General features: G+C 70.8%; 38 protein-coding genes, 1 rRNA gene and 1 pseudogene (1 of these 40 running past the window's edge). 22 read left to right on the plus strand and 18 right to left on the minus strand.

Going from position 1 to position 55,739, the window contains the following annotated elements:
• Both ACWDAG_RS28035 and ACWDAG_RS28040 read right to left on the minus strand, forming a co-directional pair.
• On the minus strand, nucleotides 1–630 hold the 5' portion of the coding sequence (locus ACWDAG_RS28035) for a serine/threonine-protein kinase (protein ID WP_450698321.1). The gene continues 612 nt to the left of window position 1, outside the view; the window shows 630 of its 1,242 coding nt (coding positions 1–630); its start codon is at nucleotides 628–630; its stop codon lies off the left edge, out of view.
• 155 nt (nucleotides 631–785) lie between these two features.
• Nucleotides 786–2,450, minus strand: coding sequence for a serine/threonine-protein kinase (locus ACWDAG_RS28040; protein ID WP_450698322.1), 1,665 nt, complete (start codon nucleotides 2,448–2,450; stop codon nucleotides 786–788).
• Nucleotides 2,451–2,819: 369 nt separating this feature from the next.
• On the opposite strand from ACWDAG_RS28040, the gene ACWDAG_RS28045 reads away from it, so the two are divergent.
• The 7 genes from ACWDAG_RS28045 to ACWDAG_RS28075 all read left to right on the plus strand — a co-directional run bounded on the left by ACWDAG_RS28045 (nucleotide 2,820) and on the right by ACWDAG_RS28075 (nucleotide 17,059).
• On the plus strand, nucleotides 2,820–6,290 hold the full coding sequence (locus ACWDAG_RS28045; protein WP_450698358.1) for an FHA domain-containing protein: 3,471 nt from the start codon (nucleotides 2,820–2,822) through the stop codon (nucleotides 6,288–6,290).
• 198 nt (nucleotides 6,291–6,488) lie between these two features.
• Entirely contained in the window at nucleotides 6,489–7,865 is a 1,377-nt protein-coding gene (locus tag ACWDAG_RS28050; RefSeq protein ID WP_450698323.1) for an ABC transporter substrate-binding protein, read from the plus strand.
• 10 nt (nucleotides 7,866–7,875) lie between these two features.
• Nucleotides 7,876–9,228 (plus strand): carbohydrate ABC transporter permease, encoded by a 1,353-nt coding sequence (locus tag ACWDAG_RS28055; protein WP_450698324.1) that lies wholly within the window; start codon nucleotides 7,876–7,878, stop codon nucleotides 9,226–9,228.
• Complete coding sequence (locus tag ACWDAG_RS28060) at nucleotides 9,225–10,106, plus strand: carbohydrate ABC transporter permease (RefSeq protein WP_450698325.1); 882 nt, start codon at nucleotides 9,225–9,227, stop codon at nucleotides 10,104–10,106. The genes ACWDAG_RS28055 and ACWDAG_RS28060 overlap by 4 nt, the downstream gene beginning before the upstream one ends.
• 158 nt (nucleotides 10,107–10,264) lie before the next feature.
• On the plus strand, nucleotides 10,265–12,472 hold the full coding sequence (locus tag ACWDAG_RS28065; protein ID WP_450698326.1) for a bifunctional glycosyltransferase/CDP-glycerol:glycerophosphate glycerophosphotransferase: 2,208 nt from the start codon (nucleotides 10,265–10,267) through the stop codon (nucleotides 12,470–12,472).
• Between the two features lie 151 nt (nucleotides 12,473–12,623).
• Nucleotides 12,624–14,822 (plus strand): CDP-glycerol glycerophosphotransferase family protein, encoded by a 2,199-nt coding sequence (locus ACWDAG_RS28070; RefSeq protein WP_450698327.1) that lies wholly within the window; start codon nucleotides 12,624–12,626, stop codon nucleotides 14,820–14,822.
• A 5-nt stretch (nucleotides 14,823–14,827) separates the two neighbouring features.
• Nucleotides 14,828–17,059: a bifunctional glycosyltransferase/CDP-glycerol:glycerophosphate glycerophosphotransferase gene (locus ACWDAG_RS28075; protein ID WP_450698328.1), complete on the plus strand. Its 2,232-nt coding sequence runs from the start codon at nucleotides 14,828–14,830 to the stop codon at nucleotides 17,057–17,059.
• Between the two features lie 19 nt (nucleotides 17,060–17,078).
• Here the strand turns inward: ACWDAG_RS28075 and ACWDAG_RS28080 are convergent, their stop codons facing one another.
• Nucleotides 17,079–17,492, minus strand: a complete 414-nt coding sequence (locus ACWDAG_RS28080) for an organic hydroperoxide resistance protein (protein WP_030943398.1) — start codon at nucleotides 17,490–17,492, stop codon at nucleotides 17,079–17,081.
• Nucleotides 17,493–17,616: 124 nt separating this feature from the next.
• Here ACWDAG_RS28080 and ACWDAG_RS28085 point away from each other — a divergent pair, with 124 nt between their 5' ends.
• The gene (locus ACWDAG_RS28085) at nucleotides 17,617–18,108 is read left to right on the plus strand and encodes a MarR family winged helix-turn-helix transcriptional regulator (protein WP_450698329.1); all 492 of its coding nucleotides are present in this window, start codon (nucleotides 17,617–17,619) and stop codon (nucleotides 18,106–18,108) included.
• Here the strand turns inward: ACWDAG_RS28085 and ACWDAG_RS28090 are convergent.
• A complete protein-coding gene (locus ACWDAG_RS28090; protein WP_450698330.1) occupies nucleotides 18,021–19,556 on the minus strand; it encodes a glycosyltransferase family 39 protein in 1,536 nt (511 codons plus the stop codon). The genes ACWDAG_RS28085 and ACWDAG_RS28090 overlap by 88 nt on opposite strands.
• Nucleotides 19,557–19,687: 131 nt before the next feature.
• Between ACWDAG_RS28090 and ACWDAG_RS28095 the strand changes: the two genes are divergently transcribed.
• The 3 genes from ACWDAG_RS28095 to ACWDAG_RS28105 all read left to right on the plus strand — a co-directional run bounded on the left by ACWDAG_RS28095 (nucleotide 19,688) and on the right by ACWDAG_RS28105 (nucleotide 22,999).
• The gene (locus ACWDAG_RS28095; protein WP_450698331.1) at nucleotides 19,688–20,983 is read left to right on the plus strand and encodes a glycosyltransferase 87 family protein; all 1,296 of its coding nucleotides are present in this window, start codon (nucleotides 19,688–19,690) and stop codon (nucleotides 20,981–20,983) included.
• Between the two features lie 84 nt (nucleotides 20,984–21,067).
• Complete coding sequence (gene galE / locus ACWDAG_RS28100; protein WP_450698332.1) at nucleotides 21,068–22,048, plus strand: UDP-glucose 4-epimerase GalE; 981 nt, start codon at nucleotides 21,068–21,070, stop codon at nucleotides 22,046–22,048.
• Between the two features lie 9 nt (nucleotides 22,049–22,057).
• Nucleotides 22,058–22,999: an ADP-ribosylglycohydrolase family protein gene (locus ACWDAG_RS28105; RefSeq protein ID WP_450698333.1), complete on the plus strand. Its 942-nt coding sequence runs from the start codon at nucleotides 22,058–22,060 to the stop codon at nucleotides 22,997–22,999.
• Nucleotides 23,000–23,007: 8 nt separating this feature from the next.
• On the opposite strand, the pseudogene ACWDAG_RS28110 reads toward ACWDAG_RS28105, so the two are convergent.
• Nucleotides 23,008–23,652: pseudogene (locus ACWDAG_RS28110) on the minus strand (response regulator); the annotation flags it as partial.
• Between the two features lie 77 nt (nucleotides 23,653–23,729).
• Nucleotides 23,730–24,356 carry a TetR/AcrR family transcriptional regulator gene (locus ACWDAG_RS28115; RefSeq protein ID WP_450698334.1) on the minus strand — a complete coding sequence of 209 codons (627 nt, stop codon included), beginning with the start codon at nucleotides 24,354–24,356 and terminating at the stop codon, nucleotides 23,730–23,732.
• A gap of 279 nt (nucleotides 24,357–24,635) precedes the next feature.
• Between ACWDAG_RS28115 and ACWDAG_RS28120 the strand changes: the two genes are divergently transcribed.
• The gene (locus ACWDAG_RS28120) at nucleotides 24,636–25,553 is read left to right on the plus strand and encodes an ABC transporter permease (RefSeq protein WP_450698335.1); all 918 of its coding nucleotides are present in this window, start codon (nucleotides 24,636–24,638) and stop codon (nucleotides 25,551–25,553) included.
• Nucleotides 25,546–26,352: an ABC transporter ATP-binding protein gene (locus ACWDAG_RS28125; RefSeq protein ID WP_450698336.1), complete on the plus strand. Its 807-nt coding sequence runs from the start codon at nucleotides 25,546–25,548 to the stop codon at nucleotides 26,350–26,352. The genes ACWDAG_RS28120 and ACWDAG_RS28125 overlap by 8 nt, the downstream gene beginning before the upstream one ends.
• Before the next feature lie 67 nt (nucleotides 26,353–26,419).
• Here the strand turns inward: ACWDAG_RS28125 and ACWDAG_RS28130 are convergent, their stop codons facing one another.
• Nucleotides 26,420–31,366 (minus strand): NAD-glutamate dehydrogenase, encoded by a 4,947-nt coding sequence (locus ACWDAG_RS28130; RefSeq protein ID WP_450698337.1) that lies wholly within the window; start codon nucleotides 31,364–31,366, stop codon nucleotides 26,420–26,422.
• A gap of 589 nt (nucleotides 31,367–31,955) precedes the next feature.
• Between ACWDAG_RS28130 and ACWDAG_RS28135 the strand changes: the two genes are divergently transcribed.
• Nucleotides 31,956–32,522, plus strand: a complete 567-nt coding sequence (locus tag ACWDAG_RS28135) for a DJ-1/PfpI family protein (RefSeq protein WP_450698338.1) — start codon at nucleotides 31,956–31,958, stop codon at nucleotides 32,520–32,522.
• A 516-nt stretch (nucleotides 32,523–33,038) separates the two neighbouring features.
• Here the strand turns inward: ACWDAG_RS28135 and ACWDAG_RS28140 are convergent.
• Together ACWDAG_RS28140 and ACWDAG_RS28145 are read right to left on the minus strand one after the other, a co-directional pair.
• Nucleotides 33,039–33,704 carry an HAD family hydrolase gene (locus tag ACWDAG_RS28140; protein ID WP_450698339.1) on the minus strand — a complete coding sequence of 222 codons (666 nt, stop codon included), beginning with the start codon at nucleotides 33,702–33,704 and terminating at the stop codon, nucleotides 33,039–33,041.
• Between the two features lie 125 nt (nucleotides 33,705–33,829).
• Nucleotides 33,830–34,345, minus strand: a complete 516-nt coding sequence (locus tag ACWDAG_RS28145; protein WP_450698340.1) for a DUF6912 family protein — start codon at nucleotides 34,343–34,345, stop codon at nucleotides 33,830–33,832.
• 314 nt (nucleotides 34,346–34,659) lie between these two features.
• Between ACWDAG_RS28145 and ACWDAG_RS28150 the strand changes: the two genes are divergently transcribed.
• Nucleotides 34,660–35,373, plus strand: coding sequence for an Rv3235 family protein (locus ACWDAG_RS28150; RefSeq protein WP_450698341.1), 714 nt, complete (start codon nucleotides 34,660–34,662; stop codon nucleotides 35,371–35,373).
• Nucleotides 35,374–35,484: 111 nt separating this feature from the next.
• Here ACWDAG_RS28150 and secA read toward each other — a convergent pair whose 3' ends face one another.
• Nucleotides 35,485–38,328: a preprotein translocase subunit SecA gene (secA, locus tag ACWDAG_RS28155; protein WP_450698342.1), complete on the minus strand. Its 2,844-nt coding sequence runs from the start codon at nucleotides 38,326–38,328 to the stop codon at nucleotides 35,485–35,487.
• Nucleotides 38,329–38,609: 281 nt separating this feature from the next.
• On the opposite strand from secA, the gene ACWDAG_RS28160 reads away from it, so the two are divergent.
• Together ACWDAG_RS28160 and ACWDAG_RS28165 are read left to right on the plus strand one after the other, a co-directional pair.
• Nucleotides 38,610–39,200 (plus strand): GNAT family N-acetyltransferase, encoded by a 591-nt coding sequence (locus tag ACWDAG_RS28160; protein WP_450698343.1) that lies wholly within the window; start codon nucleotides 38,610–38,612, stop codon nucleotides 39,198–39,200.
• Between the two features lie 52 nt (nucleotides 39,201–39,252).
• Nucleotides 39,253–40,449 (plus strand): winged helix-turn-helix domain-containing protein, encoded by a 1,197-nt coding sequence (locus ACWDAG_RS28165; protein ID WP_450698344.1) that lies wholly within the window; start codon nucleotides 39,253–39,255, stop codon nucleotides 40,447–40,449.
• Between the two features lie 16 nt (nucleotides 40,450–40,465).
• Here the strand turns inward: ACWDAG_RS28165 and ACWDAG_RS28170 are convergent, their stop codons facing one another.
• From ACWDAG_RS28170 to mtnA, 7 genes are all read right to left on the minus strand, one after another.
• Entirely contained in the window at nucleotides 40,466–41,212 is a 747-nt protein-coding gene (locus tag ACWDAG_RS28170) for a response regulator (protein WP_450698345.1), read from the minus strand.
• Between the two features lie 205 nt (nucleotides 41,213–41,417).
• Entirely contained in the window at nucleotides 41,418–42,110 is a 693-nt protein-coding gene (gene hpf, locus ACWDAG_RS28175) for a ribosome hibernation-promoting factor, HPF/YfiA family (protein ID WP_450698346.1), read from the minus strand.
• 312 nt (nucleotides 42,111–42,422) lie between these two features.
• The gene (locus tag ACWDAG_RS28180) at nucleotides 42,423–43,358 is read right to left on the minus strand and encodes a ComF family protein (RefSeq protein WP_450698347.1); all 936 of its coding nucleotides are present in this window, start codon (nucleotides 43,356–43,358) and stop codon (nucleotides 42,423–42,425) included.
• Between the two features lie 147 nt (nucleotides 43,359–43,505).
• Nucleotides 43,506–45,338, minus strand: coding sequence for an LpqB family beta-propeller domain-containing protein (locus tag ACWDAG_RS28185; RefSeq protein WP_450698348.1), 1,833 nt, complete (start codon nucleotides 45,336–45,338; stop codon nucleotides 43,506–43,508).
• On the minus strand, nucleotides 45,328–47,379 hold the full coding sequence (mtrB, locus tag ACWDAG_RS28190) for an MtrAB system histidine kinase MtrB (RefSeq protein ID WP_450698349.1): 2,052 nt from the start codon (nucleotides 47,377–47,379) through the stop codon (nucleotides 45,328–45,330). Before mtrB ends, ACWDAG_RS28185 begins: the two co-directional genes overlap by 11 nt.
• Nucleotide 47,380: 1 nt before the next feature.
• Entirely contained in the window at nucleotides 47,381–48,070 is a 690-nt protein-coding gene (gene mtrA, locus ACWDAG_RS28195) for a two-component system response regulator MtrA (RefSeq protein WP_187284748.1), read from the minus strand.
• A gap of 361 nt (nucleotides 48,071–48,431) precedes the next feature.
• The gene (mtnA, locus tag ACWDAG_RS28200; RefSeq protein WP_450698350.1) at nucleotides 48,432–49,580 is read right to left on the minus strand and encodes an S-methyl-5-thioribose-1-phosphate isomerase; all 1,149 of its coding nucleotides are present in this window, start codon (nucleotides 49,578–49,580) and stop codon (nucleotides 48,432–48,434) included.
• 140 nt (nucleotides 49,581–49,720) lie between these two features.
• Here mtnA and ACWDAG_RS28205 point away from each other — a divergent pair, with 140 nt between their 5' ends.
• From ACWDAG_RS28205 to ACWDAG_RS28225, 5 genes are read left to right on the plus strand one after another with little or no spacing between them, the layout of a single operon-like run.
• The gene (locus ACWDAG_RS28205; RefSeq protein ID WP_450698351.1) at nucleotides 49,721–51,082 is read left to right on the plus strand and encodes a glycerophosphoryl diester phosphodiesterase membrane domain-containing protein; all 1,362 of its coding nucleotides are present in this window, start codon (nucleotides 49,721–49,723) and stop codon (nucleotides 51,080–51,082) included.
• A gap of 46 nt (nucleotides 51,083–51,128) precedes the next feature.
• Nucleotides 51,129–51,872: a DUF4129 domain-containing protein gene (locus ACWDAG_RS28210; protein WP_450698359.1), complete on the plus strand. Its 744-nt coding sequence runs from the start codon at nucleotides 51,129–51,131 to the stop codon at nucleotides 51,870–51,872.
• Entirely contained in the window at nucleotides 51,869–53,065 is a 1,197-nt protein-coding gene (locus ACWDAG_RS28215) for a DUF4350 domain-containing protein (protein ID WP_450698352.1), read from the plus strand. Before ACWDAG_RS28210 ends, ACWDAG_RS28215 begins: the two co-directional genes overlap by 4 nt.
• The gene (locus ACWDAG_RS28220) at nucleotides 53,065–54,054 is read left to right on the plus strand and encodes an AAA family ATPase (protein ID WP_450698353.1); all 990 of its coding nucleotides are present in this window, start codon (nucleotides 53,065–53,067) and stop codon (nucleotides 54,052–54,054) included. The genes ACWDAG_RS28215 and ACWDAG_RS28220 overlap by 1 nt, the downstream gene beginning before the upstream one ends.
• The gene (locus ACWDAG_RS28225; RefSeq protein ID WP_450698354.1) at nucleotides 54,054–55,364 is read left to right on the plus strand and encodes a DUF58 domain-containing protein; all 1,311 of its coding nucleotides are present in this window, start codon (nucleotides 54,054–54,056) and stop codon (nucleotides 55,362–55,364) included. The genes ACWDAG_RS28220 and ACWDAG_RS28225 overlap by 1 nt, the downstream gene beginning before the upstream one ends.
• Nucleotides 55,365–55,458: 94 nt before the next feature.
• On the opposite strand, the gene rrf is transcribed toward ACWDAG_RS28225, so the two are convergent.
• Nucleotides 55,459–55,575 (minus strand): 5S ribosomal RNA (rrf, locus tag ACWDAG_RS28230).
• Between the last annotated feature and the right edge of the window lie 164 nt (nucleotides 55,576–55,739).

Genomic DNA, 55,739 nt, shown 5'->3' on the forward strand with positions numbered 1-55,739 from the left:
GCCCGCCAGCAGCTCGTAGAGGACGGTCGCGAGGGCGTAGATGTCGACCGCCGCGCGTGGGGGCAGGCCCTCGACGATCTCCGGGGCCAGGTAGTCCGGGGTGCCGATGATCTTCGTCGCGCGGGTGCGGCGCGGGGAGTCGATGAGCTTCGCGATGCCGAAGTCGGTCAGGAGGGCGGGGTGGGAGCCGCCGGGCCCCAGCGGGCCCTGCATGTCGAGGAGCACGTTCTCCGGCTTGACGTCGCGGTGCACGACGCCCGCCGCATGCGCGGCGGCGAGGCCGTCGGCGACGTCGGCCACGATCGCCACCGCCGCCGCGGGCGCCAGCCGGCGTTCGCGGTCGAGGCGGGTGCGCAGGTCGGTGCCGCGGACCAGGTCCATGACCAGCGCGAGGTCGTTGCCGTCCACCACCAGGTCGCGGACGGAGACGACGTTCGGGTGGTCGAGACCGAGCAGCGCCGTGCGCTCCTGCACGAAGCGGCCGACGAGTTCCTGGTCGGACGCGAGATCCTCGCGCAGCAGCTTGATGGCGACGGGTCCCTCGGGCCCCTCGCCCAGCCACACCGTGCCGGCGCTGCCCCGCCCCAGGATCTGGTTCGCGGTGTACCGGCTGCCGATCTTCCGTGCCAAGACTGCTCCTACGGGACGCGTTGTGTCGCTGCTGCGCCTTCCTGGGGGACAACCCCCAGACCCCCAGCCGACAAAACTACGCGTCCGAGGAGCCAACCTTCACCGCAGAGACGGAAATCACCCGCCAGGTGTCGACAAATCACCAAGCTCGCTGCTCAGTTGCCGCCGTTCCCGCCTTTTCCTCCGACCAGATCGCCCAGTTTTCCGATCCAGCCGCTCACGGTGCTGAACATGTCGGACAGCTGCTGCCAGTAGCTCTTGGTCGTACCGATCCACTCCTGGAGCGGGCTCAGCTCCCAGACCAGCCAGCCCGCGACGAACAGGATGACGATCGTGAACAGGCAGCCCTTGAGACAGCCGAGCCCGGGGATCTTCATCGGGTTGGCGCTGCGCTGCCGCTGTCGTGGCTCCCTGGGCTCCCGGGCGGGCTGCTGGGGCTGCTGCGGAGGGGCGTACCGCTGGGGCTGCTGGTGCTGCGGCGGGGCGTACTGCTGCGGCTGTTGCTGCTGCGGATAGCCGTACGCCTGCTGCGGTCGCTGCTGCTGGGGGCGCTGCTGCTGCGGGCGGGCGACCTGCCGCTGGGGGCGGCGGCGCAGCGGGTCCTCGTTCGGGTCGAGGTACTGCTGGACCTGTGTCTGCTCGTTGCGGTCTCGGGCGGCGCGCAGCTGGTTCTGCCAGGGGTGCGGCTGCTCGGGCTGCTGCCCCGGCTGGCCTTGCGGCACCGGCGGCATGACGGCGGTCGGGTCCGCGGCCCCGGTGTTCGGGAGTACGGCGGTGGGGTCGGCGGCGCCCGCCGGGCCCGGTCCGCCGTTATGGGGCAGGAAGCTGGTCGCCGCGTTCGGGTCGTACGAGCCCGCTCCGTGCTGCAGAACCTGCGTGGGGTCGGCCGAGCCGGGGACGGCCGCCGGCGTCGGGTCAGGGGCCAGCAGGGCGCCGACGGCCTCCGCGGCGGCGATCTGCGCGGCGTTCGCGTGCACACCGACGCCATCAGCGACGACGCGCAGGGCGCGCGCGAGGTTCTCGGCGCTGGGCCTGTCGTCCGGGTTCTTGCTCAGGCAGCGCTCTATGACCGTCCAGAGCGGGTCCGGGATCGTGGACGGGCGGCGCGGCTCGGCACTCAAGTGCTGGTGCAGTACTTCCAGGGCCGATCCGCCGCCGAAGGGGGGACGGCCGGTGACCAGCTCGTACATCAGGATGCCGGCGCCGTAGATGTCGACGGCCGAGGTCTGCGGGCGGCCCTCGGCGGACTCAGGTGCGACGTACGCGGGCGTGCCGACGAACTCGTGGGTGCGGGTCAGGCCCGGGGAATCGGCCAGGCGCGCGATGCCGAAGTCGGTGAGCATCGGGTGCATCTGGCCGCCGTCCTGCTTGAGCAGGACGTTGGCGGGCTTCAGGTCGCGGTGCACGACGCCGTCGGCGTGGCTGGCGGCGAGCGCGTCGGCGATCTGGGCGGTGAGCAGGGACGCGGCGACGGGGCTGAAGGGGCCGTTCTCGCGCAGGTAGCGGTGCAGGTCGGGGCCGTCGACCAGGTCCATGACCAGTGCCAGCAGATCGCCCTCGACGACCAGGTCGCGCACCCGCACGATGTTCGGGTGGGTCAGCCGCAGCAGCACGGAGCGCTCTCTGAGGAAGCGCATCACGATGTCCGCGTCGTTCGCGAGCTCTTCCTTGAGAACCTTGATCGCGACGGTCTCGCCGGGCTGACCGGGCACGGCGGCCTCGGCCCCCGCGGTCTCTCGCTGGCGGGCCCGCCAGACGGTGCCCGTGGCGCCGCGACCGAGCGGCTCCTCGAGCAGGTACTTGCTGCCTACCGGCCGCACGTCATGTGCTCCCTGCTGCTTGCTTACCGTTCCGACCCACTGTAGTGCCGCTGTGTGCGGCACCGACCTGTCGCCGTCCCAGCGTCTTACGTACGCCTCCCCGTGCATGTTCGAAGGAAAGACGCTCGACTTGGTCCACCGGTTGCCCGAAGCGGGCGTGACTGATCTCAAGCGGTCTGCGCTGTGTCATCTGTCAGGCACTTTTGCGGGCAGAGCCGACCATTCAAGATCACTTGCCCCCGAGCGGCGGGCGCGTTGTCAGTGGCAGGTGCGAGGATGCGTGGAGTACCAGTACTGGCCGATGTGCTCGTGTGGGGTGGGGGTAGTCCGCGCCCGCGCAGACGCGCGCAGAAGGGACCGCTGACGGCGATGCAGATCCGGCTGACCGTCGTAGACCCCCTGGGCCCGCCCGACCGCGCGCGGGGCCGCACGGCGAGCTGCGACGTGCTGGTCACGGCACCCGCCGGCACGGCCCTGGCCGCGGTGGCGTCGGCGCTGGCCTCGGCGGTCGCGGGCGACGCGGGCGCCTCGGCCTCCGGCGGCGCGGTGGTGCTGTACGCGGGCGCGGAGCGTCTGGACGACCGCCGCAGCACGCTCGGCGAGCCCCCGTTGATCGACGGCGCGGTGCTCTCCCTGGGCGCCCCGGCCGAGCCGGAACCGCACCCGGAGCTGGACGACGCCCCGACCCAGCTGCATGTGATCGCGGGTCCGGACGCGGGTGGCGTGCACCTCCTGCACGGCGGAGAGATCCGCATCGGCCGCTCCGCCGACGCGGACGTCCCGCTCGACGACCCGGACGTCTCCCGCCTCCACTGCGCGGTCACGGTCGCCGCGGACGGCCAGGTCTCGGTCGCCGACCTCGACTCCACGAACGGCACGACCCTGGACGGCACCCGCCTGAGCACCCGCCCGGTGCGCTTCACACCGGGCGCACTGCTCCGCATCGGCGAGTCGGCACTGCGGGTTGCTCCGGCCGGGGGACCGGGGGCTCGGGTGCCGACGGCTCCGGACGGGGAGGGGCATGTCCGGGTGGCCTCCGGGGGCGAGCGCGATTCAGACACCGCCGACGGGACACCGACGGCTCCTGCGATCGGCACCCCCTCGCCCGAAGCGGACCCTCACGCCCGCGTGGCCGACGGCGGCGACCCCTCCGCCACCCCCTCGCGCGGTATGCCCACCGCCCAGGGACACGGCTCCGGTGAACCCCTGCTGGTGCCCGAGCAGGGCGGGGCGCCGCGGATGGAGATGGGGGCCGCAGGAGCATCCGCAGCGGGCGGCGACACTCACGCGGGCCGCTTCGGTGCGGTCGTATGGGAGACGCCCGCCGCACCGGACGGCACAGACGCCCCCGAAACCGGCCGCCGCAAGGGAACCCCGCTCCGCGGGACCGACGTGCCGCCGGGCCTGCGCAGGCGCGGTGGGCTCTCCGCGTGGGCGCGACGACTGGCCGGCGGCCGCGGCGAGCAGGCCATGGCCGAGCATGACGTGTACGACGAGGACGACACTCCCGACATGACGGCGGGGCCCGCCCCCCGCACCGGCCCCCAGCTCGCGGAGACCTGGCCGGACCCGGCCGCGCTGCTGCTGACGGCGCTCGGGCCGGGCCCCCGGCTGTGGGAGCGCGGGCCGGGGCACCCGGAGGCGCTCACGGTGCGGCTCGGCACGGCGGACCGGGCGGCGCCCGACGGCTCCGGCCTGCTGCCCGCGGTGCCGGTGACCGCGGATCTGCGCGAGGCCGGGGCGCTGGGCCTGGCCGGCCCCCGCACCCGGCTGTCCGGGCTGGCCCGCGCGGTGCTGGCCCAGCTGGCAGCGCTGCACTCGCCCGAGGCCCTGGAGATCGTCCTGATCGCCGCGGACCGCTCCCGCCCGCTGGAGGAGCGCACCGCGGAATGGTCCTGGCTCGGCTGGCTCCCCCATCTGCGCCCCGGCCACGGCCAGGACTGCCGCCTCCTCCTCGCCTACGACCGCGAACAGGCCACGGCCCGCACCGACGAGCTGCTGCGGCGCCTGGAGGACCAGCAGACGGAGGCGAGGCACGGAACCCGCCCGGCGGCACCACGCGCCTCCGACCTCCAGGCCCACCGGCCCTCCTGGGCCCGGACTGACGACGGCGTGGAGGAGCCGGACGCCTTCGCCGGGCCGTACACCGTGGTCGTCGTGGACGGCGACCCCGGCGGCGCCGCGGTGCGGGAGGCGGTGGCCCGGCTGGCGCTGGAGGGACCGCGGGCCGGGATACATGTCGTCTGCCTCGCCGAGACGCTGTCGGCCTCGCCCGCGTCACCGGTGACGGAGACGTACGAGGCGGCGTGCGCGGTGGCACCGGCTTTCCGCGACTGCGGCGCGGTCGCGCTGCTCAGCGGGGACGTGGCTACGGCACTGCGGCTGATGCGGGTCGCGCGGACCGGTTCCGCAGCTTCCGGAGGCGCGACCACGGACCGCCCGCCGACGCCGGCGGCCCCGCCCGTCCGCACGGAACCGGTGTCACCGGCCGACACCCACACCATGCCCAGGCCCGTGCCCGCGCCCATGACCACGGCCACCGCCCGCCCGCAGTCCGGCCCCATAGGCCCCGGCACCGTGGCCGCCGTGGACGCCGTCTCGCTCGCCTGGGCCGAGCGGTTCGCGCGGGCGCTGGCGCCGCTCCGGACGGACGGTTCCGGAACCGAGCGGCAGGCACGCGTGTCCGTGCCGTTGCCCCAAGCGGCGCGGCTGCTGGACGAGTTGGGGCTTGCGAGGGCCACCCCGGCTTCGCTGATGGCGCGTTGGGCGGACGCGGCGGACGACGCGCAGGCGCTCGGCGGGCGGGCCTGGGCCGTGCTCGGCGCCGGCCCGCGCGGCCCGGTCAGCGCGGACCTCGCCGCCGACGGCCCGCACCTGCTGATCGAGGGCCCGGCGGGCAGCGGACGCACCGAGCTGCTGCGGGCGATGGTCGCGTCGCTGGCCGCAGCCGAGCGCCCCGACCGGCTGGGCATCGTCCTGATGGACGGCCGGGACAGCGTGGGCGCCGCGGGTACGCCCTCCGGAAGCGGCCCCGGCGACGGCCTGCGGGTCTGCACGGACGTCCCGCACGTCACGACCCACCTCACCGCCAACGACCCCGTCCGCATGCGGGAGTTCGCGCAGTCCCTGAGCGCCGAGCTGAAGCGCCGGGCCGAGCTGCTGGGCCGCTCCACCTTCACCGAGTGGCACACGGGCCGGGAACTGTCGGAGCGCATGGTGGCCCAGCGGGCGACCGGTACGACCGCGACCGGCGACCTGGACTCCCCGCCCAGCTCGACGATTCGGCTGCGTCCGGGGGCGGCGCGCCGGCAGACGGAAGCGGCACCGCCTCTCCCCCGGCTGGTGGTGGTCGTGGACGACCTGGACGCCCTGGTCTCCCCCGCGCTCGGCTCACCGGGCCGCCCGGCCGCGGGTTCCGTCATGCGGGCGCTGGAGGCGGTGGCCCGCGAGGGCGAGCGACTCGGCGTCCACCTGGTGGCCGCAACCGCCCCCGGCGGCCGTGCGGCGGACACGGAACCCGCCCGGAAGGCCACCCTCCGGGTGGCCCTCGACGCCCCGGGCAGCGGCCCTGACGACCCGGCACCGGGCCGCGGCAGCCTGACCCGCCCCGACGGCCGGACGACCCCCTTCCAGGGCGGCCGCGTCACGGGCCGCATCCCCCGCACGGCCACCCTCCGCCCCACGGTCGTCCCCCTGGACTGGCAGCGCATGGGCGACCCCCCGACCCGCAGGCCCGTACGAGAACTGGGCAACGGCCCGACGGACCTGGCCCTGCTGGCCAGCGCACTGGAGCGGGCGGCACGGGAGGTCTCGGCGTCCGAAGTCCCGTCACTTCTGTAGCGCCGGTTCACTTCTGTAGCGCCGGTCGGCGGCAGCCCCCAGCAGACGGTCACACCAACACCGAACACCCGGTCACGAGGGGGTCACGATCCCCGGGTTGACAGCGGACGCGCACTTGCCGACCCCACCCCACGGGCGTAGACCAGATCACACGGGACAGCGCTCGACGTTCGACGAAGAACGGAGAACGGGGCAGTGATGCGCAGCACGAGCAGCAAGAACCGGACACGCAGGGCCGCCAAATCCGCAGCCGCCCTCCTGGCGGCGGCACTCGCGCTGGCACTCACGGGCTGCGGCGGGAGCGGCGACAAGAGCAGCAGCGACGGTGGCAGCTCGGGGAGCTCCGGCTCCGTCAAGCTGCCCAAGCTGAACGGCCAGACGCTTGAGGTGGCCGCCGTCTGGACCGGTGCCGAGCAGGACAACTTCATGAAGGTCATGGACGAGTTCAAGAAGCGCACCGGCGCGAAGGTCAACTTCGTGCCGACGGGCAACAACACCTCCACGTTCCTCGGCACCAAGATCCAGGGCGGTCAGCCGCCGGACGTCGCGTTCCTGCCTCAGGTCGGCGTGCTGCACCAGTTCGCGGACAAGGGCTGGCTCAAGCCGCTCGGCCCGGACGCCAAGGCCCAGTTGGAGAAGAACTTCAGCAAGGGCTGGGTCGACCTCGGGGCCTGGAAGGGCAAGCAGTACGGCGTCTATGCCAAGGCCGCCAACAAGTCCCTGGTCTGGTACAACACCAAGGCCTTCGAGGCAGCGGGCATCACCACGCCCCCGAAGACCTGGCAGGACTTCCTCAAAACCGCGCAGACGCTGTCGGACGCCGGTTCGCCCGCCGTGTCGATCGGCGGCGCGGACGGCTGGACGCTCACCGACTGGTTCGAGAACGTCTATCTCTCCCAGGCCGGCCCCGACAAGTACGACCAGCTGGCCGCACACAAGATCAAGTGGACGGACCCGTCCGTGAAGGACGCGCTCACCACGCTCGCTCAGCTCTGGGGCAAGAACGACCTGATCGCGGGCGGCACCAAGGGCGCGCTGAACACGGAGTTCCCGAAGTCGGTCACGCAGACCTTCTCCGGCGACACCCCGGCGGCGATGGTCTTCGAGGGCGACTTCGTGGCCGCGAACATCAACGGCGACACCAAGGCGAAGCTGGGCACGGACGCGAAGGTGTTCCCGTTCCCGGCGGTCGGCTCCCAGGCCCCCGTGGTCAGCGGCGGCGACGTGGCCGTGGCGCTGAAGGACAGCAAGGGCGCGCAGGCGCTGCTGACGTTCCTGGCCTCCACCGACGCGGCGGAGATCTGGGCGGCCCAGGGCGGCATCCTCTCCCCGAACAAGGAGATGGACCAGTCCAAGTACAAGGACGCGATCACCGCGCAGATCGCCAAGCAACTCCTCGCGGCCGGTGACAACTTCCGCTTCGACATGTCCGACCAGGCCCCGGCTGCCTTCGGCGGCACGGCCGGCATCGGCGAGTGGAAGGACCTGCAGGACTTCCTGAGGAACCCGAAGGACGTCGCCGGCGCCCAGCAGAAGCTGGAGGCCGACGCGGCCAAGGCGTACGCGGCCGGCTGACGGCACGGCCATGACGTCCGTAGCGAACTCGACGGGGGGCGCCGGCGTACTGCCGACGCCCTCCGTCTCACCGCGCAAGAGCGTCACGGGGACCCGGCTGTGGGTGGCGGTGCTGTTCCTGCTGCCCGCGTTCGTGCTCCTCGGGGCGCTCGTGGTCTACCCCATCGGGTACTCGGTCTGGCGCAGTCTCTACGACGCCGACGGCTCCGGTTTCGTCGGGCTGAAGAACTACGGCGACATCTTCAGCAACGACGCCACTCTGACCGCCGTACGCAACACCGCGATCTGGGTGGCGGTGGCGCCCGCGATCGTCACCGCGCTCGGTCTGATCTTCGCCGTGATGACCGAACGGGTGCGCTGGGGAACGGCGTTCAAGCTGATCGTCTTCATGCCGATGGCGATCTCGATGCTCGCCGCCGGGATCATCTTCCGTCTCGTCTACGAGCAGGACCCGGGCCTGGGCGCCGCCAACGCCGTCGCCAAGTCCATCCATGACACGTTCGTGTCGTCGTCGGTGTATCCGGGCGCGCGGCCCAACGAGACGGCGACCGATCTCAAGCCCTCCGGCGGCGGCTCGTTCACGACGACGGGCACCGTGAAGGCGGGCACCCCGGCCCTGCTCCCCCTGGTCGGCATCGCACCCAACAAGCTGCCCGGCACCCCCGAGAACGCGAGGACAGCGAGCGGTTCCGGTGTCACCGGCACCGTCTGGCTGGACTTCAAGCTGGGCGGCGGCGGCACGAAGGGCAAGGTCGACCCGGGTGAGAAGGCGCTGAAGGGCGTCAAGGTGGAGGCCGTGAAGGGCGGCAAGGTGGTCGCCTCCGCCAAGAGCGGCGCCGACGGCACCTTCACCCTCCCGGCCGCGGCAGACGGAGCCCAACTGCGGCTGCCCGCCTCGAACTTCTCGGCTCCGTACAACGGCATCGACTGGCTCGGCCCGACGCTGGTCACGCCGGCCATCATCGGTGCGTACGTGTGGATGTGGGCGGGCTTCGCGATGGTGCTGATCGCGGCGGGCCTTGCGGGTGTGGACCGCAACCTGCTGGAGGCGGCACGGGTGGACGGCGCGAACGAGTGGCAGGTCTTCAGAAGGGTCACCGTTCCCCTCCTCGCCCCCGTCCTGGTCGTCGTCCTCATCACACTCATGATCAACGTGATGAAGATCTTCGACCTGGTCTACATCATCGCCCCGCAACCCAGTCAGGACGACGCCAACGTCCTTGCCCTGCAGCTGTTCCTGTCGTCCTTCGGCGGCGGCGGCAACGAGGGTGTCGGCAGCGCGATCGGCGTCATCCTGCTGCTGCTCGTGCTGCCGGTGATGTTCGTGAACATCCGCCGGCTGAGGAAGGAGCGTCAGCGGTGACCGCCCTCGACACGACCGTGCGCGCCAAGCGCTCCCTCGCCACACGGGTGGCGAGCGGCGCGGCGGGCGGGGTGATGCGGATCTTCCTGATACTGGTCGCCCTGTTCTGGCTGGTGCCCACCTTCGGCCTGCTGGTCTCGTCGTTCCGCGACCCGACCGACATCGCCACCTCGGGCTGGTGGAAGGTGTTCACCGCGCCGAGCCAACTGACCGCCAAGAGCTACCAGTCGCTCCTGGAGAAGGACGCGATCACCCACGCGCTGTTCAACACCGTCTGGATCACGGTGCCGGCCACGCTCCTCGTGGTGCTTCTCGGCGCGATGGCCGGATACGCCTTCGCCTGGATGGACTTCAAGGGGCGCGACTGGTGGTTCCTGGTCGTGGTGGCGCTGCTGGTCGTGCCGGTCCAGGTGGCCCTGATCCCGCTCGCCGATCTCTTCGGCAAGATCGGGATCTTCGGCGACATCATCGGAGTCGTCCTCTTCCACGTCGGCTTCGGACTGCCGTTCGCGATCTTCCTGCTCAGGAACTTCTTCGCGGAGATCCCGCGTGAACTCCTGGAGGCGGCACGGCTGGACGGCGCCGGCGAGACCCGGCTGTTCCTCACCGTGGTCATGCCGCTGGGCGCGCCGGCGATCGCGTCCCTCGGCATCTTCCAGTTCCTGTGGGTGTGGAACGACATGCTGGTGGCGCTGGTGTTCTCGAACGCGGAGTCCCAGCCGCTGACGGTCGCTCTGCAGCAGCAGGTACGGCAGTTCGGCAACAACATCGACGTACTGGCACCCGGCGCGTTCATCTCGATGGTGATCCCGCTGGTCGTTTTCTTCGCGTTCCAGCGGCAGTTCGTCTCGGGTGTCATGGCGGGCGCCGTCAAGTAGTCCTGGGGGCCAACGCGTTGGAGGGGGTGGGACGTTACGGTCCCGCCCCCTTCCGTTCACCCAGGATCCCCCGTATGCCGCAGGCACCGTAACCAAGTCACTCCATCGGCCGTTCCCGGGCAAGGCCCCGTCGTCCGCGCCGACCCCATGGATGTGCCTTGCCCAGGTTCAGTGTCATCGTCCCCGCGTACAAGGTTCAGGCGTATCTGCACGAATGCCTGGAATCGGTGCTGTCGCAGTCGTATCCCGATCTCGAACTGATCGCGGTCGACGACTGCTCCCCGGACGCGAGCGGCGCGATCATCGACGAGTTCGCGGCCCGCGACCCGCGCGTCCGCCCCGTGCACCTGACCGAGAACCAGGGCCTGGGCGGCGCCCGCAACGCCGGCCTGGAGCGGGCGAGCGGCGACTACCTGGTCTTCCTGGACGGCGACGACACGCTCACCCCGCACGCCCTGCGCGCCATCGCCGACCGTCTGAAGGAGACGGGCGATCCGGATGTCGTCGTCTACGACTACGCGCGCACCTTCTGGTCGGGCGAGGTCGTCCGCAACGTCGTCGCCGACCAGCTCACCGAGCAGGGCGCGGCCCCCTTCCGTCTGGAGGACCGCCCGGGCCTGCTGAAGCTGCTGATGGTGGCCTGGAACAAGGCGTACCGGCGGGAGTTCGTCGAGCGCGAGGGCTTCACCTTCCCGCCGGGCTACTACGAGGACACCCCGTGGACGTTCCCGGTGCTGATGGCCGCGGAGTCCATCACGACCCTCGACCGGGTGTGCGTGCACTACCGGCAGCGCCGTCAGGGCAACATCCTCTCCACCACCAGCCGTAAGCACTTCGACCTCTTCGAACAGTACGACCGGGTCTTCGCGTTCCTCGACGCACGCCCCCAACTGGCCCGCTGGCGGCCGCTGTTGTTCCACCGCATGATCAACCACCTGACGAAGGTGTTCTCCCACCGCGACCGACTCCCCCGGGGTTCCCGCGCCGAGTTCCTGCGCAAGGCCCGCTCCCACTACCGCCGTTACCGCGTCCCCGGCCCGCCCGTCCCGCTGGGCTCCCGCCTCCGCCACACCCTGATCCGCTGGGGTCTGCACCGCACGTACCGCTCACTACAAGTGGCGGTGGCCCTGCACCGCAGGACGGTCAAGGTCTCCGTCAAACTCCTGCGCACCGCAAGGGCGACGGCGCTGCGTCTGCACTACCGGATCCAGCTCCGGCTGCCCCTGCGCGCCGACCGTGCCGCCTTCACCGCGTACGAGGGCCGCGACCACGGCTGCAACCCGGGCGCCCTGGAGGAGGCCTTCCGCACCTTCGCGCCGCACATCCGCACGACCTGGCTGGCCCGCCCCGACACGGCCGCCTACTGGACGGCCCTGGCCCGCTCCAAGTACCTCGTCAGCGACACCGGCTTCGAGCCCCGCCTGGTCAAGCGCCGCCGGCAGATCCTGGTGCAGACCCTGGCGGGCACCCCCCTCGGGCACATGGGCCTCGACCTCCAGGAGCGGCCGGCCGCGGCGCGTGACCTGGACTTCGAAGGGCTCCTCGCCGACGTCGACAAGTGGGACTACGTCCTGTCGGCGAACCGCCACTCCACTCTCACCTGGGAGCGGGTCTACCCGGGCGGCTACACCACGCTCGAATACGGCTCCCCGCGGGGCGACGTGTTCCAGAAGGCCACGTCGAACGACGTCGTCCGGCTCCGTGAGTCCCTCGGCATCCCCGAGGACAGCGTCGCGATCCTCTATGCCCCCGCCCACCGCGACCACTGCCGCACCCAGCGCTCCCCTCTGGACCTGGAACGCCTCCTGCGCCGCCTGGGCCCCCGGTACGTCGTCCTCGCCCGCACCCACGGCCCCGTCCCGAAGAGCGCCCGCATCATCGACGTGACCGGCCACCCCGGCGTCGAGTCCCTCTGCCTGGCCTCGGACGTCCTGCTCACCGACTACTCGTCCCTGATGTTCGACTACGCGGGCCTGGACCGCCCGATCGTGATCCACTCCGCCGACGAGGACCGGGCGGCGTACGAGGCGGCCCGCGGCACCTATTTCGACGTGCGCGCCTTCCCGCCGGGCGCGGTCGCCCGCAGCGAGGACGAGCTGATCGACATCTTCGCCAGCGGCCACTGGCGCGGCTCCCGCTCGACCCAGCTGCGGACCGCGTTCCGCGAGCGCTTCTGCCCGTACGACGACGGGCGCGCCGCCGAGCGTGTCGTACACCGTGTCGTCCTGGGCGAGAGGGACCTGCCGCCGGTGACCCCGCTCGCCGAGCGCCACCCCGTGCCCTCCGCGGCCGCGACCCTCGCGCGCTCCCCACAGGCGACGGTGCCGCAACCCGGCGGTCCGCTGACCGTCACCGACAGCCTCTGAACGCCGTTCTCACTCCGGGGAGTTCGCATGCCCTCCAGCCCGTCGCGGCCCACACCGAGCCGGCCGTCCACCTGGCGTCCCACCGGGCGGCCGGGACGCCTCGGCTGAGACGTACACGGGTCCCCGCACGAACATCGACAGAAAGAGCAGCATGCCCCGCTTCAGCATCATCGTCCCGTCCCATGGGGTGGCAGGCCGGCTGTCCCAGGCGCTGGACTCCGTGCTCGCGCAGTCCTTCGGCGACTTCGAGCTGATCCCGGTCTGCGACGGTCCCGAGACGCCCGCGGCGGACGTCGTCGACGGATACGCCGAGCGGGACTCCCGGGTGACCACGGTCCACTCGCCCCCCACGGCCGGTCTGGCCGGGGCGCGCAACACCGGGATGCGGGCGGCGACCGGCACGTATCTGCTGTTCCTCGACTGCGACGACACCTTCGTCCCCGGCGCGCTGGCGGCGCTGGACGCACGTCTCGCCGAGACAGGTGACGTGGACGTCCTGTACCTGGAGCACGAACGGGTGCCCTGGTGGGAGGGCGAGCCGACCAACCCGGCGGCGCTGCTCCTGCCGAAGACACCGGCGGGCGCCTTCTCCCCCGACCAGGTGCCCGAGCTGACGGGCGTGCAACTGCCGGCGTGGAGCGCGGCCTACCGGCGGGCCTTCCTGGTCGAGCAGCACATCGGCTTCCCCGACGGCCACTTCACCGATGTGGGCTTCTGCGGCCTGGTCACGCTGGCGGCCGAGAAGGCCGCGGTGCTGCGCCAGGTCGTCGTACGGCATCTGGTGCGCAGACAGGGCAGCCGGCTCGCCCTCCCCGGGGAGCACCACCTCGACCTGCTCGCCCAGACCGACCTGGTGCTCACCCGCGCCGCCGAACTGGACCTGCCCTGCGACCGGTCGGCCGCGCTGTTCGAGCAGCTCTTCGCGGCCGTGCTGAAGACCGCCGCCCATCCCAGGCGGCTGTCCGGCCGGCGCCGCGCCTTCTTCCGGCTGGCGAGCACGCTGTACCGCCGGCACCGGCCCGCCGACCACCGGACGCCGCCCGGCAGCCTCGGTCTGCAGCACCGGCTGCTGGCGGCCGGGGCGTACACGGCGTTCCGTGCCCTCAGGGAGGCCAACCAGTCGGCGGTGAAGGTGGCCGAGCGCCTGCCGCGCCCCCGCATGGTGCGCACGCGCCTGCGGTACGCGCGCAATCTGCGCCGCCCGCTCGACCCCGACCTCGTCGTCTATTGCGCCTACTGGGGCCGCGGCTATGCCTGCAACCCGGCCGCGATCCACGCCAAGGCCTGCGAACTCGCCCCGCATCTGCGCTCGGTGTTCCTCGTCGAGCCGGACCAGGAGCACACCATGCCGGAGGGCATCGAGTACGCGGTCATCGGCAGCACCAAGTACTGGGACGTGCTGGCTGCCGCCAAGTACCTCGTCAACAACGCCAACTTCGCGGACGCCGTCGTCAAGCGCCCCGGCAGCGTCCACCTGTCGACCCAGCACGGCACCCCGCTGAAGAAGATGGGCGTCGACCAGGCGACGTACCCCGTGGTGGCCTCGGCGACCGGCAGCTTCGCCAAGCTGCTGGCCCGTATCGACCGCTGGGACTACAACCTCACCTCCAACCGCCACTCCACCGAGATGTGGGAGCGGGCCTTCCCCGCCGCGCACGAGACGCTCGAGTACGGCTATCCGCGCAACGACGTGTACTACACGGCGACGGCGGAGGACGTGGCCCGTATCCGGCGGGAGCTGGGGGTCCCGGAGGGGAAGACGGCCGTTCTGTACGCGCCCACCCACCGCGACTACCACACGGGCTTCGAGACGGGCCTGGACCTGGAGGCCTTCTGCGAGGAGGCCGGTGAGGACGTGGTCGTGCTGCTGCGCGCCCACTACTTCTACGACCAGGGCGGGGCGCAGAGCACCGGCCGGATCATCGACGTGACCGCGCACCGCTCCTCCGAGGACGTGTGCCTGGCCGCGGACGCCCTGATCACCGACTATTCGTCGATCATGTTCGACTACGCCAACCTGGACCGGCCCGTCGTGGTGTACGCGGACGACTGGGACGTCTACCGGGAGACCCGGGGCGTCTACTTCGACCTGATGGAACACCCGCCGGGGCCGGTGGCCCGGACGCCGGACGAACTGGCCCGGGTCTTCCGCGACGGCTCCTGGCGGGGGGCGGAGTCCACGGCGGCGCGGGCCGCCTTCCGTGAGCGGTTCTGCCAGTTCGACGACGGGCGCGCCGCCGAGCGGGTCGTGCGCCGGGTGCTGCTGGGTGAGCCGCCCGAGTCGATCCCGCCCGTGATCCCGCTCGCCGAGCGCACCCCGGCCCCGGTCCCCGCCCTTGTGAGGAACTGAAACCCGTGCCCCGCTTCAGCATCATCGTCCCCGTCTTCAAGGTGCAGGGTTTCCTGCGCGAGTGCATCGACTCGGTGCTCGGACAGTCGTACCCCGACTTCGAGGTGATCGCCGTCGACGACCGCTCGCCCGACGGCTGCGGCGCGATCCTCGACGAGTACGCGGCACGCGACGAGCGGGTGCGCGTGCTGCACCTGCCCGAGAACGTCGGTCTCGGCCGGGCCCGCAACGCCGGGCTGGCCGAGGCGCGCGGCGACTACGTCCTCTTCCTCGACAGCGACGACTTCTACACGCCGGGCCTGCTTGCCGCCGTCGCCGACCGGCTGAAGTCGGCCGAGGACCCGGACATCCTGGTCTTCGACCATGTACGCACCCACTGGTGGGGCAGGGGCGGCCCGAGCGACGCCTCCGCCCTGCTGGCCGCCGCGGGCCAGGACGTCTTCAGCCTCCGCGAGAGCCCGCAGTACGTCCATCTGTTCCTGGTCGCCTGGAACAAGGCGTACCGGAGGGCCTTCTTCCAGGGGCACGGGCTGCAGTACGCGTCCGGCCTGTACGAGGACGCGCCGGTCACCTACCGCTCGATGGTGCTGGCCGACCGCATCGCCTGCCTGAACCGGATCGGCGTCGAGTACCGGCAGCGCCGGCAGGGCGCGATCACCAAGACGCCGGGGCGCAGGCACTTCGACATCTTTCCGCAGTACGAGGGCCTGTTCGCGTTCCTGGAGGAACGCGACGACCTCGCCTGGGCGCGGCCCCTGCTCTTCGAACGGGCCCTGGACCACATGCTGTTCGTGATCGCCCGCGAGGACCGGGTGACCCCGTCGGACCGCTCCGCCTTCTACCGCGAGATGCGCTCCTTCCACCGCCGTCACTGCCCCGAGGACTTCACCCCGCCGGACGGCCCGCGCGGCACCGAGATGCGGCTCCTGGCGAGTTCGCCCTACGTCTCGTACGCGGCGCTGCGCGGGGTCCGCGGTCTGCGCAGGATCGCCGGGGCGGGCAAGCGGCGTACGGTCGGCAAGGCATCGGCGGCCGTCCAACGCACCTGGTACGCCGCCCAGTCGAGGCTCCCCCTCGATCCGCGTCTGGCCGTGTACTCGGCCACCCACCATGCGGGGGTGCACGGCGACCCGGCCGCGATCCACGCCAAGGCCCGCGAACTCGCGCCGCACATCCGCGGGGTGTGGGTGGTCCGGGAGGAGGCGGTGGACTCGCTGCCGCCCGGCATCGACTACGTGACGCCGGGCTCGCGGGAGTACCACGCGGTCATGGCGCGGGCCACGTACTGGGTGAACAACGTCAACTGGCCGGGCTCCCTGGTCAAACGCCCCGGTCAGGTCCATGTGCACACCCACCAGGGCACACCGCTCAAGTACATGGGTGCCGACCTGCTGACCAAGCCGGGTGCCCGGCACGGCTTCAGCGTGCCGAAGATGCTGCACCGCGCCGACCGCTGGGATCTGAGCCTGGTGGCCAACCGGCACTCGGAGCTGGTGTGGGACCGGGCGTACCCCTGCCACTTCACCTCGCTGCGGACCGGCAGTCCACGCAACGACGTGCTGGTCGAGCAGCCCGCGGAGCACGGCGCGGCCGTCCGTGCGCGGCTCGGGATCCCCGCCGGGAACACGGTCGTGCTGTATGCGCCGACCCGCCGCGACTACCGCCGGGGCGGGCATGTCGACCGGATCGACCTGGCGCGGTTCGCCGCGGACCTGGGTGCCGGGCACACCCTCGTCGTCCGACTGCACCCCACCCTCGCCACCGGCACGGCACGCGGGCTGGGCCTCGCGGATCTGCACGCTCGCGGCGTGCTCGTCGACGCGACGGACGAGCCGCATGTCGAGGACCTGATGCTCGCCTCCGACGTGCTGGTCACCGACTACTCGGCCCTGATGTTCGACTACGCCAACCTGGACCGGCCGATCGTGATCCACGCCGACGACTGGGGCGCGTACACGGCGAGCCGCGGCGCCTACTTCGACATCACCGCCGAGGCGCCGGGCCATGTGTCGCGCTCCTACCGGGAGCTGGCGTGGCTGTTCACCTCGGGCACCTGGCGGGACGAGGAGTCGGCGGGCCTCAGGGCCGCCTTCCGGGCGCGGTTCTGCGAGTTCGACGACGGGCGGGCCGCCGAGCGGGTGGTACGGACCGTGCTGCTGGGCGAGAAGATGCCGGAGCCGCAGGCGGCCCCGGCGGTGCCCGCTCCTGCGACGGAGCGGGCTCACTCGCTGAGCTGACGGCTGCCCGGCCGCTCGGTTACTCGATGACGAGGTCGACGTCGATGTTGCCGCGGGTCGCGTTGGAGTACGGGCACACCTGGTGGGCGGTCTCGACCAGCTTGCGGCCGGTCGCCTCGTCCACGGTGTCCGGCAGCTCGATGCGGAGGGTGACCTTGAGCGCGAAGCCCTCGCCCTGCTTGCCTATGCCCACCTCGGCGGTGACAGCGGCGTCGCTGACGTCGACCTTCGCCTGGCGGCCGACGAGGCCGAGGGCGCTGCCGAAGCAGGCCGCGTAACCGGCGGCGAACAGCTGCTCGGGGTTGGTGCCCTCGCCGTTGCCGCCCAGCTCCACCGGCGGGGCCAGCTTGAGGTCGACCTTGCCGTCGTTGGTGAAGGCGCGACCGTCGCGGCCGTGGGTGGCGGTGGCGACAGCGGTGTAGAGCGCGTCCATGGATTGACCATCCCTCTCGAAGTCGTGTTCCGGCGGCCCCTATGGCGGCCGCCTCACGACCACAAGTAGAGCACACAATTCAATTGCACACAACTGAATGGCTCCCAAGAGCTATCCTGGAGGCATGACCACCGCGCCCGACACCCCGACCACCGACTGGCTCCGCCTCGACCAGCAGATCTGCTTCTCCCTGAACGCCGCCTCGCGCGCCTTCGGCGGCATCTACCGGGTGATCCTCAAGGACCTCGGACTCACTTATCCGCAGTACCTGGTGATGCTGCTGCTGTGGGAGCACGGCGAGCTGCCGGTCAAGAAGCTGGGCGAGCATCTGCGGCTCGACTCCGGCACCCTGTCCCCGCTGCTCAAGCGGCTGGAGTCGGCCGGTCTGGTACGGCGTGAGCGCAGCGCCCGCGACGAGCGCTCGGTCGAGGTCCGGCTGACCGAGGAGGGCGCCGCCCTGCGCGATCAGGCGGTTCAGGTACCGCGCCGGATCGTCGCGGCGACGGGCTTCGACGTGGACGAGATCCGTCAGCTGCGCTCGCGGCTCGACGAGCTCACCAGGGGGCTGGACGCGGCCACGGCGGCGGAGGCGGAGGCAGCGGGGCGGCGGACGTAGAGGAGGAAGGTCACTCGGCCGCTGACGTATCTCTCGCGGGCGACGAACTGCTCCTCCACGACGGCGAGTTTGACGCGCTCGGTCGGGTCGGTCGGCAGCAGCCCCGAGCGCAGCAGCCTCGACTGGCCGACGACCCAGACGCGGTCCACGCCCGCCAGCTTGCGCCGCAGCTCCTCCGGTGTCGTCTCGATGCCGCTCAGCGTCCCGGACCGCGGCCCGGACTCCCGCAGCGCGATGTCCCGGGCCCTGCGGAACGCCTTCGGATAGGTCAGCGCCGTCAGCCGCCAGTTCGACGGCAGGAACAGCACCGGATCACCGGGACGGATGTCGCGGGCGGCCCGGGCGGCGACGGCACCGAGGTTCTCCGGGCGGTGCGTCGGGGAGCGGTCCTGCCGGTAGAGAGGGAGGCACTGGACGAAGGCGAGGGCGACGGCCAGGACTCCGGTGAGAGTGCCCAGACGGCCGTAGGGCAGGCGGTGCCCGGTCCCGAGCCGCAGGCGCCCCACGACCCCGGTCACCCAGTCGGCACCGGCAGCCGCCAGCAACGGCGCCCCCGCCAGCGCATACAGCACATACCGCTCGTGATACAGCGGCCGGATCTGCGATACGGAGATCAGGAGCGCCGGGGGCAGTACGAGCAGCGGGAGTGCGACCGCCGCCGACCGGCCCGCCCGGAGCCCCAGCACCATCAGGGCGACGAACACCCAGAACACCACCCCGTCCGGGGCGACGGCGAAGTCCTGCACCAGCTTCCCCGCCTGCTCCCACCCGGGTGTCACCAGCCACCCCACCTGCCCCGACTGCTCCCGCGACACCCACACCAAGGGCAGCAGAACGGCCCCCGCCAGCCCCGCCGCCCACCCCCAGCCCAGCCACACCCGCTTCGGCACCCGCAGAAGCGCCAGCGTCAGCGCATGCGCGCACAGCACCAGGACGACCAGTTCGTGCAGCAGACAGGTCACGGCGACGACAACGCCGTAGCACCACCACCCGCGCCGCGACCGTTCGTCCACCGCCCGCACCAGCAGCAGTGTCGCCGCCGCCACGCCCGCCGCGACGAGGGCGTACGAGCGGCCTTCCTGCGCATAGTGGCCGGTCACCGGGGTGACCGCGTACAACAGGCCGGCCCACAGCCCGACCCGCGGACGGACCAGCCGTACGCCGAGGGCCGCGACCAGGCCGGCGGTCGCGGCGGCCCCGAACACGGACGGGAGCCGGAGGACGACCTCACCGGGGTGGACCGCGAGGACGACGTGCATGAACAGGTAGTACAGGCCGTGCACGGCGTCCAGGCCGTGCAGCAGCTGCCAGATCTGCGGCACCGTGCGCCGCCCGACCAGGAAGGTGACGCTCTCGTCGCCCCACATGCCGCCGCGGTCGAGTCCCCACAGACCGATCGCGAGTATGACGACGGCGGGAACCGCCACGGCTACGGTCTCCGCACGCACCCACCGACGGTTCGCCCGCCCCGCGTCCTCGCTCAGCACACGGCTGATTTTGTGCGGTAGGCGGGCTCTTACCGAGGATTGACGGTGTATTAGCAGTCATACACCATTCGCCCGGCTTACGATCCGCCGTGATGAACGCCGTGAAGAACGCCGTGACACAAGCCGTGACGACCACCGCCGAGAAACGCCGGCTCCTGGCCCTCACCGCCGCCTGGCTCGCCACCCGGGCTCTGATGCTGTGGCTGCTCGCCCACGACGCGGCGCCCCGGCTCGGCGGGGGCTCGGTCGCACGGGAGGTCTGGCACCTGTACCACCACTGGTACGGCATCCTCGCGCACGGCGCCTTCCCCGCGCACGACCCGCTGTGGCAGTACCCGCCGGGCGCCGGCGCGGTGCTGCTGTCGCCCGCGCTGCTGCCGGTCCTGACGTACTTCCAGGCGTTCGTCGTACTCACCCTCGCCGCCGACGCGGCGATCGCGCTGGCGCTGGCCTTCGCGGGCAACCGTCCCGGCCGCACGCTCCTCGGGGCCACGGTGTGGGTGGGCGGCCTCCCGCTCCTCCTGCACCTCCCGCTCGCCCGCTACGACGTGCAGGTCACGGCCCTCGCCGTCATCTCCCTGCTGACATTGCCGCGCTCCACGCGCGCGTGCGGGGTGTTCGCGGCGCTCGGCGCCCTGGTGAAGGTGTGGCCGGCGCTGGTACTGCTGGGCACACCGAGGGGGCGTACGACGCGTTCGGCATGGGCGTGGTCCGCCGTCACCGGAGCCGGGTCGCTCGCGGTCCTCGCGGCACTGTTCGACAACCCCTCCGCGTTCCTGCGCCAACAGGGCGGGCGGGGCGTGCAGATCGAGTCGCTCGGCGGCACGGCGCTCGCCTTCGCGACGCACGCCGGATGGCCGGGGGAGGTGCGCTACCAGTACGGCGCCATGGAGTTCACCGGCCCGCACGTGCGGACCGTCGCGCACATCTCCCTCGCCCTCACGGCGGTCGCGTTCGCGCTGCTGCTCCTGTGGCGGCTGCGGGCCCGGCGCTGGACGCCCGCGACGCCGTACGACGCCGCGCTGAGCGCCGTACTGCTGTTCACCGTCACCAGCCGGGTGATCAGCCCGCAGTACATGATCTGGCTGCTGGGCCTGGCCGCCGTGTGCCTGACCTCGCGGCACACCGTGCAACGCCCGGTGGCCGCCCTGGTGCTGGCCGCGACCGCGCTCAGCGCCGTCGCGTATCCGGCCTTCTACGGCCAGGTCATCGCCTGCACCTGGCCGGGCTGCGCGCTGATGCTCGCCCGCAACGGGCTGCTCGCCGCGGCCGCCGTGCTCTCCCTCATCCGGCTGTGGCGCTCCAGCCGCCCCGCGTCCGTGGCACCCGCGCCCACCCGCGGACCGGACCCGGTCACCCGCCGCCTCCCCCAGCACTCCGGGGCATAGGAAGCGACGACGGCGCGGGACTCCACCGCCTGCTTCACTGATACCGCACCACCACGGGCCAACTGACGAAGGGGACGGCCGCACATGACCTGGCTGATCACCGGCGGCGCCGGATACATCGGGGCGCACGTCGTCCGGGCGATGATCGAGGCGGGCGAGCGGACCGTGGTGTACGACGACCTGTCGACGGGCATCGCCGAGCGCGTGCCGCGGGGTGTGCAACTGGTGGTGGGATCGACACTGGACGCCGAGCGGGTCGCGCGCGCCCTCACGGTCCACGACATCAGCGGGGTCATCCACCTGGCGGCGAAGAAGCAGGTGGGCGAGTCGATGGACCTGCCGCTGCACTACTACCGGGAGAACGTCGAGGGCCTGCGCGTCCTCCTGGAGGCGGTGACCGGGGCCGGCGTCCCGTCCTTCGTGTTCTCGTCCTCCGCGGCGGTGTACGGCATGCCGGACGAAGCTCTGGTGACGGAGGAGACACCCTGCCTGCCCATGTCGCCGTACGGCGAGACGAAGCTGGTCGGCGAATGGCTGGTCAGTGCGACGGCTCGCGCGACGGGCCTCTCCACCGCCTCCCTCCGCTACTTCAACGTGGCGGGCGCCGCGACCCCCGAACTCGCGGACACCGGCGTCTACAACCTGATCCCCATGGTCTTCGAGAAGCTCACCGACGACGCACCCCCGCGCATCTTCGGCGACGACTACGAAACCCCCGACGGGACCTGCGTCCGCGACTACATCCACGTGGTGGACCTGGCCGAAGCCCACGTGGCAGCCGCCCGCACGCTCCAGTCCGCCCCGGGCCGCCACCTCACCCTCAACATCGGCCGCGGCGAGGGCGTCTCCGTCCGCGAGATGATCGACAAGATCAACGCGATCACCGGCTACGACCGCCCGCCGACGGTCGCTCCCCGCCGCCCCGGCGATCCGGCCCGCGTCGTCGCCTCCGCCGACCGCGCCGCCACCGAACTGGGCTGGAAGGCCAAGCACGACGTCGAGGACATGATCACCTCGGCTTGGGAGGGCTGGGTACGACTGCATCCGGAGGCGGCGCGGGGCTAGCCTGCCCGGGTGATCACCGCTACCGACCGCGCCCTGGGCACCGTCGTCGGCTCCGCCGTGGGCGACGCCCTCGGCGCCCCCTTCGAGTTCGGCCCGGAGGGAGCCTTCTCAGCCCGCTATCCCGAGCCGGGGCAGGGCGGCGAGATGTGCGGGGGCGGTGGCTGGGACCCCGGCGAGGCGACCGACGACACACAGATGGCGGTGCTAGTCGCCGAGTCGCTGCTGGAGCACGGCGGCCTCGAACTCCCGGACGTCTTCAGCAGATTCCGGCGCTGGGCGGCCTCCGACCCGAAGGACATCGGCCTGCAGACGGAAGCCGTACTGACCGGCGGCGACCCCTGGGACCTGGCCGCCGCCCTGCATTTCCAGACCAGTCAACGAGCGGCCGGCAACGGAGCGTTGATGCGGGCGGCCACCTCCGCCGTGTACTTCGCGGACGCGGGCCGGGACGCCACGATGGACGCCGCCCGCCGCATCGCGGCCCTCACCCACGGGGACCGCGCGGCCTGGGAAGGCACCGCGGTCTTCCACGAGTTGGTGCGCGTCGCCCTGGCCGGGGGCGACCCGATCGCCGCCGTCCCCGGCACGCTCACGGCGGTCCACCCCGACCACCGGGCCCGCTATGCCGCCGTGCTCGACCGCGACTGGCATCCCGACCTGGCCACGGAGTTCAACGGTGCCGTCTGGCCCTGCCTCGGCTCCGCCGTCTGGGCCCTGCGCACCACCCGCTCCTACGAGTCCGCCCTACGCGCCGCCGTCGACCTGGGCGGCGACACGGACACCGTCGCCGCGGTGACCGGCGCGCTCGCGGGAGCCGTGTACGGCATGAGCGCGATCCCCGAACGCTGGACCGCCGCGCTGCACGTCCCCCTGCCCGGCTCGGGCGGACGAGTCCTGCGCACCCCGGAGTTGACGGCCCTCGCACAGCGACTGCACGCCCCGGGAGCCTGAAGCTGCCGGTTGTTCAGGTACGCCGGCACGACCGGCACCCGGCGGTGGCCGCTGTCGCTCGGTGGCAGGCCCGGTTCGAGGAAGACGTTGCCGATGTGCTTGTGGACCGCGCGTTCCGTGACGACGAGGGTGTTGGCGATGGTCGCGTTGTCGTGGCCCTCGGCCATCGGTTTCAGCACCTCGCGCTCGCGCGGGGTCGCGGGGTCAGCGAGCCGAGCGGCGAGTTCTTGCGGCGGGTGAGAAGTGACGGTGACGATCTCGGGGTCGAGCGCCGTACCGCCCGCAGCAACCCGTTCCAGCGCGTCGAGGAACTCGTCGACCCGGCCGACCCGGTCCTTGAGCAGATGGCCGAGCCCGCTCGCACCCCCGGCCGGCAGTTCGGCGCGTACGACTCCTCGACGTACCGCGAGAGCAACAGCACCGGCAGCCCGGGGATCTGCGCGCGCCTCGATCGCCGCGCGCAGGCCCTCGTCACGGAAGCCGGGCGGCATGCGCACATCGAGCACGGGGGCGTGGGGACGGTGCTGCAGGAGCGCGGGCAGGACCGCGGGCCCCGTGCCGGCGACGGCCACGACCTCGTGCCCAGCCGACGTCAGCAGGAGGACGAGCCCCTCCCGCAGCAGGGCGTTGTCCTCGGCGATCACGACTCTCACGGCGGTTCCGCCTCAGCTGCGGCCACCGCACGCGGTGGCGCCCTCCCCGGCCACCGGCGCCGGGGCCCGCAGCATACTCACAGCGCCTTGAGGGCCTCCGCGGTGGCCCGCGCCAGCCCCGCCAGGTAGTCCTTCGGCAGCTTCGGGCTGCGGATCACCACCGAGCGCCAGTAGAGGGGCCCGGAGATGAGGTCGAGCGCCAGGTCCTCGTTCAGCTCCCCGCTGACCTCACCGCGCCGCGCCGCCGCCACGATGATCTTGAGGGCCACGCCTTCCTGCCCCTCGCGCAGGGTCTTCTGCATGGCCTCCGCGATCTCCGGGTTGCGGGCCGCCTCGGCCTGCAGGTCCGGGATGATCTGCGAGGCCACCGGGTGCCGCAGGGCGCGCGAGGTGACCTCGTACAGCAGCCGCAGATCACCCTCCAGGGAGCCGGTGTCCGGCGTCGGCAGACCCAGCACCGCGATGGCCGAGACGACGTCGAGGACCAGGTGCAGCTTGGAGCGCCAGCGGCGGTAGACCGCGGTCTTGCCGACGCCCGCGCGGCGCGCGATCCCCTCGATGGACATCCGTGCATAGCCGACGGCCGCGAGCTCCTCGAAGACGGCCGCGCGGATGGCTTCCGTCACGTCCTCACGCAGTACGGCCGCCCCCGCGGGGGTTCGGCGGCGCGGACGCGTCTGGGTCTCGTCGGCGTTCGTCGTCATGCGGTCCAGCATAGGGCGTTGCGACGAAACGGTTGCGTCCTGACGCGGGAGGCGTTGCGACGAAACGGTGTCGTCCCGACGGCCCGACCGACGAACACGTTACGACGAAACGGTTGCGTTCCGACGTCAACCTGTCCTACGCTCCCGTTGCGACGATACGGTCTCGTCCCGACGTAAGAGAACGTGAAGAGAAGCGTAAGGAAACGCCGGGCAACGGACCGTCCGGCCGACGGGCCGGACGTCGCCGGCACCCCCCTCCCCCGAGTGAAAGCAGCGGATGTGAGCCAGGTCCTCGACACACCGCCCCCGACGCCGGCCCCGGCCGACGACGACCTCGCGGCCCTCGCCGCCCGCCACGGCCTCTCGGTCAGCGGCGCCCGCCCCTCCCTGCCCGAGTACGTGCGGCAACTGTGGGCCCGGCGCCACTTCATCACCGCCTTCGCCACCGCCAAGCTCACCGCCCAGTACAGCCAGGCGAAGCTCGGCCAGGTCTGGCAGGTCATGACCCCGCTGCTGAACGCGGCGGTCTACTACTTCATCTTCGGCGTCCTGCTGGGCACCAAGAGGCATGTGCCGGACTACATCCCGTTCCTGGTCACGGGCGTGTTCATCTGGACGTTCACGCAGAGCTCGATCATGGCGGGCACCCGCGCGATCTCCGGCAACCTGGGCCTGGTCCGGGCGCTGCACTTCCCGCGGGCCGCGCTGCCGATCTCCTTCTGCCTCCAGCAGCTGCAGCAGCTCCTGTTCTCCATGGCCGCGCTGGTCGTCATCCTGCTCTGCTTCGGGGTGCCGGTCGCGTTCTCCTGGTTGCTGGCGTTCCCGGCGCTGGTCCTGCAGTTCACCTTCAACACCGGCGTCTCGATGATCATGGCTCGGATGGGCGCCAAGACCCCGGACATCGCCCAGCTGATGCCTTTCGTCCTGCGTACCTGGATGTATGTGTCCGGCGTGATGTGGAGCATCGACAAGCTGGCCGGCCAGCACAGCGACCTGCCGCACTGGGTGGAGCCGGTGCTCCAGGCCCAGCCGGCCGCGGTCTACATCGACCTGATGCGCTTCGCGCTGATCGACAGCTTCCACGCCAAGCAGCTGCCGCCCCACGTGTGGGCGTTCGCCATCGGCTGGGCACTGCTCGCCGGAGTCGGCGGCTTCATCTACTTCTGGAAGGCTGAGGAGACGTACGGCCGTGGCTGAGCACACCATCGAACGGATCCCCACTGTCGTCGTCGACGGAGTCGACATCGTCTACCGGGTCAACGGCACCGGCGCCGGACGCGGCTCCGCGACCGCCGCCCTCAACCGCATGCTGCGCCGCCAGCAGGCCGAGAAGGCGGCCGGCGTCCGCACGGTGCACGCCGTCAAGAACGTGTCCTTCGTCGCCTACAAGGGCGAGGCGGTCGGCCTGATCGGCACCAACGGCTCCGGCAAGTCGACCCTGCTGAAGGCGGTCGCGGGCCTGCTGCCGGTCGAGAACGGCCACATCTACACCGACGGCCAGCCCTCCCTCCTCGGCGTCAACGCGGCTCTGATGGGCGACCTGACCGGCGAGAAGAACGTCTACCTCGGCGGCCTCGCCATGGGCATGTCCCGCGAGGAGATCAGGGACCGCTACGACGGCATCGTCGACTTCTCCGGCATCAACGAGAAGGGCGACTTCATCACCCTGCCCATGCGGACGTACTCCTCCGGCATGGGCGCCCGCCTGCGCTTCTCCATCGCCGCCGCCAAGGACCACGACGTGCTCCTCATCGACGAGGCCCTCGCCACCGGCGACCGGTCCTTCCAGAAGCGCTCCGAGCAACGCATCCGCGAACTGCGCCAGCAGGCGGGCACGGTGTTCCTGGTCAGCCACAACAACAAGTCGATCCGCGACACCTGCGAACGCGTGCTGTGGCTGGAGCGCGGCGAACTGCGCATGGACGGCCCGACCGAGGAGGTCATGGCGGCGTACGAGGAGTTCACCGGCGGCGCGGACAAGCCGAAGGCCGCCTGAACACCGCCACGAAGAGCGAGGTGCCCCGAGCCGGTCGGCTCGGGGCACCTCGCTTTCGTACCGCCTGTTACGAATGCGTCCGCAGCAGCGTCCGCATCGTGCGCATCGCCACCGACAGGTTGGCGAGGTCGAACGTCTCCGAGCTCTGGATCTCCTCCAGAGTCGTGCGCGCCCGGCCCAGGATCGCCGCGTTCTTCTCCTCCCAGGCCTTGAAGCGCTGCTCGGGAGTCGAGGTGCCGTTGCCCACCGCCAGGACGTCCGCGGTCAGTGCCGCGTGGGCCGCGTACAGGTCCTCACGGATGGAGGCGCGGGCCATGGACTGCCAGCGGTCGGCGCGCGGCAGCTCGATGATGCGGTCCATGAGCTGGGTGATGTGCAGACGGTCGGCGAGGTCGTAGTAGACCTCGGCGACGTCCAGCGGCTCCTTGCCCATGCGGTCGGCCACCGAGACGATGTCGAGCGCCGGGAAGGCGGAGGAGAACCCGGCCACCCGGGTGGCGAGCTCGTCCGGGACGCCGGCGCCGGTCAGCTCGTCGTAGATCTGCTGCCACCACTCCAGGTCCGCGCCGCGCAGCAGCTTGGTGAGCTGCTGCCAGACCTGCTCGACGCGCTCGGCGAAGAACTCGACCGTCTCGGCGAGCTGCAGCGGCTGCGGCCGGTTGTTGAGCAGCCAGCGCGTGCCGCGCTCCACCAGGCGGCGCGAGTGCAGCCGGATACGGGTCTGCACGGCGGCCTCGACCTGGTTGTCCAGGCCCTCGACCGCGTCCCACACCGGGGCCGAGCAGAAGATCGCCCGCGCCGCGGTCTGCGCCCGCACGATCTCCTCCAGGGAGGCGCCGGTCTCCTCGCGCAGGCGGTGCAGATAGGTCGTACCGCCGGTGTTGACCGTGTCGTTGACCAGGACGGTCGTGGTGATCTCGCGGTGCAGCGGGTGGCTGTCGATACGGTCGGCGAACTGCTCGCGCAGCGCCGTCGGGAAGTACGCGTGCAGCAGACCCCGCAGATACGGGTCGTCCGGCAGCGAGGTGTGCAGCAGCTCCTCGGCAACCGTGATCTTCGTGTACGCCAGCAGGACGGCCGTCTCGGGGCTGGTGAGGCCCTGGCCGGCGCTGAGCCGCTCGCGGATCTGGCGGTCGGTGGGGAGGAACTCCAGCGCCCGGTCCAGATGGCCCTCGCGCACCATGTGGCGGATGAACCGCTGCTGGGCGTGGAGCATGTCCTTGGACTGGGCCAGGGCATTGGCGAGCGCCGTGTTCTGCGCGTAGTTGTTGCGCAGGACCAGCGCGCCGACCTCGTCGGTCATCTCGGCGAGCAGCTTGTTGCGCTGCTTGACGGTCATGTCGCCGTCGGCGACCAGGCCGTTGAGCAGGATCTTGATGTTCACCTCGTGGTCGGAGGTGTCCACGCCCGCGCTGTTGTCGATCGCGTCCGTGTTGATCTTGCCGCCGTGGCGGGCGAACTCGATCCGGCCGAGCTGGGTCAGACCCAGGTTGCCGCCCTCGCCGACGACCTTGACCCGCAGGTCGGCGCCGTCGACCCGGATCGGGTCGTTGGCCTTGTCGCCGACGTCCGCCTGGCTCTCCGTGCTGGCCTTCACATACGTACCGATGCCGCCGTTCCACAGCAGGTCCACCGGGGCCTGGAGGATGGCCTTCATCAGGTCGGCCGGGGTCATCTTGGAGACCTTGCCCTCGATGCCGAGGGCCTCGCGGATGTGCGAGTTGAGCTGAATGGCCTTGGCGGTACGCGGGAACACGCCGCCACCGGCGGAGATGAGCTCGGCGTTGTAGTCGGCCCAGCTGGAGCGGGGCAGCTCGAAGATACGGCGGCGCTCGGCGTACGAGGTGGCCGCGTCCGGGTTCGGGTCGATGAAGATGTGCCGGTGGTCGAAGGCGGCGACCAGACGGATGTGCTCGCTCAGCAGCATGCCGTTGCCGAACACGTCACCCGACATGTCGCCGATGCCGACGACCGTGAAGTCCTCGCTCTGCGTGTCGACGCCCAGCTCCCGGAAGTGCCGCTTGACGGACTCCCAGGCGCCGCGGGCGGTGATGCCCATGCCCTTGTGGTCGTAACCGGCCGAGCCACCGGAGGCGAAGGCGTCACCGAGCCAGAAGTTGTACGTCTCGGCGACCCCGTTGGCGATGTCGGAGAAGGTCGCGGTGCCCTTGTCGGCGGCGACGACCAGGTAGGTGTCGTCCTCGTCGTGCCGTACGACGTCGGCGGGCGGCACGACCTCGCCGGCCACCATGTTGTCGGTGATGTCGAGGAGCGCCGAGATGAACGTCTTGTAGCTGGCGATGCCCTCGGCCAGCCATGCGTCCCGGTCCACGCTCGGGTCCGGCAGCTGCTTGGCGACGAAGCCGCCCTTCGCGCCGACCGGCACGATGACGGTGTTCTTCACCATCTGCGCCTTGACCAGGCCGAGGATCTCGGTCCGGAAGTCCTCACGCCGGTCGGACCAGCGCAGACCACCGCGCGCGACCTTGCCGAAGCGCAGGTGCACGCCCTCCACACGCGGCGAGTACACCCAGATCTCGTAGGCCGGGCGGGGCGCCGGCAGATCGGGGATCGCCTGCGGGTCGAACTTCATGGACACGTACGCGTGCGGCTTGCCGCCGGCCGCCTCCTGGAAGAAGTTCGTACGCAGCGTCGCCTTGATGACGGTCAGGAAGGACCGCAGGATCCGGTCCTCGTCGAGGGAGGCCACCTGGTCGAGGGCCGCGTCGACCTCTTCGAGAAGCGCGTCGACGATCTCGTGCCCGGCCCGCTGCCGGTCCGGCGACATCCGCGCCTCGAACAGCGAGACCAGCAGCCGGGTGGTGTGGACGTTGTTGCGGAGGGTGTCCTCCATGTAGTCCTGCGAGAAGGTGGAACCGGCCTGGCGCAGGTACTTGGCGTACGCGCGCAGGACCATCGCCTGCCGCCAGCTCAGCCCGGCGCTCAGCACCAGGGCGTTGAAGCCGTCGTTCTCCGCCTTGCCGGTCCAGGTGGCGGCGAAGGCCTCCTGGAAGCGCTCGCGGGCGTCGTCGCCGAGGTAGTCGCCGCCGCCGTTCTGCAACTTGGGCATACGCAGGCCGAAGTCGTAGATCCACGCGGTGGTGCGGTCCGAGCAGCGCAGCTCGTACGGCCGCTCGTCCGTCACCTCGACACCGAGCCGGCTGAGGGCCGGCAGTACCGCGGACAGGGAGACGGCGTCACCCTTGCGGTAGATCTTGAACCGGCGCTCCTCGGGGGCGGCGCCGACAGGCTCGTACAGGCTGAGGGAGAAGTCCTGGCCGCTGTCGGCCTGGGCCTCGCTGAGCTGCTCCAGGTGGACCAGGTCGGCGACCGCGGCACGCGGGGTGTGGTCGGCCTTGTAGCCCTCGGGGAAGGCGTTGTTGTAGCGGCGCAGCAGTTCGGCGGCGTGCTCCTCGCCGCACTCGGCGTTCAGCGCCTCGGCGAAGCCGTCGGCCCAGGAGCGGGCTGCCTCCACCAGGCGGGCCTCGATGCGCTCCTTGTCGGCGTCGGACAGCTGCGGCAGCTCGGTGCCCTGCGGGACCCGCACCACGAAGTGCAGCCGGGACAGGATCGACTCGGTGTTCCAGGCCGTGAAGTCGACGCTGGTGCCGCCGAGTTCCTCCTTCAGGATGTCGATGATCCTGAGGCGCACGCCGGTGGTGTAGCGGTCGCGCGGGAGGTAGACGAGGGCGGAGTAGTAGCGCCCGTACTCGTCCTGCCGCAGGTAGAGGCGCAGCCGCCTGCGCTCCTGCAGATACAGGACGGAGGTGGCGATGGACTCGAGCTCGTCGGCCGGCGTCTGGAAGAGCTCGTCGCGCGGGTAGGTCTCCAGGATCTGCAGCAGGTCACGCCCGTCGTGGCTGTTGGGCGAGAAGCCGGCACGCTCCAGGACCTCCTCGACCTTGCGGCGGATGACCGGGACCCGGCGCACCGACTCGGTGTACGCGGCGGAGGAGAACAGTCCGAGGAAGCGGCGCTCACCGACGACATTGCCGTCCGCGTCGAACTTCTTGACGCCGATGTAGTCCAGGTACGACGGCCGGTGCACGGTGGCCCTGCTGTTCGCCTTGGTCAGGACGAGGAGCTTGTGCTCGCGGGCCTTGGCGCGGGCGTCGGCGGGCAGCCGCTCGAAGGACGGGCTCACGGGGTGGCTGTCGTCCCCGGCGTGGTGCGGGTCGGAGCGCAGGATGCCGAGGCCGGTGCCGGGCACGGCGGCCAGCGAGTCGTCCTCGCGCAGCTGGTACTCGCGGTAGCCGAGGAAGGTGAAGTGATCGGCGGACAGCCAGCGCAGCAGCTCACGGGCCTCCTCGATGTCCTGCTCGCGCAGGTCGGTGGCGACGGGCTCCTTGGGCAGTTCGTCGGCCATGCGCAGCGCCGCGTCCCGCATCTTGTCCCAGTCCTCGACGGCCTCGCGGACGTCGGACAGCACGCGCAGCAGGTCGGCGGTGATCTGCTTGAGGTCGCCGCGGTCGGTCTCGCGGTCGATCTCGACGTGGATCCAGGACTCGGTGTGCGCGTCGTGCGGCAGGTCGCCGCCCGGCTGGGTGCTGAGCACCTCGATGAGCTTGCCGGTGACATCCCGGCGGACGACGACCTGGGGGTGGATGACGACGTGGATGCCGCGTCCCTGTCGCGTCAGCTCATTGGTGACGGAGTCGACCAGGAAGGGCATGTCGTCGGTGACGACCTCGACGACGGAGTGGCTGCACGTCCACCCGTTCTCCTCCACCGTGGGCGTGTGGACCCGCACGTTGGCCGTGCCCTGGGGGCGGTTCTCGGCCAGCCGGTAGTGCGAGAGCGCGGCTCCGAAGATGTCGACCGGGTCGCGGCCGGTGAGGTCCTCCGGGGCGGTGTGCAGGTAGTAGCGCTGGAGGAACGCGAGCACGGTGTCCCGGTCGGGGGTGCTCCCGTCCGTCGTCCCGGTCGGTAGGTGCCCCCCGACCGGGCTGTTCTCAGCTACCCGGGCGGCCCTCTCGAGCAACTCGGCCTTGGCTTCGTCCAGCTTGGTCTGCATTGTCCTCTGGCTCCTGTCGCGCGCCGTTGCGTGACGTAGAAGGAAGTACGGTCTCTTCCCCTGCGGCTCTTCGCCACGGCCCGGGTTCTCCGGTCTGCTCCGACGCTATGCCGCAAGGTGAGATGAGCGGGAAGATATGAGCCATATTTGAGCTGCCCCGAAGGTGTGACGCTGCTCTCCACAGCGCCCGCGTCCAAGGGGTGAATGGCATCCCGGGAGCCCTTCCGGCCCCCTCCTGCCCGCGAAGACCAGCGACTGCCGCCCGGTCACGGAGGTGGTCCGTGTTCACCGGGCGCAGGGCAGGGGCAACGATGCCCCCGCGAGCTATCGCGCTGATCACGCCATAAGGCTATCGCTCAGTACGGGGGGCCCGTCATGAGCCGTATGTGTACAAAACCGGGGGTGGAACTTTGACACTCTGCACAGGGGCAAAGCCCCCACGGTCGTGCGGGCCGACGACGCGGCCCCCTCATCCGTTCCCTCATCCGATCCCCCTCGCTCGAAAACGGCCGGACCCCTTGGCAAGACCACCCCCCAGGAGGCACGTTGCCCATGACAGCGCACACCCGCCCGAGGGGAGCCGTCCGACATGACCACGAAAATCCTCATCGTCACCGGCGACGCAGCAGAGTCACTCGAGGTCCTGTACCCCTATCAGCGCCTCCGCGAGGAGGGCTACGACGTCCATATCGCGGCCCCCACCCGCAAGAAGCTCCAGTTCGTCGTCCACGACTTCGAACCCGGCTTCGACACCTACACCGAGAAGCCCGGCTACACCTGGCCCGCCGATCTCGCCTTCGCCGAGGTCGACCCCGGCGAGTACGCCGCCCTCGTCATCCCGGGCGGCCGCGCCCCCGAGTACCTCCGCAACGACCCCGAACTCCGCAAGATCCTCAAGTCCTTCTTCGACGCGGACAAGCCGGTCGCCCAGATCTGCCACGGCCCTCTTCTCACCGCCGCGGTGGACGGCCTCCGCGGCCGCCGCGTCACGGCGTACCCCGCCCTGGAACCCGACATGCAGACCGCCGGAGCCACCTTCCAGGACACCGAGGCGGTGGTCGACGGAACCTTGATCTCATCCCGCGCCTGGCCGGACCACCCGGCATGGATGCGAGAGTTCCTGACGGTCCTACGAGCAAAGGCCCCTGCGACCTGACCCTTGCCCACTGACCGCCGTTGGCGGGCACTCGCCCCGAACGCCGTACGCCTGCGGTCAACAACACCGAACGCCGTGCCACCTGCGGCCAGACACAGCCACACAGCGCCGCCCGCAGGCAATCCCACCACGCCGTAGCGCTTGGGGGCAGTCGCGCCGGGCCGCCCGCGGGCCGTCGTGCCCGGCCGCCCGCGGTCAGTCACAGCCCCGCCGTACCGTCTGCGGGCCCTCGCGCCCCGCCCGTCCGCCCGCAGGCAGCCCCACCACGCCGCACCGCGCGCGAGCCGTCGCGCCGAGCCGCCCGCAGGCAGCCCCACCACGCCGCACCGCGCGCGAGCCGTCGCGCCGAGCCGCCCGCAGTCGGTCACAGCCACGCCGTACCGTCTGCGGGCAGTCGTGCCGCTGGGGCGGCACGGGTGGGCGCAGGCGGCACCCCGCCAGCGCGGGCCGGCGAACCCACCCCCACCCAGCCCAGGTGCCGGGCTCCACGAAACCCCGCCCAGCCCCGCAAACCCCCTACGCAGCCAGCCGCTCCGCCTCAGCAACAGCTTCATCCAGCGTGTCCACCACCGGCACCCCCACCGCCTCAAGGCTGGCCCGCCCATGCGACCCGCCGGTGTACAGCACCGCCCGCGCCCCCACATGCCGCGCGGCCACCGCATCATCGGCAGCATCCCCGATCACCACCGTACGAGCCGGATCCACACCGACCAGTGAGGCAAGGTGCCGCACCATGTGCTCCGCCTTGCTGCCCCCCGAGGGCCCGGTCCGCCCGTCGACGCGTATGAAGTGCGCCTCAATCCCGAACCCCCGCACCAACGGGACGAGTTCGTCATGCGTGTACATGCTCAGGATCGACTGGCTGCGTCCCGCCGACCGCCATCCGGCGAGCAGCTCCGTCGCCCCCTCGGTCAGCCCGCAACGGACCCGGTGCTCGGCGTAGTACCGGTGGAAGGTCTCGTCCATGACCTCCCATTCGGCGTCCGTCGGCAGCCGGCCCATGAGCCGCTCGTAGAACTTCGGAACCGGCACGCAGTAGAGCGCCCGGTACCGCTCCATCGTGATCGGCTCAAGGCCAAGCTCCGCGAACGCCGCGTTCGTCGCCCCGATGATCGCGTCATTGTCGTGGAACAGCGTCCCGTTCCAGTCCCAGACAATGTGCGCCCCTGTCTGCTTCCCCATGCCAAAAACGTACCCGCCGCCACTGACAATCAAGAGCGCAGCAGGTCAGACGGCCACGGAGCCGACGCTGGAGGCCTCAGGCCACGGGAAGGCGCAGGCGCGGGAGGGCTCGGACGCGGGACGGCTCAGTCCCCGAGCCCGACCAGGTTGGGGATCTCCTGCGTCGCGTACCACAGCAGTTCATGGTCCTCGGCGCCGTCCACCACGAACTGCGCGTCGTCGTCCCCGCGGTCCGCCGCTTCGAGCGCCTCGGCCGCGGCGGCCACGTCCCCCTCCGCGTCGTCGAGGTCCACGTGGACGGCGGCGGCCTTGGCCAGCGCCACAGTCCCGCTCACCCGTACCTCGCCGAGCGCGGCCGGGTCGAGACCCCGGTCGGGGTCGGCGGACGCGGCGCCGTCGGGCACGTCGACGGCGACCACGACCCGGCGCCGTACCGCCGCGGGGTCGGCGGCCAGCAGCCGGAGCGAGGCCAGCGCGGCGCGGTTGAGGGCGGCGTACTCCAGTTCCTCGATGTCGTCGGAGAGGTACCACTCGCGCAGGGCGGGCGTGACGGCGTACGCCACGAGCGGCCCTGCCCCCAGCTCTCCCGTCTTGTACGCCTCGGCGAGACCGGAGAGGGTCAGGGGGACGTAGACGCGCATGGCTGGCCGCTTTCGTGGTCGGTGGCTGGGCGCGCTCACGCGCCTGCTGGAGGGCCTCCAGGATACGTGCGGGAGTCCCCTTTCGAGTCCCTGCCCGCAAGCCCGGAGGCGTCCACTTCAGGCCTCGGAATTCACCCGGCACACCCCCGTGGCCACGGGGTTCCACACCCCCTCCATCACCCTGATAGGTGAAGATTCCGACCACCCCGGCCCGGCTCCCCGCGTCCTTGCCGCCGCCACGCCTCGCCCCGTACAAGATCCCCAACGCCAAGTTACCGGCGGGTATCAATCCGTCCGACCGAACGGGGACGCGCATGCACAAGATCATGACCAGGGCACAGCACCAGCCGGGCGCCCGCCCTCCCGGCCGCCGCGACTCCCGCCGCCCCGGCGGCACCCCGCCCCGCATCCCGGGCGGAACCCGAACCCGCACCGCCCCGGGCAGCGGCCGCCCACGGGGCTCCCGGACCGAAGGCGTCTCGCCCGGCGCAAGGCCGGCCGACAACCGCCCGCCGACGGCCCCGGCCGCTCCCGCCAGGAGCACGACCACCACCCTCACGGGGCCTGTCCGCCCGCCGCGGCCGGCCACCCCACCCCAGGGCACCGCGACCACCACGGCGGCTCCGGGCGCCCGTACCGCCGCCGCGGCGCCCTGCCCCGCCGGCCACGTCCGGCCGAGCCCCCAGCCCCGCCCCACCGACGTCTTCGCCGACCTCCTCCTGGCCGTGCTGAGCGGTCAGCGTCCCGTCCACTCGATGCTGCGGCACACCGCGGGCCGGGCCTACGACGAACTGGCCTGGCTCGCCGAACGCGGCCCCCTTCGCACCCGCGGCGCACGCCCCGTCGTCCGTGACATCGGCTACTACGAAGCCCGTCCCGGTGCCGTCGAGGCCTTCGCCCGCATCGGCGCCGGCGACCAGCTGCGGGCCATGGCCTTCCGCCTGGAACGGGGCCAGGACCTGCGCTGGCGCTGCACGGCGGTGGAACTCGGCGGCCCCCGCCCACCGCGCCCCACCGGCGACGACTAGACGACCGCAGGGGCCGCCGGCCCAGCTCGCCCCACCGTGCCGCACCGCCGTACGCCGAAGGGCCGGGCCACCCGAGGTGACCCGGCCCTTCAAGCCGCTACGACGCGCTGCTCACTTCTTGCGGCGGCGCCCGCTCCGGGACTGCTTGCGCCGCTCCGCGCGCGTGAGACCGTCGGCCTCCGAGCGCACCGGCTCCTCGTCGCCCACGAAGTCGCCCTCGATGGTGCCGCCCTCGCCGTCCACGGTCGGCGCGGAGAAGTGCAGGTTCCGGCGCTGCGGAGCGTCCAGCCCCTTGGCGCGGATCTCCGGGCGGCTGCCCGCCTGCGCCGGCACCACGTCCTGCTTCTCCATGTCGACCCGCTCGGCGTCCTCGACCGGGACCTCCTCGACCTGCTGCTCGACCTGGACCTCCAGGTTGAACAGGTAGCCGACGGACTCCTCCTTGATGCCCTCCATCATGGCGGTGAACATGTCGAAGCCCTCGCGCTGGTACTCGACCAGCGGGTCCTTCTGCGCCATCGCGCGCAGGCCGATGCCCTCCTGGAGGTAGTCCATCTCGTAGAGGTGCTCGCGCCACTTGCGGTCCAGCACCGACAGCACGACCCGGCGCTCCAGCTCACGCATGATCTCGGAACCGAGCTGCGCCTCGCGTGCCGCGTACTGCTCGTGGATGTCCTCCTTGATGGACTCGGAGATCCACTCGGCGGTCAGACCTGCCCGGTCACCTGCCGCCTCCTCCAGCTCCTCGACGGTCACCTTCACCGGGTAGAGCTGCTTGAAGGCGCCCCACAGCCGGTCGAGGTCCCAGTCCTCCGCGAAGCCCTCGGCGGTCTCCGCCGCGATGTACGCGTCGATCGTGTCGTCCATGAAGTGGCCGATCTGCTCCTGCAGATCCTCGCCCTCCAGGACACGGCGGCGCTCGCCGTAGATGACCTCGCGCTGGCGGTTGAGGACCTCGTCGTACTTCAGGACGTTCTTACGGGTCTCGAAGTTCTGCTGCTCGACCTGCGACTGCGCGGATGCGATCGCGCGCGTGACCATCTTGTTCTCGATGGGCACGTCGTCCGGGACGTTCGCCATCGACATCACGCGCTCGACCATCTGCGCCTTGAAGAGCCTCATCAGGTCGTCGCCGAGCGAGAGGTAGAAGCGGGACTCGCCCGGGTCGCCCTGACGGCCGGAACGACCGCGCAGCTGGTTGTCGATACGCCGCGACTCGTGCCGCTCGGTGCCCAGGACGTAGAGCCCGCCGAGCTCCTTGACCTCTTCGAACTCCGCCTTCACGGCCTTCTCGGCACGCTCCAGGGCCTCGGGCAGGTAGTGCGCCCACTCCTCGATGTGCTCCTCGGGGTCGAGGCCACGCTGACGCAGCTCCGCCTCGGCGAGGTCGTCGGGGTTGCCGCCGAGCTTGATGTCCGTACCACGGCCGGCCATGTTGGTGGCGACGGTCACGGCGCCCTTGCGGCCGGCCTGGGCGACGATCGTCGCCTCTCGGTCGTGCTGCTTCGCGTTCAGCACTTCGTGCTGGATGCCTCGCTTGGAGAGCTGCTGCGAGAGGTATTCGGACTTCTCGACCGACGTCGTACCGACGAGGATCGGCTGGCCCTTCTCGTGCTTCTCGGCGATGTCGTCGACGACCGCCTCGAACTTCGCGACCTCGGTGCGGTAGATCAGGTCCGACTGGTCCTTGCGGATCATCGGCTTGTTGGTCGGGATCGGGACGACGCCGAGCTTGTAGATCTGGTGGAACTCGGCCGCCTCGGTCATCGCCGTACCGGTCATGCCGGACAGGCCCGGCAGTTCCTTGCCGTCCTGGTCGTGACGCTTGTAGAGGCGGAAGAAGTTCTGCAGGGTGATCGTGGCGAGGGTCTGGTTCTCGTCCTTGATGTCCACCCCTTCCTTCGCCTCGATCGCCTGGTGCATGCCCTCGTTGTAGCGGCGGCCGGCGAGGATTCGGCCGGTGTGCTCGTCGACGATCATGACTTCGCCGTCCATGACGACGTAGTCCTTGTCCTTCTTGAAGAGCTCCTTCGCCTTGATGGCGTTGTTCAGGTAGCCCACCAGAGGGGTGTTCACCGACTCGTAGAGGTTGTCGATGCCCAGCCAGTCCTCGACCTTGGAGACACCGGACTCGTGGATGGCGACCGTGCGCTTCTTCTCGTCGACGTCGTAGTCGCCGGTCTCCTCGACGCCCTTGAGCGGGTTGCCCGCCTCGCCCTTCTTCAGGCGGGTGACCAGCTTGGCGAAGTCGCCGTACCACTTGGTGGCCTGGTCGGCCGGACCGGAGATGATCAGCGGCGTACGGGCCTCGTCGACCAGGATGGAGTCGACCTCGTCGACGATGGCGAAGTTGTGGCCGCGCTGGACCAGTTCGTCCTTCGACCACGCCATGTTGTCGCGCAGGTAGTCGAAGCCGAACTCGTTGTTCGTGCCGTAGGTGATGTCGCACGCGTACTGCTCGCGGCGTTCGGCCGGCGTCATGCTGGCGAGGATGCAGCCGACGGTCAGGCCCAGGAACTTGTGGACGCGGCCCATCATTTCGGAGTCGCGCTCGGCCAGGTAGTCGTTGACCGTGATGAGGTGGACGCCCTTGCCGGACAGTGCGTTCAGATACGCGGGCAGGGTGCCGACGAGCGTCTTGCCCTCACCGGTCTTCATCTCGGCGACATAGCCGAGGTGCAGCGCCGCGCCACCCATCATCTGCACGTCGTAGTGACGCTGCCCGAGGACGCGCTTGGCGGCCTCGCGCACGGTCGCGAATGCTTCGGGGAGCAGGTCGTCCAGGCTCTCGCCATCGGCGTACCGCTGCTTGTACTCATCGGTGAGGGCCCGCAGCTCGGCGTCGGAGAGGTCGACGAAATCCTCTTCGATGGAGTTGACCTGGTCCGCGATGCGGTGCAGCTTGCGCAGGATTTTGCCTTCGCCTGCACGCATGATCTTCGAGAGGACGGACACGGGGGTTGGTCTCCTTGCCGGTCGGGCCTGGGACGGTCGGTTTCCATTTGACTTGCTGAGCAACGGCCATCGTATGCGAGGACCCCACCAAGCCGGGAGGCCTGCCGGTACGACGACCGCCGAAGGGTTCGCGCACCGCTTCAAATCTCCTTCAAAGGGGACAACGGACGGGCCCTGCGGATGGTGCCGCATGACGCCCACGAATTGCGCGAATTGTGATCACGCGCTCACGCACCGCAAAAGGATGGCGTCCGTGTCGGGCGTCCGAGGAGAATCAGCCGATGGAACCCGTCACGCTCACGACCTCCCGGCTGCTCCTGCGCACGGTCGGCCCCGAGGACACCGACGCGGTGTACGCCGCGGCCCAGGACCCGGACATCCAGCGCTGGACGGCGATTCCGTCGCCCTACCTCGCCGAGCACGCACGGACTTTCACCGAGGAACTCGCCCCCAAGGGGTGGGCGAACGGTTCCATACTCACCTTCGCTCTGTTCCTCCCCGAAGGGGAGGAACTCGTGGGCATGCTCAGCCTCACCATGCATTCCCTGAGCATGGCCGAGATCGGCTTCTGGGGCACGAAGGAACACCGCGGCAACGGCTATGTCACCGAGGCAGTCGTCGAGGTCTCCCGCTGGGCCTTCACCCAACTGTCCGTCGATCGCGTGGAATGGCGTGCGGAAGTCGGCAACAACGCCTCCCGCGCGGTGGCGGAGCGCGCCGGTTTCGTCATCGAGGGCGTCCTGCGCTCCGCGATCATCCACCAGGGCGTGCGCCGGGACTCCTGGGTGGGTGCCCTGCTGCCTTCGGACCTGGGGCTGGCGTCGACGGCGCCCTACCTCCCGGCACCCGCCTCAACACCGGGCGTCCAGTGACGAATTCGCAGATCACCCCGCATTGTCAGTGCCGCCTTCTATCGTGCGGACCATGACGACCCCGCGCCCCGCCACCGATCTCTCGGCAGACGAAGCCCGCCGCATCGCCCTCCGCGCCCAGGGCTTCCTCGGCACGCCCGACCGCAGAGCGGGCGTCCGCGGCGTCCTCCGCCATCTCGGCGCGGTCCAGCTGGACACGATCTCGGTGCTGGCGCGCTCCCATGAGCTCATCCCGTACGCCCGCCTCGGCGCGGTGGGCCGCGGCAAGGTGGAGGACGCGTACTGGAAGGCTCCGTCCGCCGCCCCGCACGCCTTCGAGTACTGGTCGCACGCCGCCTGCATCCTCCCCGTCGAGGAGTGGCCCCACTTCGCCTTCCGCCGCCGCGCCTACCGAAGCCGCCCGCACTGGAACCACGACCTCCCCGACGGCACCTACGACCAGGTCATCAAGCAGCTCCGCGCCGAAGGGCCCCTCACGGCGACGGAGTTGGGCGGTGCGAAGCGCACCAGTGAGTGGTGGGACTGGTCCGGCGCCAAGGTCGCCGTGGAGCGTGCGCTGATGTACGGGGAGGTGGTGTGCGTGGAGCGCCGCGGCTGGAAGCGCGTGTACGACCTCGCCGAGCGCGCGATCCCGGATGCCCTCCTGCACGACGAGCTGGATGACACGGAGTGCCTGCGCCGTCTGGTCCGCCTGGCGGGCCAGTCCCTGGGCGTCGGCACGCGCGCGGACATCGCCGACTACCACCGCCTCAAGGGGGAGCAGGTCGACGAGGTGATCGCCGACTCGGGCCTGGTCCCGGTCACGGTCGAGGGCTGGTCCAAACCGGCCTGGGCCGACCCGGCCGCCCTGGACACGCCGCCGCGCGGCCGCCATCGCACCACGCTCCTGTCACCGTTCGACTCCCTGATCTGGGAGAGGGCGCGCACGGAGCGGATCTTCGGCTTCACCCACCGCCTGGAGGCCTATGTCCCGAAGCCGAAGCGGGTGTACGGCTACTTCGCGATGCCGGTCCTCGCCGGCGGCCGCCTCGTCGGCCGGGTGGACCCGGCCCGTGACGGCGCCACGCTGGTCGCCAAGCAGGTCACCCTCGACGGCCCCAAGGTGGTCCCGGCCGTGGCAGAAGCGCTGGTCGAGGCGGCGAGCTGGGTGAACTGCACGAGCGTACGCGTGGAGCGCGTGGACGCCCCGGAGCTGCACGAGCCGCTCACCAAGGAGGTGACCCGGGCTCTCGTCGCGGCAATGCGCTGACGGGGCCACCAGCCGGTCAGCGGATCTCGAGGATCTTCTCCCGCATCGCGTACACCACCGCTTCCATCCTGGAGTGCAGCTGCAGCTTCTCCAGGATGTTGCGGACGTGGTTCTTCACGGTGTTCTCGGAGATGAACAGTTCCTTGGCGATGTCCCGGTTGTTCATCCCGGTGGCGACGAGTTTGAGGACCTCCAACTCGCGGTCCGTCAGCCGCGGCGCGGGCACGAGGCGGCGCTCGTCGGTCCGCTGGATCATCGACTTGAACTCGGTGAGCAGCTTCGACGCCATGGACGGGCTGATCTGGGACTGCCCGTCGGCCACCGCGCGAATGGCGGTGGCCACCTCGTCCGTGGAGATCTCCTTGAGGAGATAACCGGTCGCGCCCGCCTTGATCGCGTCGTAGAGGTCGGCTTCCTCGTCGCTGATCGTCAACATGATGATCTTGGCGCTGGGGGCGACCTCCTTGATGGAGGTGCAGGCCTCGATCCCGCCCCGCTTCGGCATCCGTACGTCCATCAGGACGATGTCCGGCAGCAGGTCGGCCGCCTTGTCGACGGCCTCCGCACCGTCCCCGGCCTCCCCGACGACCTGGATGTCCTCCTCGGCCGCGAGCACGATCTCCAGGCCCCGGCGGAAGAGGGCGTGGTCGTCCACGACAAGGACTCTGATCGGCTCCTTGCGTGGAGAGCCCATGTCCGGCCCCATGCCGACGACGCCGCCGTCGGCATCCTCGTCATGCATCGGTCCGAAGCTGTCCGCCATCGTTCCTCCCCCTGAAGGCTGTGGCCTGTGGTGCTGTGCCATCGCCAACCCAAGGCAACGGCCCACCGGTTGGACCGTTGCCGCCATGATTCCATGCCCGGGCGACAACGCGGTGACAGAGCGGCTCGTGAAGGGGTCGCACACCGGTGCCCCTGGGGGCGCACAGGCGCTCCAGGGGCACCGGCTCAGCCGTCAGCCGCGCGGGTCAGCCACCCAGGGTGCCGCCGGGCGCGGGAGACTGCGCCTGGGCAACCATCGGGTCGGTGCTGAGGTGGATGACGCCGTAGTCGTAGGCGTGCCGCCGGTAGACGACACTGGGCTCCTTCGTCTCGGAGTCGACGAACAGGTAGAAGTCGTGTCCGACCAGTTCCATCTCGTAGAGAGCCTGGTCGAGGGTCATCGGGGAGGCGACGTGGGTCTTCTCGCGGACGATGAGGGGGCCTTCGCCCTTGACCTCCAGTGAGCCGATCTTCTTGGTGGGCACTCCGTCCTGGTCTTCATCGTGGACGGGGTGGCCGTTCCCGTTGAGCGTCGCCGCGCCCGGGACGTGGTCGGGGACCTCGGCGGCCGAGATCCTGCGCGCGCCGCGGCGCGAGAACCGCTTGTCGTGCTGCTTGCGCAGCCGGGCATCCAGCTTCTCCGCCGCCAGGTCCAGCGCCGCGTACGGGTCACTGGCCGCAGCCTCCGCCCGGATCACCGGACCGCGGGAGCGGAGCGTGATCTCCACTCGGTCACAACGGTCGGCCTGTCGGGGGTTGGGCTCCTTGGACACCTCGACGTCGAGGCTGATCACCTTGCCGTCGAGCTTCTGGATCTTCTCCAGCTTCAGCTTCTCGGCCACGTGCTTGCGGAACCGCTCGGGCACCTCGGTCTTGCGGCCCTTGACGACGATGTCCACGCAGAACTCCGTTCCCGGATCACTCCGCTCCACTGGCGGAGCATCTCCCTTTTGCACCAGGTTCCGGCGAGCTCCGGAACCTACGGACTCGGTGACTTCCACCTCCTCCCCCGCGGACAAGATCTCCACTCCACCGCGACGGGTGATTGTGAAAACCCGCAGCACGGCATTCGGGTACGAGAGCGATGGCCTGCGCCTTTCTCTCACAACCGAACATATCTCGCCCGGACGGATGTCGTCACCCTCTACCGCGGCGTACCTCCGTTCAGGTGAATTGACCCTCTCATTACCTGCAACGATGCAAGCTGGCAGTCAGTTCCGGTTTATTTCGAAGGAATCCGGTGGCGCCGCGACCACGGCCGCGCAGATCACGTCACCTGCGCCGCCCGCACCCGCCATTCCTGGCACTGAGTGCATACGACGGGGCGCCTCGTCCGCCGAGCCGGCGATCCGTTCTCCTGTGCCTTCCCGAGCAGTTGCCGTGTACACCGCCGTAGTTGCTTCGTCGTACGAAACCAGCCCCGAGAAGTGCCGTTGCGCAACCGCCTCTTGTTCTCTCCTCTCGTACGCGCCCGTCCTTTCTTCCGGCTCGGTCGCCGCCCGCACGGCTCGCGCCGCTTCGGCCAGGGATGCGCCGGTGGTCATCAGGTCGTCGACGAGCACGACCGAACCGCCGCGAAGCAGCCGGTCTCCACCGGGAGCCACCGTCAGGGCGCCTGCGAGATTGTCCAGCCGCTGCCGGGAGTTGAGCCCCGACTGGTCGGCCACGCCACGCTGCTGCCGCAGCACGGCGAGGACTCGTGCCGCGGTCCCGACCCGTCTCAGCTCACCCGCCGCGGCGAGCGCGATCCGCCGTGCCGGGTCGTGGCCGCGCGCCCGTACCGCTGCACGCGCGGACGGAACGGGGACGAGCAGTACGGGCGTTCCACCGCCCGCAGCCGCAGGGCCGGCCGCCTCCCTGAGCCCCGTCCGCACGGCCCCTGCCAGTGCCGTGCCGAGCGGTGCCGCGAGGGCCAGCGCGCCCCGTTCCTTGTGGGCGAGCAGCGTGGCTCGCACCTCGTCGGCGTACCGGGCGGCCGCGTACACGACGGGCAGCCCGGGCGGCTCCGGCACCGGTCGCACCCGGCTCGGTGCGGTCCCGCTCAGGACGGCACGGCACTCCGGGCAGAGCACCGTGCGAGACCTCCCGCAGCCTCCGCACTCGGCCGGCAGCACCAGGTCGGTGAGGTCCTGCCACCACCCCCGCATGCCCACCACTCTGCCAACACCCGAGCCCCCCGGCCAGCCCTGTGGACAACTCCCTGTGGACAAGTCGTCCCGGGTGCAAACCGCCCACTCGACGCGGCCGAAATCAGCCGCCCCCGGACGACCTCACCGGCTCCCCGCACGGCAGCGTCACCCCGGATAGACCGGTGCCGCCCCGTCCGTGACCTTCTGCCACTGGCCGCCGGACGGCAGTCGTACGATCCCGTCCTCCGAGTCCGCCACCAACGGCAGCCGGTCGGACTCGGCTGCGGTGATCTCCTTGATCCCGGAGAGGGCCGCGGGTGCCGGTCCCTCGGGAGTGGAGCCGTCGACCTGCGCGTACCGCATGGTCTGCAGTCCGCCCTGTTCGCGCCCCACCACCACGAGCCGGCTGTCCCCGGCCCACGACATGGCCGTGACGTCCTCCAACTCCGGTGTTGCGGAGTGCAGTCCGAGCACCGAGACGGTGGGCCGATCCTCCGTGGCCTCCTGCCGCCGCTCGATCCGCCCGATGAGCAGGGACTTCTTGCTTCCCTTCGCCACCACGAGCGCTATGCGCACCCCGTCGGCGGCCACCCGGACGTCCTTGATACGCCCGTCCAGCTCCGGGATCTTCACCGCGAGGGGCTCGCCCTCGCCCTGTTCCAGCAGGAGCAGCCGGGGGTTGCCGGGGTCGCGGTCGGCCACCCAGAGGTCGCCGTGGACGTCCCAGCTGGGCGCCGTCAGCCGGTCGTCCTGTTGCGACTTGCCGTGGCTGGTCACCACGGGGGGCCTGAGTGAATCGCCGGACACCAGCGACGCGACGTACAGCTCCCTGCCGTCGGCGGAGACGGCGGCCGCCTTGTCCTCGTCGTGCGACACGCCGACCGAGCGCAGTGCCTTGTCACCCTCGCCGAGTGCCCCGGTCACCGGTTCGGCCTTGGGGCTGCTGTTGTTGCCCGTGCCCATCCGGACGAGCCGGTTCTTGCTGTCGATGAAGTACAGGTAGCCGGGATGCTGCACCGAGCCGCGCACGGTGGCGGCGTCGGCCTCGCGGAGGGAACACAGCCGCGAGTCGCCGGACTGGAGCTCGACCTGGTCCACCGCGGGGGTGAGGTCCTGCAGGGTGAACAGGAGCTGGGCGGCCATCTCGTCGCACTGGCCCTGGCCGACCCGGCGGGCTTTGTCGTTCAGCGGCACGGTCAGCTTGTTCTGGTCGTCGGGCGCCAGCGCGGTGGTGCCGTTCTTCAACGCCGTACCCGTCGGGAAGCTCGTCCGCACCACGTGCTCGAGCCAGTTCGTCGGCCCGTTGAGCAGCGAGCGGACCATCTGCGTCATGGGGTCCACGCGTCGGCGCACGTACACGGGATCGGCGACGGCCGCCGGCTGCGTCGTCGTCCCGGCCGCGGCGTTCGAGGCGAAGTAGTACTTGTTGACCGACATGTAGTTGCGCTGGAAGTCCGACTTACCCATGACGACGCCCTGCGGCAGCCTGTCGATGCGCCACTGTTTGGTCTTCTTGTCGCGGGTGAGATGCACCGACGCGTCGTAGGGCCCGTCGGCGGGCGAGTACGCCTGCTGCTCGTCCACGTTCGCGACCCGCGTGCCGGTCAGCGTGAACGAGAGGTCGTCGGCGCCCTCCCGGCCGCCCAGGCGGTTGGGGTCGATGCCTGGTCCGTTGGCGAGGACCGTGCCGGACAGCCCGGGTTTCCACGTCTGTGACGCCGTCTTGGTCAGGTATTGCCGCGCCGTCGAATAGTTCGGATCGTCGCTGGTCAGCGCCTCGAGGAAACCGGAGACGATGTCCGAGGGCTGGGCGTCGTCCTGGGGTGGCATGGCGAAGACCCGCACCTGGGTGTCCTGGCGCGGTGTGGAGTCGACGCCACGCAGGTCGCCGCTGTCGGGCATCGAGGCGCATCCCGCCAGCAGTACGGCACCACAGGCTGCGTACGTCGCCGCGCGCATCGGTCTGCGCCCGGCGCCCCCCTGGCGGTCAGCGCCCACGAAATGCCTCCCCTTGCTTCTTCGACTCCTCCGGCCCGGTGTCCGGGCGGCTCGAGGTCTCGGCCCCGTCCTCGGCGGGCGTCTCGTTCTGTCGTCTGGCTCCGGAAGTCGGACGAGGCACCACGCGCGCCCCGTTCCCGGGCAGCGCCGTCGGGTCGGCCGTGGGGGCCGCACCGCCCGGTCTGGGGGCCATGGGCGGTATCTGGTCCGCGACCGGCTGCGCGGGCACGGTGGCCGTTTTGTCCCCGCGCGGCAGCCCGGCGTCGTTGAGTCCTCGGTTACGCCGCGAGTCCTTGGGCTCCAGGGGTATCGGCGAGCCCCGCAGCGGCTCGTCCGCGGTCCGCGGCAGCGTCAGCCGGAACTGTGAGCCCCCGCCGGGCTCCCCCCAGGCCTGCAGCCAGCCGCCGTGCAGCCGAGCGTCCTCCAGGGCGATGGACAGCCCGAGGCCTGTGCCTCCGGTGGTACGCGCGCGTGCCGGATCCGCTCGCCAGAAGCGGCTGAACACGCGCGTGGCCTCACCGGGCTTGAGTCCGACGCCGTAGTCGCGCACCGCGACGGCGACCGCCCCACCGGCCGCGGCAAGCTTGACGAGGACGTCCTTGCCCTCGCCGTGCTCCACGGCGTTGACGACGAGGTTGCGCAGCACCCGCTCCACGCGCCGCGCGTCCGCCTCGGCGACGACGGGCTGCTGGTCGCCCAGGACGCGTATGTGCGTGCCCTTGCGCTCGGCGAGCGGCTCGGCGCCGCTGACGACGCGCCGTACGACGTCCCGGAGGTCTATCGGCTCCGCCTCCAGCGCCGCGGCGCCCGCATCGAACCGGCTGATCTCCAGTAGATCCGCAAGGAGCGACTCGAACCGGTCCAGCTGGTCGGCCAGGAGCTCCGCCGACCGCGCGGTCACCGGATCGAAGTCCTCCCGCGCCTCGTGGATGACGTCCGCCGCCATCCGCACGGTCGTCAGCGGTGTCCGCAACTCGTGCGACACGTCCGACACGAACCGCCGCTGCATCCGCGACAGGTCCTCCAGCTGCTGGATCTTCAGCTGCAGGTTCTGCGCCATCTTGTTGAAGGCCTCGCCCAGGCGGGCGATGTCGTCCTCGCCGGTGACCTTCATACGTTCCTGCAGCCGCCCGGCGGACAGCCGCTCGGCGATCCCCGCGGCCATCCGCACCGGCGTCACGACCTGCCGCACCACCAGCCAGGCAATGGCTCCGAGCAGTACGACGACGAACAGCCCCGCGGTCGCCAGCGTGCCCTTGACCAGGCTCAGCGACTTCTCCTCCTGGGTGAGCGGGAAGAGGTAGTACAGCTGGTACGGCTCGCCATTGGGATCGTTGACCTGCTTGCCGATGACGAGTGCCGGCTCCGACTCCTCGTCGTTCCAGTAGACGATGCGGGTGTAGCTCTGGGCGGCCGTCGTGTCACCGTTGATCCGCGTGCGCAGGTCCTCGGGCACGCTGGCCGTCGGATCGACGTACCCGGAGGCACGTGGCCCGCGCCCGCCGCCGCTGTTGTCGTCGCCCGCGGGCAGCGTCACCACGTCGAAGGCGCCCTGGCCACCGCTGGACAGGGACTCCACGAGGTCGCTCATCCACGAGGTGAGGTTCTGCGACTGGCGTTGGTCCGCCGCCGTGCCGTCGTCGCCGGTCCCGACCGCCGCCTCGTCGGCCTTCTGCTTGGCCACCGCGAACCCACCGGTGGCCTGACTCTGCGAGGCCTTCACCTTGGCGTCCAGCAGCCCGTTGCGCACCTGCCCGATGACGACGAATCCGAGGAGCAGCACCACACCCAACGACATCAGCAGCGTGGTGGCGACGACCTTGAGCTGGATGTTCCGCCGCCACAGCCGCATGACGGGCAGCAGCGGCCGCCTGACCCAGCGCATGAACAGGCGGAGCACCGGGCTGCCCTGGACTCCGCCTTGCAGCAGCCCGCCCTCCATCAGTCGGCCCCAGCGCGACCCTGTCGTCTTCCGACCGACAGGCCGCCCCGCGCTGGCCCTGTCCGGCCCCGGCGCCGAAGCGGCACTGTCACCGGACATGTCAGCTGGGCCCTGCCTTGTAACCGACGCCCCTGACCGTCACCACGATCTCCGGCCGCTCCGGGTCCTTCTCGACCTTGGAGCGCAGCCGCTGCACGTGAACATTCACAAGCCGGGTGTCCGCAGCGTGCCGGTATCCCCACACCTGCTCAAGCAGCACCTCACGCGTGAACACCTGCCACGGCTTCCGCGCCAGTGCCACCAGCAGATCGAACTCCAGCGGCGTCAACGCGATCGACTGCCCGTCCCGCTTCACGGAGTGACCGGCCACATCGATGACGAGGTCACCTATGGCCAGCTGCTCCGGCGCCGGCTCCTCCGACCTCCGCAGCCGCGCCCGGATCCGGGCGACCAGCTCCTTCGGCTTGAACGGCTTCACGATGTAGTCGTCGGCACCCGACTCCAGCCCGACCACCACGTCGACGGTGTCGCTCTTGGCCGTGAGCATCACGATCGGCACACCGGACTCCGCCCTGATCAGGCGGCACACCTCGATGCCGTCCCGCCCGGGCAGCATCAGGTCGAGCAGCACCAGGTCCGGTTTGCTCTCACGGAATGCGGCCAACGCCTTGTCACCGTCGGCTACGAAAGACGGCTCAAAACCTTCACCACGCAGCACGATGCCGAGCATCTCGGCCAGTGCCGTGTCGTCGTCGACGACAAGGACTCGTCCCTTCATAAACGACATCATCCCATTCTCATAACAGTGGCGAAGGTGCAGGTGAGCAGCGTCACTGGCCCGTGACGATAGTCGTACTCGGCCGTCACTGTCTGCCCCTGTCCCGCGACGTCGATGTCAGACACGGATGTCAGCTACCCAGGGTAGGCGGAGCCTGACCATACAGTCGGCCCAGCGACTCCTGGCCAGGCTGCAGCGACCCGCGACGGACGTGGCAGGCCCGCCCCGATCCCATTCACCCACTGACGGACGGGCGACGCAGAGCGGACCATTTCGAAGCCGGGACAAGCACGTCCCACTTCACGGACGGGAAGCACCCCGCGCCGGCGTCGAACCTCTACCGGGCAGGCCTCGCCCGGGCCGAACTCACCCCTTAGCTGATCGTCACCTCGCGCGACCTGGCCCAGAGCTCCGCAAGAGCCTCAGCGGTCACGGGTGAAACGACTCCCTCTTCCGTGACGATCGCGGTCACCAACTCGGGCGGCGTCACATCGAACGCCGGGTTGTACGCCTGGGTGCCCAGGGGCGCCACCGGAACCCCGCCTCCTGCTCCCGCTCCTGCCACCGGCACCTGCGGCGCTGTGACCTCGGTCACCTCATGGCCAGGCCGCTGCTCGACCTCGATAGAGGCCCCGTCGGGGGTGTCCAGATCCACCGTCGTCACCGGTGCCACCACGATGAACGGCACATGGTGGTACCGCGCGAGCACCGCGAGCGGATAGCTCCCGACCTTGTTCGCCACCGAACCATCGGCCGCAATACGGTCCGCACCGATCAGCACCGCGTCCACCTCACCAGCCGCGAAGAGCGAGCCCGCCGCGTTGTCCGTGAGCAAGGTGTACGCCATGCCGTTTCGCGCCGCCTCATAAGCGGTCAGGCGAGCGCCTTGCAGCAACGGACGCGTCTCGTCCACCCACAGCCGCCGCAGCCTCCCCGCACGGTGCGCCGCGAGCGCCACAGCGAACGCAGTTCCCTCCCCGCCCGACACCAACGACCCGGTGTTGCAGTGGGTGAGGATCCGGTGCCCGCCACCGGACAGCAGCTCGTCCAGAAGTGCCAGCCCGCCCTCGGCCATACGAGCACTGGCCTCGGCGTCCTCCTGGTGCAGCCGACGCGCCGCGGCAAGCGCCGCCGCCGCAGCCGACCCGGCATCGCCGCTCCTGGCGAACTCGGCCCGGTGGGCGGTCTGTGCCCTGCGCACCCCGACAGCGAGGTTCACCGCAGTGGGCCGGGCACCCGCCAGCGCGGTTGCGGCCTCGTCCACGTCGAAGCCACGTGCGGCGGCGAGCGCGACCCCGTACGCTCCAGCGATGCCGAGCAGCGGCGCCCCGCGCACAGCCAGCGAACGGATCGCCTCCACCAGCGCGGGTGCGTCCGTGCAGACCCGCTCGACCTCCTCGGCCGGCAACCTCGTCTGGTCGAGAAGTACCAGTACGGGCCCTTCTGGTGGCTCCTCCCAGCGGATCGCCGGTGTCTCGGTCGGACTGCTGTCTTCGCGGGATTGCACGTACTGATCAGCCATGCGGTCAGTCTGCCCCTTATCCGGCAGACAATTGAAGGTGTGCAGCCCATACCGCGGCCGGTACCTCGGCGACCACCCCATGGCACGATGGCTGCCAACCTGCCGCCGCGACCGCGGACGGGCACCGTGAAGGAGCGACGATGAAAGACACTCCGGGCTGGGCCTCGCCCGGATCTGCCCCGTCCGACGGGCAGGAGCCCGGCGCGTCCGGCCCTGCCGGGCCCACCGACCGACCCGACCCCGCGGAGCCCGCGGACCAGCCCGGATCCGACCCGCAGGACACTCCTGACCCGCAGGGCCCCGGCTCGCAGTGGTCCAAGCAGCAGCCGCCACCCGGCCAGTGGTCCGCGCCCGCCGACCCCGCAGGCCCCGGCCGGCCTGCTCCACCACCCCCACCGCCCAGCCCCGGCTGGGGCACCCAGCCTCCCCCTGGCCCTGGAGGACACGGTCCCGGCGGCTTCCAGACCTACGGCACTCCCGGATACCCCGCATGGGGCGGCGGCTGGGGCGGCCCCCCGCCCGCCGCCAAGCCCGGCGTCATCCCGCTCCGGCCGCTCGGCGTGGGCGAGATCCTCGACGGCGCCGTCTCGACCATGCGCACCTACTGGCGCACAGTGCTGGGCATCTCCCTGACCGTCGCGGTGGTCACGGAGGTCCTCGTCATCCTGCTCCAGGGCCTGGTACTCAACGACACCAGCACCGCGGCCCTCGACGACCCGAGCGCCAGCGCCAGCGAACTGACCCGCGCCATGGGCGAAGTCATGCTCAGCTCCGGCGCGGTCTTCCTGATCTCCCTGATCGCCACAGTCGCCGCGACAGCCCTGCTCACCACCGTCACCAGCCGCGCGGTCCTCGGCCGGCCCGTGACCACGGCCGAGGCCTGGCGCGATGCCCGCCCTCAGGTGGTGAAGCTCTTCGGCCTGATCCTGCTGTTGCCTCTCATGGCCGTCACCATCGTCTTTGTGGGCGCGCTGCCAGGCATCCTCGTGGCGGTCTTCGGGAACACCGACGGAGGTGTCGCGCTCGCCGTCCTGGGCGGCCTCGCCGCCGGCGTCGTCGCCCTGTGGCTGATGATCCGCTTCTCCCTGGCGTCGCCCGCGCTGATGCTGGAGAAACAGGGCGTCGTGAAGTCCATGAGCCGATCCGCGAAGCTCGTCCGAGGCTCCTGGTGGCGTGTGTTCGGCATCCAACTGCTCGCCGGAATCATCGCGAACATCATCTCGGCGATCGTCGTCATCCCCTTCACTTTCCTCGCCGCAGCACTCGGCGGCGAGGGCATCGTCGGCTTCCTCAACGGTGAGGGCAACAACCTCGGCTGGGCCTTCCTCATCATCAGCGGTGTCGGCTCGGTGATCGGCTCCATGATCACCTTCCCGATCAACGCCGGCGTCACCGTGCTGCTCTACATCGACCAGCGCATCCGCCGCGAAGCCCTGGATCTCGAACTGGCCCGCGCCGCCGGTGTCCAGGGCTACGGGGCCGACGCCGGCTCGGGGGGCTGATGCAGTGAGCATGACGGGGGGAGTTCTCACAACGGTGCCGACGGTCATGCCGCGCGCCGCAGAATCGGCCGTACGGGCACTGCTGCGCGCCGGCAACACATCCGTCTTGTCGCTGGCGCACTCCGGCGACGAACCGCCGGTGACGATCCCTCGGGATCCCGCACGCGAGGCAGCCCGTCGCGAGTTGTCGAAGCGCATGTACCACGAGAACGACCCCAGCCTGTTCCAGCGCGCCCTGAACGCCTTCTGGGACTTGGTCGACAAACTGTTCGGCTCGGCGGCGGCCGCTACACCCGGAGGCACACTCGGCCTGGTGGTCGTCGTCGTGGCCGTACTCGCGTTGCTGGCCGCCCTGTGGTGGCGGCTGGGCACACCACAGCGTGAACCCGCCTCGTCCGCCACGCTGTTCGACGATCGTCCCCGCAGCGCGGCCGAGCACCGCGCGGCCGCCGAGGCGCACGCGGCCCAGGGCCACTGGAACCAAGCCGTCCAGGAACGCATGCGCGGCATCGTCCGCTCCCTCGAGGAACGCGCACTTCTCGACATCCGCCCCGGCCGCACCGCGGACGAGGCAGCCGCAGAAGCAGGCCGCGCACTGCCCGACCACCGGGACCGGCTGCACGCCACTGCCCGGGACTTCGACGATGTGACATACGGCGGCCGAAGGGCCAGCGAGCAGTCGTACCACCGCATGGCCGAACTCGACCGCGACCTCGAACGCACCAGGCCCCAACTCGCGAGCAGCAGCGCCAGCACAACCCACAACGCCCGCCAGGGAGCCGCCGGATGACGACCGAGGTCATGCTCCCGTCCACCTCGGCCTCGCCCACCGCACGCCAGGTGTGGACCCGCGCACGTGGCATCGCACTCGCCGTCGTGATCCTCCTGGCGGCGGCCATCGTGATCGCCGTGATCCGCTCCGACACCCGACACGGCGAACTCGACCCACGCTCCGTCGATCCCCACGGCAGCCGCGCCGTCACCGAACTCCTCGCCGACCGCGGTGTGTCCACACGCATGGTCACCACTTTGGAGGGGGCGCGCGCCGCAGCCGCCCCCGACACCACCCTCCTGGTCGCCGTCCCCGACCTGTTGACAGACCGTCAACAGACCCGGCTGCACTCCGCGATCGCACACTCGGCCGGCCGCACCGTCCTCATCGCCCCAGGCAGTTCGTCGGTCGAGAAGCTTGTCCCAGGCGTCACCGCGGACCCCGCCACCAGCTTCGACTCGGCGCTCTCCCCCGACTGCCGACTGCCCGCCGCTCGCCGCGCGGGCACCGCAGAAACGGGCGGCATCCGCTACACCACCACACGCCTGGGCGCCGACAAGTGCTACCGCAGCGAGCGCCTGGCCACCCTCCTGCGCATTCCGGAGTCCTCCGGAGACGGCGACACCGTCGTCCTCGGCGCACCCGACATCCTCTTCAACGACCACCTCGACAAGGAGGGCAACGCCTCGCTCGCCCTCCAACTCCTCGGCTCCCGCCCCCATCTGGTGTGGTACCTCCCCTCACTTTCCGACAACTCCGCCACCGACACGGGCGGCGAAAAAGGCTTCTTCGACCTCCTCCCCTCGGGCTGGCGCTGGGGCACACTGCAACTCTTCTTCGCGGCAGCCGTCGCCGCCTTCTGGCGAGCACGCCGACTGGGCCCACTCGTGCCCGAGAAACTCCCCGTGGCGATCCGCGCCTCCGAAACCGTCGAAGGCCGCGCCCGCCTCTACCGCAAGGCGAACGCCCGCGACCGCGCGGCCGCCGCTCTTCGCTCCACCACCCGCACCCGCCTCGCCCCCCTCGTCGGCGTCCCCGTCGCCCAGGCGCACGCGCCCGAGGCTCTGCTCCCCGCCCTGTCCGCCCATCTCCACGGCGACGGACAGGCCCTGAACTCACTCCTCTTCGGCCCGCCACCCAGCGACGACGCGGCTCTCATCGCCCTCGCCGACCAACTCGACGCCCTCGAAAGAGAGGTACGCCGTCCATGATGGACCCGACCACTGACAACGCCGGGCACACCGGGGATCCGGGCAAAGCCCGAGCCTCCCTGGAAGCCCTGCGAGCCGAGATCGCCAAAGCCGTGGTCGGCCAGGACCCCGCCGTGACCGGCCTCGTCGTCGCCCTCCTCTGCCGCGGACATGTACTACTGGAAGGAGTCCCCGGGGTCGCCAAAACGTTGCTCGTACGCGCCCTCGCCTCCGCACTCGAACTCGACACGAAGCGCGTGCAGTTCACCCCCGACCTGATGCCGAGCGACGTCACCGGCTCCCTGGTCTACGACACCCGCACCGCCGAGTTCTCGTTCCAGCCGGGTCCGGTCTTCACCAACCTCCTCCTGGCCGACGAGATCAACCGCACGCCCCCGAAGACCCAGTCGTCCCTCCTGGAAGCCATGGAGGAACGCCAGGTCACGGTCGACGGCACCCCGCGCCCGCTCCCCGACCCCTTCCTTGTCGCAGCAACCCAGAACCCGGTCGAGTACGAGGGCACCTACCCCCTCCCCGAAGCCCAACTGGACCGTTTCCTCCTCAAACTGACGGTCCCTCTCCCCTCCCGCCAGGACGAGATCGACGTCCTCACCCGACACGCCGAGGGCTTCAACCCACGCGACCTTCGCGCCGCCGGCGTACGCCCCGTGGCCGGCGGGGCCGACTTGCAGGCCGCCCGCGCCGCAGTCGCCAAGACGGCCATCTCCCCGGAGATCACCGCCTACGTGGTGGACATCTGCCGGGCCACTCGCGAATCGCCGTCCCTCGCCCTGGGCGTCTCCCCACGCGGCGCCACGGCCCTCCTTGCCACCTCGCGCGCATGGGCATGGCTCACAGGCCGTGACTACGTCATCCCCGACGACGTCAAGGCCCTGGCCCTCCCCACCCTCCGCCATCGCGTGCAGCTCCGCCCCGAGGCAGAGATGGAAGGCGTGACGGCCGACTCCGTCATCAACGCGATCCTCGCCCACGTCCCCGTCCCCCGCTGATGGCACTCACCGGACGCGCCGCGCTCGTGGCGGCCCTCGGCTCCCTCCCTGTCGGCATCTGGGACCCCAGCTGGACAGGCATCATCGCTGTGAACGCTCCCCTGGCCCTGGCCTGTGCCTGCGACTTCGCCCTCGCAGCACCGGTACGGCGCCTCGGCCTCACCCGCTCCGGCGATACGTCCGTACGCCTGGGCGAGGCGGCCGACGTGACCCTCACGGTCACCAATCCATCCCGCCGTCTCCTCCGTGCCCGCCTGCGCGACGCCTGGCCCCCCAGCAGCTGGCAGCCCGGCACGGAAATCACGGCCTCGCGTCACCGCCTTACCGTGCCTTCCGGCGAACGCCGCCGCGCCACCACCCGTCTACGCCCCAGCCGCCGCGGCGACCGTCAAGCAGACCGCGTGACGATCCGCTCCTACGGCCCACTGGGTCTGTTCTCACGCCAAGGCAGCCACCGGGTCCCGTGGACGGTCCGCGTCCTGCCCCCCTTCACCAGCCGCAAGCACCTGCCCTCGAAACTCGCCCGCCTCCGCGAGCTCGACGGCCGAACCAGCGTGCTCACCCGCGGCGAAGGGACAGAGTTCGACAGCCTGCGCGAGTACGTACCGGGCGACGACACCCGCTCGATCGACTGGCGTGCGACGGCCCGCCAGTCCGCGGTCGCCGTACGCACGTGGCGTCCCGAACGCGACCGTCACATCCTGATCGTCCTGGACACCGGCCGCACCTCAGCAGGTCGCGTGGGGGACGCCCCACGCCTCGACGCCTCGATGGACGCGGCACTGCTCCTCGCAGCACTCGCTTCACGCGCCGGCGACCGGGTGGACCTGCTCGCCTACGATCGCCGGGTACGCGCCCTCGTCCAGGGCCGCACAGCAGGCGACGTCCTCCCGTCTCTGGTCAACGCGATGGCTACGCTCGAACCCGAACTGGTCGAACTGGACGCCCGGGGGCTGACAGCGACCGCACTCCGCACGGCCCCCCGCCGCTCACTCATCGTGCTGCTCACCAGTCTCGATGCGGCGCCCGTGGAAGAGGGTCTGCTTCCCGTGCTCTCCCAACTCACCCAGCGCCACACAATTCTGATGGCATCGGTAGCGGATCCCTTCATCGCCCGTATGGCGAACGCCCGTGGAAACACCGAGGCCGTCTACGAAGCTGCAGCCGCTGCCCAGGCCCAAAGTGAACGCCACCGCACCGCGGAGCAACTCCGCCGCCACGGAGTCACAGTCGTCGACGAGACTCCGGAAGAACTGGCGCCAGCACTGGCAGATGCATATCTGGCCCTGAAAGCGGCGGGACGTCTGTAAGAGGAGGGCCCTCCTTGAAGGGCCCGAGACCTGAGCCCTGAAACGCAGAAAACCCCCGTACCGAATAAACGGTACGGGGGTTCCCTCAACAATTGTTCGGCGGCGTCCTACTCTCCCACAGGGTCCCCCCTGCAGTACCATCGGCGCTGTAAGGCTTAGCTTCCGGGTTCGGAATGTAACCGGGCGTTTCCCTCACGCTATAACCACCGAAACACTATGAAACTGTCGAACCTGCCGCACCACGTTGTGGCAACGTGGGGCCGTTCGTGGTTTCAGAACCAACACAGTGGACGCGAGCAACTGAGGACAAGCCCTCGGCCTATTAGTACCGGTCACCTCCACACCTCACGGTGCTTCCAGATCCGGCCTATCAAC

Source organism: Streptomyces sp. NPDC001157, assembly GCF_053598255.1.

What these genes read in the sequence shown, in the direction of transcription:
- ACWDAG_RS28085 (WP_450698329.1), top strand. Translation starts at nt 17,617, where the DNA reads ATGACCACCGCGCCCGACACCCCGACCACCGACTGGCTCCGCCTCGAC.
- ACWDAG_RS28055 (WP_450698324.1), top strand. Translation starts at nt 7,876, where the DNA reads ATGACGTCCGTAGCGAACTCGACGGGGGGCGCCGGCGTACTGCCGACG.
- ACWDAG_RS28160 (WP_450698343.1), top strand. Translation starts at nt 38,610, where the DNA reads ATGGAACCCGTCACGCTCACGACCTCCCGGCTGCTCCTGCGCACGGTC.
- ACWDAG_RS28180 (WP_450698347.1), bottom strand. Translation starts at nt 43,358, where the DNA reads ATGCGGGGGTGGTGGCAGGACCTCACCGACCTGGTGCTGCCGGCCGAG.
- ACWDAG_RS28115 (WP_450698334.1), bottom strand. Translation starts at nt 24,356, where the DNA reads ATGACGACGAACGCCGACGAGACCCAGACGCGTCCGCGCCGCCGAACC.
- galE (WP_450698332.1), top strand. Translation starts at nt 21,068, where the DNA reads ATGACCTGGCTGATCACCGGCGGCGCCGGATACATCGGGGCGCACGTC.
- ACWDAG_RS28050 (WP_450698323.1), top strand. Translation starts at nt 6,489, where the DNA reads ATGCGCAGCACGAGCAGCAAGAACCGGACACGCAGGGCCGCCAAATCC.
- ACWDAG_RS28205 (WP_450698351.1), top strand. Translation starts at nt 49,721, where the DNA reads ATGAAAGACACTCCGGGCTGGGCCTCGCCCGGATCTGCCCCGTCCGAC.
- ACWDAG_RS28220 (WP_450698353.1), top strand. Translation starts at nt 53,065, where the DNA reads ATGGACCCGACCACTGACAACGCCGGGCACACCGGGGATCCGGGCAAA.
- ACWDAG_RS28045 (WP_450698358.1), top strand. Translation starts at nt 2,820, where the DNA reads ATGCAGATCCGGCTGACCGTCGTAGACCCCCTGGGCCCGCCCGACCGC.
- ACWDAG_RS28080 (WP_030943398.1), bottom strand. Translation starts at nt 17,492, where the DNA reads ATGGACGCGCTCTACACCGCTGTCGCCACCGCCACCCACGGCCGCGAC.
- ACWDAG_RS28130 (WP_450698337.1), bottom strand. Translation starts at nt 31,366, where the DNA reads ATGCAGACCAAGCTGGACGAAGCCAAGGCCGAGTTGCTCGAGAGGGCC.
- ACWDAG_RS28140 (WP_450698339.1), bottom strand. Translation starts at nt 33,704, where the DNA reads ATGGGGAAGCAGACAGGGGCGCACATTGTCTGGGACTGGAACGGGACG.
- ACWDAG_RS28210 (WP_450698359.1), top strand. Translation starts at nt 51,129, where the DNA reads ATGCCGCGCGCCGCAGAATCGGCCGTACGGGCACTGCTGCGCGCCGGC.
- ACWDAG_RS28215 (WP_450698352.1), top strand. Translation starts at nt 51,869, where the DNA reads ATGACGACCGAGGTCATGCTCCCGTCCACCTCGGCCTCGCCCACCGCA.
- mtrA (WP_187284748.1), bottom strand. Translation starts at nt 48,070, where the DNA reads ATGATGTCGTTTATGAAGGGACGAGTCCTTGTCGTCGACGACGACACG.
- mtnA (WP_450698350.1), bottom strand. Translation starts at nt 49,580, where the DNA reads ATGGCTGATCAGTACGTGCAATCCCGCGAAGACAGCAGTCCGACCGAG.
- ACWDAG_RS28135 (WP_450698338.1), top strand. Translation starts at nt 31,956, where the DNA reads ATGACCACGAAAATCCTCATCGTCACCGGCGACGCAGCAGAGTCACTC.
- mtrB (WP_450698349.1), bottom strand. Translation starts at nt 47,379, where the DNA reads ATGTCCGGTGACAGTGCCGCTTCGGCGCCGGGGCCGGACAGGGCCAGC.
- ACWDAG_RS28165 (WP_450698344.1), top strand. Translation starts at nt 39,253, where the DNA reads ATGACGACCCCGCGCCCCGCCACCGATCTCTCGGCAGACGAAGCCCGC.
- ACWDAG_RS28225 (WP_450698354.1), top strand. Translation starts at nt 54,054, where the DNA reads ATGGCACTCACCGGACGCGCCGCGCTCGTGGCGGCCCTCGGCTCCCTC.
- ACWDAG_RS28150 (WP_450698341.1), top strand. Translation starts at nt 34,660, where the DNA reads ATGCACAAGATCATGACCAGGGCACAGCACCAGCCGGGCGCCCGCCCT.
- ACWDAG_RS28145 (WP_450698340.1), bottom strand. Translation starts at nt 34,345, where the DNA reads ATGCGCGTCTACGTCCCCCTGACCCTCTCCGGTCTCGCCGAGGCGTAC.
- ACWDAG_RS28095 (WP_450698331.1), top strand. Translation starts at nt 19,688, where the DNA reads ATGAACGCCGTGAAGAACGCCGTGACACAAGCCGTGACGACCACCGCC.
- ACWDAG_RS28170 (WP_450698345.1), bottom strand. Translation starts at nt 41,212, where the DNA reads ATGGCGGACAGCTTCGGACCGATGCATGACGAGGATGCCGACGGCGGC.
- ACWDAG_RS28070 (WP_450698327.1), top strand. Translation starts at nt 12,624, where the DNA reads ATGCCCCGCTTCAGCATCATCGTCCCGTCCCATGGGGTGGCAGGCCGG.